Here is a 57,671-nt window from a genome sequence, read left to right on the forward strand (position 1 = left end):
GCCGATCTCGATCGTGCGCTCGGTTTCTATTGCGGCGTGCTTGGTTTCGAGCTGATGCAGCGGATGGGCTCGGGCGCGGCGTTCATCTCGGCCGGCGGCTATCATCACCACATCGGGCTCAACACCTGGGAGAGCAAGGGCGGCTCGCCGCCGCCGCCGGGCACGACAGGTCTCTTCCACACCGCGATCCTCTATCCGACGCGGCCGGCGCTGGCGGATGCGCTGCATCGCGTGCTCACGGCCGGCATTGCGCTCGACGGCGCCAGCGATCACGGCGTCAGCGAGGCGTTGTATCTGCGCGATCCCGACGAGAACGGCGTGGAGCTGTATTGGGACAAGCCGAAAGAGCAATGGCCGTTCGGGCCGGACGGCAAGCTTGCGATGTTCACGAAGCGGCTGGATGTCGAGGGGTTGCTGAAGCAGCGCGAGACGTGATGCCCCACTCTCTCCCCTCGTCATTGCGAGGAGCGAAGCGACGAAGCAATCCAGACTGTCTTCGCGGAAAGATTCTGGATTGCTTCGCTGCGCTCGCAATGACAGAGTGTGTGGAGGCGCCGTCGCGACTCTAGGCGACCTTTGACCGCGGCCTCCCCCGCACCATAATCAGCGCCGCGGCCGCCACCTCCAGCGCGATGCAGATATAGAACGGCAGCGAGTATCCGCCGGACCAGTCGCGGAGGAAGCCGACGACGCCGGGGCCGAACGCGTAGGTCACTTGGTTGATCGCCGTATTCAGGCTGATCAGCACGCCGAACGAGGCGGAGTCGAATTCCTGCTGCACGATCAGCGACGGCAGCGTGATGAGATTGCCGACCGAGAAGCCGAACACCGCGCAGGCCACGATCAGCACATAGTCGTTGTGCAAATTGATGACGACGCAAAGCGCTGCGGCCTGGCTCAGGAACGACAGCGCCGAGGCAAGCCGCTGGTTGAGGCGGTCGATCACCATCGAGAACAGCACGCGGCCGATCACGGCCATCGCGGTCAGCACCGCGACCGCCACCGCCGCGCGCTCGCGGCCGATCACGGGATCGAGGAACGAGATCAGGTGCACGATGAAGCCGACCTGCGCGAACAGCACCAGCGCGAACGCAATCGTCACCGTGAGGAAGCCGACGTCGCGCAACGCCCATGCGCGGATCTCCGTCGACGATTGCGGCCTGGCCTTCGCCGTCGCATGCCAGCCGTGGAGATCGGGCGGCCGGCCGACGAGAAGGAGGATCACCGGCAGCAGCAACACCAGCATGGCGCCGGCGGCGGCGTACATCGCACTGGCGAAACCGATGTGGCCGATCAGGGTCACCAGCAGCGGCACGCCGACGATGCCGCCGAAGCTGGCGCCATTGAGCGCCAGGCTGATCGCCATGCCGCGCTTCTGGTCGAACCACAGGCTGATCGTGTTGGTGATCATGGCGAGACTGGTGCCGGCCCAGCCGAAGGCGAGCACGGCGTCGGCGAGATAGAGCTGCCAGGGTTCGCGCACCGCGCCGATCGCGACCGCGGCCGCCGCCATCGCCAGCGTGCCGGCGATCAGGCAGAGCCGCGGGCCATATTTTCTGACGGCCTCGCCGACGAAGACGACGAGCAGCGTACCGAACAGATAGAAGAACGTGGTCCCTGCGGAGATCAGCGAAGCCGGCCAGCCGCGCGCGCGCTGGAGCTCGGCGACATAGACGCTCTGACCGTAGAAACCGAGCCCCCAGCCGAAGGTCGCGAGCAGGAAGCAGACCGCGACGATGCGCCAGCCTTCGTAGCGGAGGGAGGATTCGTCGATGGGCGCGTCGTGCCGGGGACTGTCGAGCATTGGCGCTTTTCCTTCGCTGTCCCGGCGTCGGGACAACTTCTCCATGACGAGCATCATGTAACGATGCAGGACCAGAAAATCACTTCGACCGTGATCGAAGTATCAACGCTGCTGACAGCCTCCCGCCAACCTATTGAGCATGATCTTTCCGGAAAACCGCTACGCACTTTTCCGGATCATGCGTCAGATCGCATCCGGGAACTCGCCCATCGCCGCGTCCAGCCGCGCCTTGCGGCGGCGGGCCCAGGACGCCAGCAAGAGCACGGCGAGGCCAAGCACCACCGGCGGGAACACCACCATGTTCACCGCCGACCAGCCGTAATTCGCCAGCAGCTGGCCGGAGGAGAACGAGCCGATCGCCATCATGCCGAACACCAGGAAATCGTTGAAGGCCTGCACCTTGTTGCGCTCCTGCGGACGGTGCGTCTCGAGCACCAGCGCGGAGGCGCCGATGAAGGAGAAATTCCAGCCGACACCGAGCACGATCAGCGTGGCCCAGAAATGCATCGCGGTGAGGCCGGAGAGACCGATGCCGGCGGCCACGGCCTCCAGCAGCAGGCCGGCGGCGACGATCTTCGGCGCGCCGAAGCGGGAGATCAGTGCGCCCGTGAAGAAGCTCGGGCCGTACATGGCGACGATGTGCCATTGAATGCCGAAGTTGGAATCGCTGACACTGAGGCCGCACATCTTCATGGCCAGCGGCGCCGAAGTCATCACCAGGTTCATCATGGGATAGGAGATGACGCCGCACAGCGCGGCCGCGATGAAGCGCGGCTGGGTGACGATGTCGAGCAGCGGCCGGCCGCCGTGCAGATCTGCCGGTGCCGGCTTCGGCATGTCGACGCCCGCGACGATGCCCATCGCGACCAGCGCGACCGCAGCCTGCACCAGGAAGCTGAAGGCGAACAGATAGGGCGACCAGACGTCCATGGTCCATTGCACGAGCTGCGGACCGAGCACGCCGGCGAACACGCCGCCGGCCATCACCCAGGACACCGCCTTGGGCCGGTAGGCCGCGCTCGCGCCGTCGGCGGCGGCGAAGCGATAGGATTGCGCCACCGCGCCGTAGAGGCCGCCGAGGAAGGTCGCGACGCAGAACAACGCGAACGAGGCGTGCAGGATCGCGAACGAGCCGAGCACGCCGGTGAGGACGCCGCAGCCGGTGCCGATGACGAAGGCCCAGCGGCGACCGAAGCGGCGCGAGATCGCGCCGGTCGGCAGCGTACCGGCAGCGAGTCCTACGACGTACATCGACAGCGGCACCGTCGCGAGCGACATGTCGGGCGCGAGCGTCGCGCCGACGATCGAGCCGGTGGCGAAGATCACCGCCGAGTTGGCGCCGGTCAGCGCTTGCGCCGCGGCAAGGCGCACCACATTGGCACGCACGCGGGCGTCGGCAGCAATTTCGTGGGCTGTAGTCACGTCTAACATCGGCATTTCCGCCCGAGAGGACTTGTTGATTCCCGGCACTATGGAGGGGCGCGGGAGGGCGGGCAACCGGCGCAAACGGGCGCAGGCCATGCCTCTGACGCAATCGGAGGGATCATAACGAGCCGCGCCCTTGACGGCTTGCGCTCGATCAAATCCTATCCGCCGCGATCTTCAGGAGTTTCTTCATGTCCGTCGACGACAGGCCTACGCTCAGCGCTCCCGACGACGATCCCTGGCTCTGGCTGGAGGAGATCGAAGGCAAGCAGGCGCTCGATTTCGTCGCGCGGCAGAATCAACTGACGCTCGCCGCGTTCGGGGGCGCGGCCTTCGAGCGCGACCGCGATGTCCTCGCGGCGATCTACGATCGTCCCGACAACATTCCCTATGTCAGCCGGCGCGGCAGCGATCTACACAATCTCTGGAAGGATGCCGCCAACCCGCGCGGCCTGTGGCGGCGAACCACGCTGACGGAGTTTCGCAAACCGCATCCGGCGTGGGAGATCATGCTGGACATCGACCAGCTCGCGGCGGGCGAAGGCGAGGACTGGCTGCTGAGCGGGATCGCCACGATGCCGGGACGCTCGCGGGCGATTCTGAGCCTGTCGCGCGGCGGCAGCGACGCCGTCACCCTGCGGGAATTCGACCTCGACACCAAAAGCTTCGTCGCGGACGGTTTTACGCTGCCGGAGGCCAAGGGCGGTGTGGACTGGCTCGATGCCGATACGCTGCTGCTGTCGAGCGCCCATGGCGAGGGCATGGCGACTACTTCCGGATATTCGCGGACCGTTCGCGTGTGGCGGCGCGGCCAGCCTGTCGATCAGGCGCAAACGATCCTCGAGACCACGGCCGATCACATGGCGATGTCAGGCATGGCCGACGACACCGGACCGGCGCCGCGGATCTGGATCGTCGACCAGATCGACTTCTTCAATCACGCCATCTGGCTGCGCGATGCGGCTGGTGCGACGACGAAGCTCGATCTGCCGACCGGCATCTGGATGCAGGCGCATGGCGACTGGTTCGCGATGAAGCTGCGCAGGGACTGGCAGGTCGAGGGGCGGACCTATGCCACCGACACCGTGCTCGGCATCTCGCTCTCGGCGTTCCTCGCAGGCCACCGCGATTTCGCAGTCCTGTTCGAGCCCGGACCGCGACGCGCCCTGCAAGGCCTGTTCTGGGCGGGCGGCAGACTGGTGCTGTCGATCCTCGACGAGCTCAGGCCGCACTTCGAGATCTGCACGCCATCAGCGACGGGCTGGAGCCGCGAGACGCTTCCCGGCCTCCCCGAGATCGGCGTCGTCGACGTCTGGCCGCTCGATCGCCATCCGTCCGAGAGCAATGGCGACCTGCTCGCCAATGTGCAGGATCCGCTGACGCCGCCGTCGCTGCTGTTGCTGGAACGCGGCGTCGCAAGCCCGACCGTGCTGAAGCAGGCGCCGAAGACGTTCACCGCGGATGGCCTCGTGGTCACACAGCACGAGGCCATCTCGATCGACGGCGAGCGCATTCCCTATGTCCAGACGGGTCCCGCCGGCGAGTCCGGCGATGCGCCGGTCTATATGAGCGCCTATGGCGGCTTCGCCCATGCGGTGAAGCCGTACTACAACCCCTCGCTCGGCAAGCTGTGGCTCGAGCGCGGCGGCACCGTTGTGCAGGCGAATTTGCGCGGCGGCGGCGAGTTCGGCACCCGCTGGCACGATGCCGGCCGGCTCGCCGGCAAGAAACTCTCGCACGACGATTTCGCGGCCGTTGCCGCCGATCTCGTGCGACGCGGCGTGACCAAAGCAAAGCGGATCGCGGCGCAAGGCGGGTCGAACGGCGGCATCCTGATCACCAACATGCTGGTGCGCTACCCCGAGCGCTTCGGCGCGCTGTTCTGCACCATTCCGCTGATCGACATGCGCCGCTACACAAAACTGCTCGCGGGCGCGAGCTGGATCGCGGAATATGGCGACCCTGATAAGCCCGAAGAGTGGGAGTGGCTGAAGACCTACTCGGCCTATCACAACGTGAATGCCGGCCAGTCCTATCCGCCGATCCTGATCGCCACGACACGGCGCGACGACCGCGTTCATCCCGGTCACGCGCGCAAGATGGCCGCAAAGCTGCAGGCGATGGGCTACGAGGCCTGGTTTTACGAGCCGGAGGCCGGCGGCCACGGCTACGGCAAGGACAACAAGGAGCGCGCCGGCTTCGAGGTGATCGGCTTCCGGTTCTTGAAGGACAGGATCGGGTGGAAGGACGGGGAGGCGTAGTCGCGCTGTCCCCTTGCGGACTTCGACCGCATCACACCGTGAGGCGGCCACCGCTCTCTCATTCCCTCCCCCCTTGCGGGGGAGGGGCAGGGAGAGGGGTACTACACGGGGACTCTCTCGATTTGCGCGCGCGGCGGGTCGTCGATGGATAGACCGTTTCCTGGGCTACCCCTCTCCCCCGCCCTCCCCCGCAAGGGGGGAGGGAGCGCACCGCCTTCGTGGCGTGCACCCGGACATAAGTCAGCAGCGCCTCAAACGCGCGCGAATACCAGCGTCAGATTGTTCGCCGGCATCTCGATCGTATCGACCAAGCTTAGCCCGGCGCCGCGCGCGAGCGTCTCGACGTCGCTGATATCACGCACGCCCCATTCGGGATTGCCTTCGCGCAAGGAGGTGTCGAACACGGCATTGCTGAGCGCGGTGTGCTTGCCGTCGCGCTTGAACGGGCCGTAGAGGAACAGCTTGCCGTCGGCCCGCAAGTAACGGCCGGCACCGGCGAACAGGCCCTCGGCCACGCTCCATGGTGCGATGTGGATGACGTTGGCGCAGAACAATGCGGCAAGACTCGTCGGGCCCTGCCCGCTTCGCATCTCCGGACACCAGTCGGGGTCGGTGAGATCGATCCGCAGCGGCGAGCGGATGTTTTGCAGGCCCGAATGGACGCGCCAGGCCTCGATGCTCTTGAGGTGGCGCTGGTTGAGGTCGCTCGGCCACCAGATCAGGCCGGGCGTGTGCTGGGCGAAATGGACCACGTGCTGGCCGGTTCCGCTGCCGAGCTCGACCACGTTGCCGGTCAGGCCTGCGAGATGCTTTTCCAGCGCCGCCCAGAGCGGCTCGTGATTGCGATGAAATGCCGGTGCATCGAGCCGCCCATCCGGCTCGACCCGTCCGCCGTCCCCGCCAAATTCGACGACATATTCAGCCAATTGAGGTCCCCTTGAAAAAACGAGAACGGGAAAAAAACACGATGGGCGTCCAAACGCCCCGAAAACAGCCGGCCAGCGCTGCTGGCCCGAATCCGCCGAACAAGTAAGCTCTTTAGTTGCAATGCGGAAGATATTAACTCCATTTTGCCGCGCGCATAGTCTTGATTGTCAGGTGATCCCCTTTGTGCTTTGGAACACTATATTTCCGCGAACGAGATCATCGACATAACGCCTCGGAATGACGCCTTGACCGCCTTTCCACGGACGCCCGTCCTTTACGTCCTGCTGGCGATCGCCGCCGGCCTTGCCGCAGGCCCCGTGCGGGCGCAATCCGCCGTGGCCGATGGCCAGAAGCTCGCCTTCGACCGCGGCAAGGGCAATTGCCTGACCTGCCACGTCATCAAGGGCGGCGACTTGCCGGGAACGATCGGGCCGGAGCTGAAGGACATCAAATCAAAATACCCTGATCGCAACGAGCTGGTCGCGATCATCTTCGACGAGACCAAGCGCAATCCGCAGACCATGATGCCGCCGTTCGGCCGGAACCGGATTTTGACCGAGCAGGAGATCAGCGCGATCGTTGATTTCCTCCAGACCCTGTGACTTCAGGCACGCCAGGAGACCTCCGATGACCACGACCACCGGCCCTCATCCGACGCGTCGCCTGATCCTTCAGGGCGCAGCCGGCGTCGCGCTGCTCGGCCTCGGCAACCTGCCGTTCACGCCCGCGCGTGCCGCGGCCAACGACAAATATCCGGATGAAGCGTTCAAGCAGAAGAGCGAGGCGGACGCGATCAAGGCGCTCTACGGCAAGACCGCCGAGCCGTCCGACAAGGTCAAGCTCGACGCCCCCGAGATCGCCGAGAACGGCGGCGTGGTGCCGATCTCGGTGACGACGACGCTCGACAAGGTCACCTCGATCTCGTTCTTCGTGGCCGAGAACCCGAGCGCGCTCGCGGCAAGCTACAAGATTCCCGATGGCACCATTCCCGCTGTCGCCAACCGCCTGAAGATGGCCAAGACCACCAACGTGACCGCGATCGTGGAAGCCGACGGCAAGCTCTACAGCGCGACCAAGGAAGTCAAAGTCACAGTCGGCGGCTGCGGCGGGTAGGAGAATCCAGATGGCATCCAGCATTCGCGTCCGGGCCACGGTCAACGGCGACATCACCGAGGTGCAGGCGCTGATCCAGCACCCCATGGACACCGGCCTGGTCAAGGACGCCAAGGGCGAGGTGATTCCGGCGCACTTCATCCAGCGGCTGAAGTTCGAATGTAACGGCAAGGACGTCTTCGTCGCCGATTGGGGCACCGCGGTCTCCAAGGACCCCTACGTCAAGTTCAGCTTCAAGGGCGCCAAGAAGGGCGACGACCTCAAGGTCTCCTGGACCGACAACAAGGGTGGGTCGGACACGGCCACCGCGAAGATTTCGTGATGAATGTCCGCTTCTATCTTCTGCTTGGTTCGTTGAGCGCCGCGCTGGTCGCGTTCGCCCTCACCTCTCCGCGTGTCATCGCGGCCGACAAGGTCGATCCCGTCGCCGATGCGAAAGCGTTCCAGAACTTCTTCTTCCAGAAGTTTCCGACCGTGAAGCACGAGGATTTCGTCAATGGTCCTTATTCGATGAACGAGGACATGAAGCGGCAATGGCAGGAGAAGGAGGAATTCCCGCCCTACGAGTTCGCGCTCGACGCCGGCAAGGAGATGTTCGCGACCCCGTTCAGGAACGGCAAGACCTATGCCGACTGCTTCCCGAATGGCGGCATCGGCATCCGCCAGAACTATCCTTACTTCGACACTGGGGAAGGCAAGGTCGTCACGCTGGAGCTCGCGCTCAACCGTTGCCGCGAGGCCAATGGCGAGGCGCCCTATTCCTACGTCAAGGACGAGATGGCTTCGCTGACCGCCTACATGGCGTTCACCTCGCGCGGCAAGCCGATGGACATCAATATCCCCGACGACCCGCGCGCGCTCGCCGCGTACGAGAACGGCAAGCGCTACTTCTACACGCGCCGCGGCCAGATGAATTTCTCCTGCGCGAGCTGCCATGTGCAGAGCCCGGGCGAGCGCATCCGCGCCGAGATTTTGGCACCGGCGCTCGGCATTCTGAACGCGATGCCGATCTACCGCTCGGAATGGAGCGGCATGGGCACCACCAGCCGCCGCTTCGTCACCTGCAACAGCCAGACCCGTGCGGTTCCGCTGGAGCCGCAGGCCGATGAATATCGCGACGTCGAATATTTCCTGTCCTACGTCGCCAACGGCCTGCCGATTTCAGGGCCGGGAGCACGGCCATGAAGGTGTCACTTCCTCTCGCCATGTTGCTGGCATTGAGCCTCGCGCCAGCAGCGCGCGCGGCGAACGAGGCGGATTACAAGGCGGCCTATGCCGCTGCGGAGGCCGCCTCCAAGGAGGCAGCCGGCATGCGCAACCAGTGGACCGTGACCGTATCTGCGCTGGCGGCAGCCAAGAAGGCGGCCGACGGCGGCGATTTCGACCGCGCGGTTGCCGCTTCGAAGGAGGCCGAGGCGCTGGCGAAGGCCTCGATCTTCCAGGCGACGTCTGAAAAAGAGGCGTGGAAGGCGATGGAAATCCGCTAGACTAAAAATCTCGTGGAACCGTCGAATTGCCGTTGAGAGGCGCGGAGAATTTCTGGATGGCCATCCGCCGCCGCGATTTCCTGAAGAGCACCGCTGCTGTCGCCACATCGCTCAGCCTGCCGCGGCTCGCGCGCGGCGCCGAGACCGCGAGCATTTACGACCTCGAACGGTTCGGCAATGCGCGCATCCTGCACACCACCGACACGCATGCGCAGCTCAACCCGGTCTATGTCCGCGAGCCCAGCGTCAATATCGGCATCGGCGAGATGGCAGGACGGCCGCCGCATCTGGTTGGCCGCGCCTTCCTCGAGCGGTTCGGCATCCGGCCCGACAGCGCCGATGCCTATGCTTTCAGCTGCTTCGAGTTCGAGAAGTCCGCGGGCCGCTTCGGCAAGCTCGGCGGCTTCGCCCATCTGAAGACACTGATCGATCGCTTGCGCGGCGATGCCGGCGAAAAGCACTCCGTGCTCGTCGACGGCGGCGACCTCTGGCAGGGCACGGGGCTTGCCAACATCATGCAGGGCCGCGACATGGTCGAGGTCGCCAATCTGCTCGGCATCGAGGCGATGACCGGGCATTGGGAATTCACCTATGGCGAGCAGGTGCTGCGTGAGAATCTCGAGCGCTTCAAGGGCGAGTTTCTGGCGCAGAACGTCTTCCTGACCGAGGAGGCCGCGTTCAACGACGCCCCCGCCTTCGACAAGGCGAGCGGGCGCGTGTTCAAGCCTTCGATGATCAAGGAGCTCAGCGGCCATCGCGTTGCGATCATCGGCCAGGCCTTCCCCTACGTGCCGATCGCGCATCCCAAGCGGTTCACGCCGGACTGGACTTTTGGCATCCGCGAGGAGGAGTTGCAGAAGCATGTCGATGCCTTGCGCGGCACCGAGAAAGTCGATGCGGTCATCCTGCTGTCGCACAACGGCATGGACGTCGATCTCAAGCTCGCGAGCCGCGTCACCGGCATCGACGTCATCCTCGGCGGCCATACCCATGATGCGATCCCGCAGCCCATCGCGGTGAAGAACGCGAGCGGCACGACGCTCGTCACCAATGCCGGCTCCAACGGAAAATTTCTGGGCGTCCTCGACCTCGCGCTCGACAAGGGCAAGGTCGGCGACGTCAGGTATCACCTGCTGCCGGTCTATTCCGAGCTGCTGAAGCCCGACCCTGGCATGGCCGAGCTGATCGGCCGGGTGCGCGCGCCGCATGTCACCGACTGGTCGGAAAAGATCGCAACGCCAGACCGCCTGCTGTATCGCCGCGACAATTTCGCCGGTCCCGTCGACGAGCTGATCTGCACCGCGCTGCGCAGCGAGCTCGATGCCGAGATCGCGCTGTCGCCGGGCTTCCGCTGGGGCATCACCGCACTGTCCGGCCAACCGCTGACCATGGAGGATGTGCTCGCGGAAACCGCGATCACCTATCCCGAGACCTACGTGCAGGAGATGACCGGCGCCCAGATCAAGGAGGTGCTGGAAGACATCTGCGACAACCTCTTCAATCCCGACCCCTATTACCAGCAGGGCGGCGACATGGTGCGCGCCGGCGGGCTCAGCTACACCTGCACGCCGACGGGTGCGATCGGCAGCCGCATCTCCGAGCTGAAGCTCAGTGGCGGCAAGGCGCTCAGCGCGAGCCACCGTTACAAGGTCGCGGGCTGGGCCTCGGTCAACGGCCAGCAGGGCGCGCCGGTGTGGGATGTCGTCGCCAAATATCTGCGCTCAGGCAGGATGTTTCAGGAGCGGCTCGGCTCCGGCGTGACGCTGAAGGGCGTCGAGGGCAATCCAGGCATTGCAGGACAGGGATGATGCGGTCGCAAATCTGTCGCGCGATGCTGCTGGCGGCGCTCGCCTTCGCCGCCACGCCGTGGGCCTCGGCACAGCAAGTGCCGCTCCAGGACAAGCCGTTCGCCGAGCACAAGATCGTGCTTCAGCTCTCCGACGGCGATGTGAAGAAGCAGGCGCTGGTGCTGAGCGTCGCCAACAATCTCCTGAAGGCCTACGATCCGGACAAGGTCGCGATCGAGGTGGTGGCGCTCGGTCCCGGCATTGATCTCCTGTTGTCAGGCAGCGAGCGCCGCAAGCAGGTCGAAAGCCTGATCGCGCAGGGCGTGCGCTTCGATATCTGCCTCAACACGGTCGACACGATCGAGCGGGAGAGCGGAAAACGGCCGGAGTTCATCCCCGCTGCGACGCCGGTGCAGGTCGGGGTCGGGCAGATCCTGTTCCTGGCGGAGAATGGGTACACGGTGGTGCGGCCGTAGGGGCTTCGGCCGTGGCACGACGCCGCGACACCCTCGGTGTCATTCCCCGCGAAAGCGAGGAATCCAGTACGCCGCGGCTTCTCCGTATCCCCTTGCCGTCTCTGGAATACTGGATCGCCCGCCTTCGCGGGCGATGACGCCGGTGGGTGGGGGCGGACACTAACGACTTCCCATCCCCCGCAATAAAAATCTTCTAAATTTTGCTGTCTACACAGTGAATTGCTTCTCTTCCTGGCCCATAGCGTAGTAGAATCTTGGGAACCAGTTCCACGCCGGGTTTTGCCATGATCTTTCGCCAGCTCTTCGACAGCGTTTCGGGCACCTACAGCTATGTCCTCGCCAGCCGCCCCGGCGGCGAGGCGTTGATCCTCGATCCCGTGCTGGAGAAGGTCGATCGCTACTGCCAGCTGCTGCGCGAACTCGATCTCAAGCTGGTGAAAGCCGTCGACACCCATCTCCATGCCGACCACGTCACCGGGCTCGGCGAGCTCCGCGACCGCACCCATTGCATGACCGTGATGGGCGACCAGACCAAGGCCGACGTGGTGGCGATGCGGGTCGCCGACGGCGACAAGGTGACGATCGAGGGCCTGTCGCTCGACGTGATGTACACGCCCGGCCACACCGACGATTCCTATTCCTATCTGATGGGCGACCGCGTCTTCACCGGCGACACGCTTCTGATCCGCGGCACCGGCCGCACCGATTTTCAGAACGGGTCGTCACGCGCGCAATACGATTCGATCTTCAATCGCCTGCTCAAGCTGCCGGACGAGACGATGGTGTTCCCGGCGCATGACTACAAAGGCGACACCGTCTCCACCATCGGCGAGGAGAAGCGCTACAATCCGCGGCTCCAGGTGCGTTCGGTCGACGAATATATCGAGCTGATGGCGAACCTGAAGCTGCCCAATCCGAAGATGATGGACGTCGCGGTGCCCGCCAACATGCATGTCGGCCTGCATCAGGAGGAGCTGGAGAAAGAGGGCCGCGCGCTCAGCGCCGTCGAGGCGATCCGCATCCTCGGCCGTCCCGATATCCTGCTGGTCGATCTGCGCGAGACCAACGAGCGATTGAAGCACGGCATGCTCGAAGGCGCGCTGCATACGCCCTATCCGTCCGTTGAAGACAGCCTGAAGCCCGGCGGCATGCTGCGCGAGGTCGCGGCCGCCACCGGCCGCCGCGTCGTGTTCTTCTGCGCCTTCGGCGAACGCTCGGCGATGGCTGTCGCCGCCGCCAAGGAAGCCGGCCTTTCCAACACTGCCCACATCGCCGGCGGCATCGATGCCTGGAAGAAGGCCGGCGGGCCTGTGGTGCGCTGACGCCCCCCTTCTTGCGGTAAGTCAGGAACCGCACATATTCTAGGGGGTAGAAGCGGATGACGCATCACCATCCGGGATCACCCATGGCCAAGACTGGCAAGCCGGGCAATCCGCCCAAAGTCGCTGATAACAAGCAAGCGGACGACAGGGCGAAGAAGCCCCCGCCTCCGCTCGACGACGACGATTGCGACGACGGCGACATCGCGACGCCGAAACGCGACCGCTACGGTTCGGATGACGAGCCGTTGTGAGGGATGAGAAGCTCGCCCCACGAACGGTGCGTTCCCTCCCCCCTTTCAGATCGCAGCGCCCCACCCGCGCTACCTGCCATGCGCCCGCGTTCATGGACAAATAACGGCTCTCCCCGATAGTTTGCGCGTCCCCCCTTAAGGACGTGAAACGGAACTGCAATGGTCGACGTTCTCGCCGCACCGCAACAAGGCAAGGCGGACAGCGCGCTGCGCACGCTGACCGGGATTTCGATCGCGCATTGGGTCAGTCATTTCCATCTGCTGGTCCTGCCGATGCTGTTTCCGTTCCTGAAGAGCCAGCTCGGCGTCGGCTATATCGAGCTCGGCTTCGCGCTCACCGTCTCAGCGGTCGTATCCGGCCTGACGCAGGCGCCGACCGGCTATCTCGTCGACCATTTTGGCGCGCGCAAGATCCTGCTGGGCGGGCTCGCGCTCGGCGGCTTCGCGCTGATCCTGCTCGGCCTGCATCTCAGCTATGCCTCGCTGATTGCCTGCGCGGTGCTGCTGGGTCTTGCCAACAGCGTCTACCACCCCGCTGACTACGCCATCCTGGCCGAGCATATGGACGAGGCGCGGATGGGCCGCGCCTTCTCGGTCCATACCTTTGCCGGTTATCTCGGTGGCGCCGTGGCGCCGGCGATCGTCGCCGCGCTCGTCACCGTCTCCGGCGGCACGGGTGCGCTGATCGCGTCGGGCGCGATCGCCGTGCTGGTGGCCCTGCTGCTGGTCGTCATGAACATACCCGATGCCGGCGCGCACAAGACCACGCCGGGCAACGAAAACGCGCCGAAGCAGGCTGTGATCACGCCGGCGCTGATCACGCTCACCGCGCTGTTCATGCTGCTCAGCCTGTCGGTCGCCGGCATCAACAATTTCGGCGTGGTGGCGCTGATGAGTGGCTACGGCGCGTCCTACTCCGCCGCCAACATCGCGCTCACCGCGTTCCTCGCCGCCAGCGCCGCAGGCGTGCTCGCCGGCGGCTTCCTCGCCGACCACACCGCGCGCAACGGCTATGTCGCCGCGGCCTGCTTTGCCGCGAACGCAGCGATCGTGCTGCTGATCGCGCTGGTCACGCTGCCCGGCTGGATGCTGACGGCCGCAATGATGACGGCGGGCTTCCTCTCCGGCGTGATCGCGCCCTCGCGCGACATGCTGGTGCGCAATGCGGCGCCTCCGGGCGCGGCGGGCCGCGCCTTCGGCATCGTCTCCACCGGCTTCAATCTCGGCGGCATCGTCAGCCCGCTGCTGTTCGGCTGGATCATGGACCAGAGCGCGCCGCACTGGGTGTTCGGGGCGTCCGTGATCTTCATGGTCGCAACCGTGGTGCTGTCGCCGTTCACCGAGCGGAAGGCGCAAGCCAAGGCTTGAGGCATAATTCAGCTGTCGTCCCTGCGAACGCAGGGACCCATAACCACAAGGAGGAATGCGGCGCGAGACTGATAACTCCGAGTCTTCGCCAAACACTTCCCTGTGGTTATGGGTCCCGGATTTTCGCTTCGCTTGTCCGGGGACGACGGATAGAGAAACGCAAAACAACAAACTGGGAAGAAACACCATGAGCACCCCTGATCTCGTGATCCGCGGCGGCACCGTCGCGGATGGAAGCGGCGGCGAATTGTTCGAGGCGGATGTCGCCATCACCGCCGGCAAGGTCACCGAGGTCGGCAAGGTCGCAGGCAAAGGCAACGAAGAGATCGACGCGCGCGGCAAGCTCGTCACACCAGGCTTCGTCGACGTGCACACCCATTATGACGGCCAGGTCACCTGGAGCCAGGACATCACGCCGTCGTCGCAGAACGGCGTCACCACGGCGATCATGGGCAATTGCGGCGTCGGCTTCGCACCGTGCAAGCCCGCCGACCACACCCGCCTGATCCAGTTGATGGAAGGCGTCGAGGATATTCCCGAGCCGGTGCTGAGCGCCGGCATTCCCTGGGCCTGGGAGAGCTTTCCGGACTACATGAACTGGCTGTCGAAGCGAGATTTCGACATCGACGTCGGCGCGCAGCTGCCGCACGCCGCGCTGCGCGTCTATGTCATGGGCGAACGCGGCGCGCGCCGCGATCCCTCGACCGCCGAGGACAATGCGGCAATGGCGAAGCTCGCGGGCGAAGCGGTGCGTTCCGGCGCGCTGGGCTTCTCGACCTCGCGCACGCTCAACCACCGCACCTCGACCGGCGATTTCACGCCGACGCTGAAGGCCGGCGAGGACGAGCTCACCGCCATTGCCGGCGCGATGCATCGCGAGGGCCGCAGCGTGCTGCAATTCGTGCTCGACCTCTCCACCCTCCACGAAGATTTGCCGATGATGCTGCGGGTGGCCGACGCCACGAAATGCCCGATCTCGTTCTCGATCACCCAGAACGACAAGGCACCGAACCGCTGGCGCCAGACGCTGGACGAGATCAATGCGGCGGCGAAGCGCGGCCTCTCGATCACCGCGCAGATCGCGGCGCGGCCCGTTGGGCTCTTGCTTGGTCTCGAGCTATCGCGCAATCCGTTCCAGACCCATCCGAGCTATAAGGCGATCGCGCATCTGCCGCTGCGGGAGCGGCTGGCGCGGCTACGTCAGCCGGAGGTACGCAAGGCGATCCTGAGCGAGACGGCGACCGCGACCGACGATCCGCTGTTCTTCCGGCCCAACTACGACAAGATGTTCCTACTCGGCGATCCCCCCGATTACGAGCAGCCGCCGGAGAACGCGCTGGGGCCGCAGGCGCGCAAGCAGGGCCGCCAGCCGGAAGAGCTCGCCTACGAGGCGATGCTCTCCGACGAGGGCCGCGGCATGCTCTACGTGCCCTTCCTCAACTATGCCGATGGCAATCTCGACGCGACGCGCGAGATGCTGATCGATCCGCAATCGGTGCCGGGCCTCTCCGACGGCGGCGCGCATTGCGGCATCATCTGCGACGCCACCTTCCCGACCTATCTGCTGACGCACTGGACCCGCGACCGCACGCGCGGCGAGAAGCTCACGATCCCGTTTGTGGTCGCCGCGCAGTCGCGCAAGACCGCGCTCTCGGTCGGCCTCACCGATCGCGGGCTCGTCGCTCCCGGCTATAAAGCCGATGTCAATGTGATCGACTACGACCGGCTGCATCTGCATCCGCCGAAGGTGCATTACGATCTGCCGGTCGGCGGGCGGCGGCTGTTGCAGGATGTCGACGGCTATGACGCGACGATCGTGTCCGGCGTGGTGACGCGGCGGCACGGTGAGGCCACGGGACGCCGACCGGGGAAGTTGATCCGGGGTGCGCAGGGAGTGCAGTAGCGAAGATTGCGAGTGAGGCGCGAAGACCGCACCTCAATCCCGCTGTCATCCCGCGAAGGCGGGGATCCATATCCCCAGGGAGTAGTTGCCGCCCGAAGCTGGCAACTCCGAATCTTCGTCAAACCACGTCCTGTGGTTATGGGTCCTGGGCTCGCGCTTCGCGCGCCCCGGGACGACAGTGTGCTTGGAGCAATCGCTCGCCCCCTTACGTCGGCGAGACCGCGCCCTTCAACGCCGCGCCTTGCGGGGCCGTACCGCGGGTAAGCCTGGCCTTTTCCGTGTTCGGCCACAGCAGCAGCAGGCCAATGACGCCGGAGCCGACCATCACCACCGCGTTGATGGTGAAGCCGGTCAGGTAGCCGTCGACCATGTTGCCGGCGCGCTGGATCACGGCGCCCATCACACTCGGCGCGATGATGCCCGACAGCGTATAGAGCGCGCCGTAGATCGCGATGACCGCGCCGCGCTGCGAGGCAGGGGTGAACTCGCCGAGCATCGGCGGGCAGACGACATAGATCGCGCCGCAGAGGCCAGAGCCGACGACGAGAGCCGCGATCTGAAGACCCGCGCCCTGAACGTGCCCCATCATCGCCAGGATCAGGCCGCCGATGATCAGCGGCACCGAGCCGAGCACGCCGCGCGAGATGCGCGTGGTGTAGCCGCGCGCCATCATCACCTGCGAGATCCAGCCCGTGAGGATGACGATTGTGGCGCCGAACACCCAGGGCAGGATCGAGACGAAGCCGGCCTGGCTCTGCGAGAAGCCCAGGCCCTTGACGATGAACGGCGTGAACCAGGTGAGGCCGAGCGACAGCGCCCAATAGGCGCCGAAGGTCGCGATCACGCAGCCGAGGAAGGTGCGCGAGGTCAGCAGCTGCACGTAAGGGATTTTCGGCTCGGTGACGGCGAGAACCTGCGTATCCTCGAGCGGGCCTTCCTTGCCGAACGTCAGCCAGGCGCAGACCCAGAGCAGGCCGACGACGCCGAGCGCGCCGAAGGCGTAGTGCCAGGAATGATTGACGATGACCCAGTTCAACGCCGGCACGGCCAGGATGACGCCGAAGGCCGAGCCTTGTGACAGGATCGCGGTCGGCAGCGTGCGCTTCTCGTCGGGAAACCATTTGTAGATGGCGTGGGCTGCAACCGAGAAGGCAGGTCCCTCGCCCGCGCCGAGCACGATGCGGCAGATCAGGAGCGTGGTGAACGAGACGGTGCCGACCATCGGGAACTGCGCCAGCGCCCAGATCACCGCCAAAGTCAGCAGCACCCAGCGCGTCGGCACCTTGTTGACGATGAAGCCGACCACGATGGCCGAGATCGAGAACAGGAAGAAGAACGAGGAGCCGAGCAGGCCGAATTGCTCGGCGTCGAGCTTCAGGTCGGTCATGATCGGCACGCCGGCGAGACCGACGACGATCTTGTCCGCGAAGTTCACCACCATGAAGAGAAAGAGGAGAAAAGTGACGGTCCAGGCGCCCTTCGGCGTTGCCTTGGTTTCCCCTGCCGTCCTGCCCGCAACGTCGGGCGTTCCCTGAGCGCTCATCAATCTCCCCGTATGTCTTTTTGTCGGCACGTTTTTGATTTGGCCGTTTTGGGAGCTAACAACGGCTTCAAGGCCAACGCAACCCCGGCATTTCCACGGCAAGTGTGCTACGCAGCATTGAGTTAATTCCGTCCGGCGCATTGACCTTGCTGAGCATCCGAAACCTCTCAAAGACCTTCTCCTCGGCCGGCGAGCCGGTCCATGTGCTGCGCGGTGTCGACCTCGACCTCAAGGCCGGCGAGCGCGTCGCGCTGACCGGCGAATCCGGCAGCGGCAAGAGCACGCTGTTGCACCTGATCGCGGGTCTCGATGCCGCCGACAGCGGCACAATTCGCCTGGACGACACCGAGGTCACCAGGCTCTCGGACGCGGGCCGGGCCGAGCTGCGGCGCGACCGGATCGGCCTCGTTTTTCAGCAGTTCAACCTGATCCCGAGCCTGTCGGTCGCGGACAATCTCGCCTTCCAGGCGCGGATCGCCGGCCGTCACGATGCGGCATGGTCAAAGGAGCTGGTCGAGCGGCTCGGGCTCGGCAATCTGCTCAAGCGTTATCCAGAGCAATTATCAGGCGGCCAGCAGCAGCGGGTCGCGATCGGCCGGGCGCTGGCGACAAAGCCGTCGCTGCTGCTCGCGGACGAGCCGACCGGCAATCTCGACGAGGATACCGCCGACGACGTGCTGGCGCTGACGCGCGATCTCGTCACGCGCACCGGCTGCGGCTTCCTGATGGTGACGCACAGCCTGCATCTCGCAGGCACGCTCGACCGCCACGTGACCTTGCATGCGGGGCGGATCGCATGAGGCGCGCGCTCTGGGTCCTCGCGGTGCTCCTGAGCCATTGGCGACGGCACAAGATGCAGTTCGCCACGCTCCTGATCGGACTGATCGCGGCGACCGCATTGTGGAGCGGCGTGCAGGCGATCAACCAGCAGGCCCGCAATGCCTATGACCGCGCGGCGGCGACGTTCGGCGGCGTGCGCACGGCGATGCTGGTTGCGCCTGATGCCGCGACCTTTTCGCAGGAGCTGTTCATAAAACTCCGGCGCGCGGGCTGGCCGGTCTCGCCGGTGCTGGAAGGCCGCGTCCAGGTCAACGGGCGTTCGGTGCGGCTGCTCGGCATCGAGCCGGTGACGATGCCGGCCGACGTCGGCAATGCGCCACGCCTCGGTGCCTCGGATTTGAGCAGTTTTGTTACGCCGCCGGGCCAGACATTGGTGGCACGGGAGACGCTGAGCGATCTGCAGGAGCCGGAAGGCGCGGCACCGCCGATCAGCAACGGCGCAAAACTGCCGCCGCTGCGCGTGCTGCCGCAGCTCGTGCCCGGCGTACTCGTCGTCGACATCGGCGTCGCGCAGCGGCTGCTGAACAAGCCGGACCAGGTGTCGCGGCTCTTGATCGGCAAGCCGAAGGGCAAGCCGGCGCCACTGGCCAGTATCGTTGGCGAGCAGTTGCAGCGAGTCGAGCCGAATGCCGAGACGGAGCTGGAGCGCCTCACCGACAGCTTTCATCTCAACCTCACCGCCTTCGGCCTGCTGTCGTTCTTCGTCGGTCTCTTCATCGTCAACTCCGCCGTCGGCCTCACCTTCGAGCAGCGGCTGCCGATGCTGCGCACATTGCGGGCCTGCGGTGCCTCGGCGCGGCTGGTCAACACGGTGCTGGTGATCGAGCTGGTGGCACTGGCGCTGGTCGCAGGATTAATCGGGCTCGTCTGCGGCTATTTCATCGCGGCTGCGCTGTTGCCCGACGTCGCGGCGTCGCTGCGCGGGCTCTATGGCGCGCAGATCCCGGGACAGCTCACGCTGCGCTCCGAATGGTGGCTTGCCGGCATCGGCATCAGCATTGCGGGTGCACTCGTGGCCGCCGCGACCAGCCTGATCAAGGCGATCAGGATGCCGGTGCTGGCGACCGCACAGCCGTACGCCTGGCAGCAGCGGCAGCGCCGCTGGCTGGTCCTGCAAAGCGGTGCGGCCTGCGCCGTGTTCGCGGTCGCGCTGTTGCTCCTGCACTACGGACAATCGCTGATTGCGGGATTCGGCGTGCTCGGGGCGCTGATGCTGGGCGCGGCGCTGATCCTGCCGGCATTCCTCGAGATCATCCTGCTCACGGGCCAGCGCTGGGCAAAGGGGCCGCTCGCGCTGTGGTTCTGGGCGGACAGCCGGCAACAGCTCTCCGGCTTGTCGCTGGCCCTGATGGCGCTGCTGCTCGCGCTGGCGGTCAATGTCGGGGTGTCCACCATGGTGGAGACCTTCAGCCGCACCTTCGTCGGCTGGCTCAACGGGCGGCTTGCCGCGGACGTCTACATCAGCGCCTCCGACAATGCGCAAGGCGTTGCGATCCGGAGCTGGCTGAAGGAGCGCAGCGACGTGCAGGCGATCCTGTCGGGCGGACGCGCCGATACCCAGGTTCAGGGGCAGCCGGTCGAGCTGCTCGGCCTGCCCGATCACGCACTCTATCGCGAGCGCTGGCCGCTGCTGGAGACCGCGCCGCGCGCCTGGACCCGGCTCGTGCCGGGCAATGCCGCCTTCATCAGCGAGCAGCTGAGCCGCCGCCTCAACGTCCGCGTCGGCGATGTCATCGAGGTGCCGGCGCCGGGCGGCACCTGGGAGCTCGACATCGTCGGCATCTATGCCGATTACGGCAACCCCAAGGGGCAGCTAGCCGTCAACGTCGCGGCGCTGATCCGGCACTTTCCGCAAACGCCGCAGACGCGCATCGGCCTGATCGTCGCAAGGGAGAATATTCCCGGCCTGATCGCAGCGCTGCAGAAGCAGTTCGCGCTCGATGACCGCAGCGTCGCTGACCAGGCGACGGTGAAGGCGGAATCGATCCGCATCTTCAATCGCACCTTTGCGGTGACGTCGGCGCTCAATGCGTTCACGCTCGGCGTCGCCGGCATTGCGCTCTTGACCAGCCTGTTGACGCTGGCGAACTCGCGCCTGCCGCAGCTTGCGCCGCTGTGGGCGATCGGCATCACGCGGCCGCGCCTGGCCGCGATCGAACTGACCAAGACATTGTCGGTTGCGCTGTTCACCTCGCTGCTGGCCGTGCCGCTCGGATTGCTGGTGGCCTGGTGCCTGATCGCGATCGTCAATGTGAAGGCGTTCGGCTGGCGGCTGCCGTTCCACGTGTTTCCGCTTCAGCTGGTGGAGCTGGTCGCGGTCGCGCTGCTCGCTTCGCTGCTTGCCGCGCTGCTGCCGATGATACGACTGGCGCGAATGCAGCCGGCGAGCCTCGTCAAGGTGTTTGCCAATGAGCGCTGACAAGATTTCGCGGCGCGCGTTTGTCGGCGGCATCGCCGCACTCGCGGCTGCCCGCCGCGCTGGCGCGCAAGGCTATGCCGGGCTCGGCGAGACCGCCGACGGCTTTGCGAGGGTGACGCCGGGGAAGACGTTCAGCTTCCCTGCCGATCACGGCCCGCATCCGGAGTTTCGCATCGAATGGTGGTATCTCACCGCGAACCTCGTCGATGGCAGCGGCGCGGCTTGCGGCCTGCAATGGACGCTGTTCCGCCAGGCCGCGCAGCCGGGCCCGCAAGGCGAGGGCTGGGCCAATCAGCAGATCTGGATGGCGCATGCGGCAGTGACGCGCGCTGATACTCACCGCTTCAGCGAGGTGTTTGCGCGCGGCGGCATTGGACAGGCCGGCGTCAGCGCAAAGCCATTTGCGGCGTGGATCGACGATTGGGAGATGAAAGGGTCCGAGCGTACCGACGATCGCACGTTGGCGCCGCTGACGCTGAAAGCATCGGGCACCGACTTCAGTTATTCGCTCACACTGGAGGCCGATCGTCCCGTGGTGCTGCAGGGCGATCACGGCTACAGCCGCAAATCCGAGCGCGGGCAGGCGTCCTACTATTACAGCCAGCCGTTCTACCGAGCCCGCGGCAGCCTCACGATCGACGACAAATCCGTCGATGTCTCGGGCCAGGCCTGGATGGACCGCGAATGGAGCAGCCAGCCGCTCGACGCCGACCAGACCGGCTGGGATTGGCTGTCGCTGCATCTCGCATCCGGCGACAAGCTGATGCTGTACCGGCTGCGGCAGAAGGACGGTCAGGAGTATCCGTTCGGCAACTGGATCAGCGCCGCGGGTGACACGCAGATGATCGCGGGTGACGATATCCAGATGAGTCCGAAAGCGACCGCCGAGATCGCGGGGCGCAAGCTGCCGGTGGAATGGCAGATCGCGATCCCCTCGCGATCATTTTCGATTGCCTGCAAGCCGCTTAATCCAAAAGCCTGGATGGGGACCGGCTTCTCCTATTGGGAAGGGCCGATCAGCTTTGCCGGCACGCATGACGGCGTTGGCTATCTCGAGCTGACCGGCTATTGAGGCGCGGTCTCTTCAAGGAAAACAGTGATGTATCATCTCACCGCCCTCGTCACGCTGCTGGCGATCGCATTTTACATGTTCACCTGCATCAACGTCTCGCGCTCGCGCACCAAGACCGGTGTCAAGGTGCCGGCGATGTCGGGCCATCCGGATTTCGAGCGCGCCTTCCGCATCCAGGCGAACACGCTGGAATGGATGCCGATCTTCCTGCCGGCGCTCTGGCTGTTCGCGATCTATATCGGCGACGCCATTGCAGCGGGAATCGGCGCGGTCTGGATCATCGGCCGCATCGTCTACTTCATCGGCTATTCGAAGGCGGCGGCAAAGCGCGGCCCGGGCTTTGCGATCCAGGGCACCGCGGCGATTGCGCTGTGGGCGGGGGCATTGGGGGCGGTGGTGATGCGGATGGTGTGAGGGGGCGGCGGCATCACGCGCGCTCGTGTCCCGGGCGCGGTGCAGCGTGTAACGCTGCGCCGCTGAACCGGGACCCAATTTGACCACGGAACGTAGAGAAGCATGGGTCCCGGCTCTGCGCAGCAGCGTTTCACGCTGCAGCGCGTCCGGGACACGAGCACGTCACTTCGTCAGCGGGCAGCCGCTGTCCTTGGCGGCGAAGAATGCCTTGTCGCCGGGGACGGTTGCGAGCAGCTTGTAGTAATCCCACGGCTTCTTCGATTCCGACGGCTTCTTGACCTCGAACAGATACATGTCGTGGACCATGCGGCCGTTCTCGAGCACCTTGCCGCCCTGCGCAAAGTCGTCGTCGACCGGCAGCTCCTTCAGCTTCTTGGCGACCGCGTCGGGGTCCTTGGTGCCGGCGGCCTTGACCGCCTTGAGATAGCTCAGCGTCGCCGAATAGGTGCCAGCCTGGATCATGTTCGGCATCCGGCTGGTGCGCTTGAAGAAGCGTTCGCCGAAATGGCGAGTGCGGTCGTTGAGGTCCCAGTAATAGCCCTCGGTCAGCACCAGGCCTTGCGCGGCCTGCAAGCCGAGGCCGTTCACTTCGGCGAGCGTCATCAGGAGACCGGCGAGCTTCTGGCCGCCGGAGACGATGCCGAACTCGGCCGCCTGCTTGATCGAGTTGGTGGTATCGAGGCCCGCATTGGCGAGGCCGACGATCTTCGCCTTCGAGCTCTGCGCCTGGAGCAGGAAGGAGGAAAAATCCGAGGAATTGAGCGGCACGCGGACCGAGCCGGCCACCTTGCCGCCATTGGCGGTGACGATCTCGCTGGTGTCCTTTTCCAGCGCGTAACCGAAGGCGTAGTCGGCAGTGAGGAAGAACCAGGTGTCGCCGCCGGCCTTGGTCAGAGCGCCGCCGGTGCCGACGCCGAGCGCGCGGGTGTCATAGGCCCAGTGGAAGCCGTAGGGCTGGCAGGCATCACCGGTGAGGCGCGAGGTCGCGGCGCCGACGACGATGTCGATCTTCTTCTTTTCCTTGGAGAGCTCATGGATCGCGAGCGCGACCGAGGAGGTCGTCAGCTCCGTGATCATGTCCACGTTCTCGACGTCGTACCAGCGCCGCGCGATCGACGCGGCGAGATCCGGCTTGTTCTGGTGATCGGCGGTGACCATCTCGATCTTCTGGCCAAGCACTTCGCCGCCGAAATCCTCGATCGCCATCTTGGCGGCTTCGACCGAGTACTTGCCGCCGTAGTCGGCATAGACGCCGGACTGATCGTTGAGAATGCCGATCTTGACGCCTTGCGCGAAGGCCGGCGCAGCGAGCAACAGAGCAGACGTTGCGACAGCGGCCAAAAGTGCTGATTTCATATGTTGGCTCCCAGCAGTTTCCTGTTTTGAAATCGCGCGGATACTAGTGAAGAACCCCGCGCCTGCCCATCCATTTCATGTTGGTCGTTAGTATGGAGGATGGTGCGACAAATCGAGCTGTCGTCCCGGGGCGCGCGCAGCGCGAGCCCGGGACCCATAACCACAGGAAGAGGTTTGGTGCGAGCTGGTGATTACCAGCCCTCGCCCAACTCCTTCCTGTGGTTATGGGTCCCCGCCTTCGCGGGGACGACAGCGAGGATGTGGATGTGTCGGTGGCACCACCAACACTTAGGAGGCCACCACCTCCGGCTTCTTCCCCTCGTTCCGCCCTTCCGCCAGGTTCCGCACCACCACATAGAAGATCGGGGTGAACAGCAGGCCGAACAGGGTGACGCCGATCATGCCGAAGAACACGGCAACGCCGACCGCCTGCCGCATCTCCGAGCCGGAGCCGGACGATATCACCAGCGGCAGCACGCCGAGGATGAAGGCGAAGGAGGTCATCAGGATCGGCCGCAGGCGCAGGCGGCAGGCATCGATCACGGCCTCCAGCCGCGGCTTGCCTTCATTCTCGATGTCGCGTGCGAACTCGACGATCAGGATCGCGTTCTTTGCAGCTAGCCCCACCAGAACGACGAATCCGATCTGGGTGAGGATGTTGACGTCCTGCCCCATGATGCGCACGCCAATGGTAGCGGCGAGCAAGCACATCGGCACGATCAGGATCACCGCGAACGGCAGAGTCCAGCTGCCATATTGCGCGGCGAGCACGAGATAAACGAATAGCACGCAGATCGGGAACACCAGCAGGCCGGCATTGCCGCCGGTGATCTGCTGGTAGGAGAGGTCAGTCCATTCGAAGGTGAAGCCGCTCGGCAAGATATCGTCCGCGAGCTTCTTGATGGTGTTGAGCGCCGTAGTCGAACTGACGCCCGGCGCCGGCTCGCCCTGGAGCTCGGATGCCGCATAGAGATTGTAGCGCGCGACGCGGTCGGGGCCGGAGACGTCCTTGAACTCGACCACGCTGCCGAGCATCACCATGTCGCCGGAGGCGTTACGCGTGCGCAGGCGCGAGAGATCGCTTGGTTCTTTCCGGAACGGGAAGTCGGCCTGCGCTGTGACGTGATAGGTGCGGCCGAACAGGTTGAAGTCGTTGACGTAGGTCGATCCGAAGTAGGTCTGGATCGTGTCGTTGATGCTGGCGATGGGTACGCCGAGCTTCTGCGCCTTGGTGCGGTCGATGTCGACGAAGAGCTGCGGTGTGTTGGCCGTGAACGGGGAGAATACTGTGGGGCCGAGCAGCAAGGGCGATTTGCGCGCCGCGGCGACAAGCTCGTCGGTGGCTGCGGCGAGCAGCTCGGGCCCGCGGCCCTGGCGGTCCTGGATGCGGATGGTAAAGCCGCCGCCGGTGCCGATTCCAGGCACGGCCGGCGGCGGAATGACGATGATGAACGCGCCCTGGAGCGCGGCGAGCCGCTTGCGCAGCTCGGCCGTGATGGCGTTCGCCGTCAGCCCCTTCTTCAGCCGCGCTTCGGGTTCGTCGAACACCGGAAACAGCGCCGCTGCGTTGCCCTGCTGCGTGCGCGTGGCCCCCGAGAATCCGGCGAAGACGGCAACACGGATGATGCCCGGGGTATCCAGCGCAATCCGCTCGATCTCGCGCACTATCTCGGTGGTGCGCGCGAGTGACGCCGCGCCGGGCAATTGCACGGAGACGATGACGTAGCCGCGATCCTGCGCGGGGATGAAGCCCTGCGGCGTGGTCCCGATCAGCCAGCCGGCGCTGCCGATCAGCACGACGTAGATCAGCAGCATCGCGACGGAATGACGGATCACGAAATTGGCAAGGCCCGCATAGCCATGCGAGAGCCGGTCGAACACGCGGTTGAAGACGCCGGTGAAGGCACCCCACGCCCGCGCGATGACGTTCCAGGCAGCCGGCGGTCGCTTCTCCTCGTGCGGCGTGAGGATCAGCGAGGCCAGCGCCGGCGACAGCGTCAGCGAGCAGAAGCAGGAGATCGCGGTCGCAACCGCGATGGTGACGGCGAATTGCTGGAAGAATTGCCCGGAAATGCCGCCGAGGAATGCCGTCGGCACAAACACGGCGCAGAGCACCAGCGCAATCGAGACCAGCGCGCCACCGACCTCCTCCATGGTTTTGAGTGCCGCATCGCGCCGGCTGAGGCCATGCTCGAGATGCCGCTCGACATTCTCGACCACCACGATGGCGTCGTCGACGACGATACCGACGGCGAGCACGAGGCCGAACAGCGTGAGATTGTTGATGGAGAAGCCGAGCGCAGCCATCACCGCAAAGGTGCCGACGAGCGAGACCGGAATTGCGATGATCGGGATGATCGCCGGACGCCAGCCCTGCAGGAACACGAGCACCACGACGACCACGAGCAGCATGGCCTCGTAGATGGTCTTGATCAACTCGTGGACGGATTGCGCGATGAACTCGGTCGGATTGTAGCCGATATTGTAGTCGAGGCCTTTCGGAAAACTCTCCTTCAGCTTGACCATGGTGTCGGAGATGCTTTTCGCGGTCGCCAGCGCGTTCGACCCGGGCCGCTGGGTCACCAGCATGCCGACCGCCGATTTGCGCAACAGGAAGCTGTTGGTGGAGTAGGAGAGCGCACCAAGCTCGATGCGGGCGACGTCGCGCAGGCGCACCGTGCGGCCGTCGGAGCCGGCCTTGATCAGGATATCCTCGAACTGTCTCTGATCCTTCAGCCGTCCGGTGAAGACGAGGTTCGGCTGGAAGGCGCGGTCGGTGATCGGCGGCTCGGCGACCTGGCCGCCCGCGATCTGGATGTTCTGCGCGCGGATCGCGGCAATCACCTCGGTGGAGGTCAGGCCGAGATTGGCGATGCGGTCGGGGTCGAGCCACAACCTCATCGAATAGTCGCGTGCGCCGAAGATCTGGATGTCGCCGACACCGTCGAGGCGCAGGAGCTGGTCGCGGACCTGGAGCAGCGCGTAGTTGGAGATGTAGAGCTGGTCGAACGTATCGTCCGGCGACCGCATGAACACGACCATCAGGATGTCGGGCGAGTTCTTGCGCGTGGTGACGCCGTTGCGCTGGACCTCCTCCGGAAGCCGCGGCTGGGCGATTGCGACGCGGTTCTGCACCAGCACCTGCGCCTTGTCGAGGTCGGTGCCGAGCTTGAAGGTGACGGTGATGGTGAGCTGACCGTTCGAGGTGGCCTGGCTGTAGAGGTACAGCATGTCCTCGACGCCGTTGATCTCCTGCTCGATCGGAGCCGCCACCGTGTCGGACACGGTCTGCGCGGAGGCGCCTGGATACTGCGTGGTGACCACGACGGTCGGGGGCACCACTTGCGGATATTCGGAGACCGGCAGCGTGGTGTAGGCGAGCGCGCCGACGATCAGCAGCACGATCGACAGCACCATCGCCAGGATGGGCTGGTTGATGGACAGACGGCCAAGATTCATGACTTGCCACCAACCGGGGCCGTAGCCGTCTGCGGGGCGACTTTGGCGCCGACGCGGGCGCGCTGGATGCCGTTGACGATAACGCGGTCCTCCGCCTTCAGCCCCTCGCGGATCACGCGCAGGCCCTCATCGAGCGGACCGAGCACCACGGCGCGCGCCTCCACGGTGTCGTCCGGCTTCACGACGAACACGATCTTGCGGGACTGGTCGGTCGCGACGGCAACGTCGGGAATCAGCAGCGCCTCATAGGGCGCGCTGCCGATCAGGCGGACACGGCCGAACTGGCCGGGCAGGATCGAGAGGTCGGTATTCTTGATCACGGCGCGGCTGCGCAGCGTGCCGGTGGAGACGTCGAGGCGGTTGTCGAGGAAGTTGATGGTGCCCTCGTGCGACGGCTTGGTCTCGCCGGCGAGCGTCACCTGCACCGGGTTCGCGGTGTCGCGCGAGCTCGGGCGGCGGCCTTCGAACCACAGCTTGCTGTATTTGATGAAGGTCGCCTCATCCATGTCGAAATAGACGTAGATCGGGTCGAGCGCGACGATCGAGGTGAGCAACGTCGAGGTGCCGGTATCGCTGCCCTGCACGAGATTGCCGGGGCTGACGAGATGGCGGCTGACCCGGCCGGTGAGCGGCGCGGTCACATGGGTGAACTCGATATTGAGCCGGGCGGCCTTCAGCGCACCTGCGGCCTGCGTCTCCGCGGCATGCGCCGCCTGCAGGGCCTGGCGGCGCTGGTCGACGGCCTGCTCGGAGACCGCGCTGGTCTGGACCAGGTTCAGGCCACGGTCAAGCTCGCGCTTGGCAAGCTCCACCTTGGCACGCGCGTCGGACAACTGGCCGTCCGCCTGCTCGGCCACCGCCTCGAACGGGCGCGGGTCGATGACGTAGAGCAGATCGCCCTGATGCACGATCGCGCCGTCCTGGAACTCGACGGAGTTGACGAAGCCGCCGACGCGGGGGCGCACCTGCACCTCCTCGACCGCCTCGAAGCGGCCGGTGAATTCGTCCCAATCGGTGACGGTGCGCTTGACCGGCTGGGCGACGGTCACCGGCGCGGGCGGCGGCGCCGACGCTTGCGTGGCGGGCTGCCCACAACCGGCGAGCGCGAACGCCGCTGCGAGAAGGCCGGCAATTGTATAAGGCATTGCGCAGGGCCTGGACTGAACGAAATCGTGCCTTTTGACAAACTGCTCGCTTTCGTCCGGTCCAGTCATCCCAGGTCCTCGTATCAAGAGCCGCCGAAAAACGCAGGGTACGCCTCTACCCGCGGGCGCCACAAGATGGTTGGCAATGATGAACTCTTCAAGACCAATGCACGCGCAATGCTTCGAAGAATGCCCTGGCCGGATGGCGGGTTGACAGGAAGCGAGATGATGACAAGCGGCAGCTGATGCCCGTCGGCGTAAGGTCAGCAATCAAGACGCGACGCTCGCCACCCTCCCCTGGAGGGGGAGGGTAAGAAAGCCGCCAGCGTCTTCACACATGACGGATACCGTCCGCTCGGCTAGATTACTCGCAGAAAAACAAAGCCGAATTGTCCTGGGAGGACAGGCGTGCACCAGGGACGTGTCGTTTACGGCGCGATCGAGGAGGTCGTGTTCGGCCATCCCGCGGCCGAGGCCGTCGTTGCGCAGATGGACCGGCTGGGGACGCGCCGCGCCTTCCTGATGGTCTCGGGCACGCTGAACCGGCAGACCGACGAAATCACGAAGATCAAGGACGCGCTCGGCGCGCGTTGCGCCGGCCTGTTCGATGCCATGCCGGCGCATACGCCGCGCGAGGCAGTGATCGCGGCAACCAATGCCGCGCGCGAAGTGAACGCCGACCTGATCGTCACCGTGGGCGGCGGCTCGATCACCGACGGTGCCAAGGCGGTGCAGCTCTGCCTTGCCAACGGCATCGACGACGTCGAGGGCATCGAGCGCATCCGCGTCCACAAGGGCGTCGCGCCCGAGATGACCGCCCCGAACGTGCGGCAGGTCAGCGTGCCGACCACGATCGCCGGCGGCGAGTTCAGCGCGATCGCCGGCGTCACCGACCGCGCCACGCATGTGAAGCAGATGCTGCGGCATCCGCTTACGGTGCCGCGTGCGACCATCCTTGATCCCGCCATCACCGTGCACACGCCGGAATGGCTGTTTCTCTCCACCGGCATCCGCGCCGTCGACCATTGCGTCGAAGCGATCTGCTCGCGCGAGACGCACCCTTATGCCGATGCGCAGTCGGTGAAGGGCCTCGCCATGCTCGCCGACGCGCTGCCGCGGGTGAAGGCCGACCCTCCCGACCTCGACGCCCGCATGGATGCGCAGATCGGCACCTGGCTGTCGATGGGCGCGCTCGCCGCCGGCGTGCCGATGGGCGCGAGCCACGGCATCGGCTATGTGCTGGGGGCGGCCTTCGACGTGCCGCACGGCTACACCTCCTGCATCATGCTCCCTGCGGTGATGCGCTGGAATGCGCGTGACAATGCCGAGCGCCAGACGATCGTCGCCGCCGCGATGGGTTTTCCCGGTCACAACGCCGGCGACGTGCTCGATGCCTTCATCCGCTCGCTCGGCATGCCGCGCAGCCTCGCCGACGTCCGCGTCTCGCCTGAGCATTTCGACGCCATCGCCGAACAGGCGATGCGCACGAACTGGATCCCGCGCAACCCGCGCAAGATCGGCGGCCCCGCCGACATTCGCGAAATCCTGCTTCTCGCCGCATAATTTCAAGCCGGAGGACTGATGTATCCAGGTCAGCATGCCCGTCTACGCCCGCTCCAGCCCGCCTTCATCATGGCCGCGACCGGCGAGGCCGTCACCTATCGCGAGCTCGATGCGCGCAGCAACCGCCTGGCGCATCTGTTCCGCAAGCACGGCTTGAAGCGGCTCGACCATTATTCGATCTTCATGGAGAACAATTCGCGCTACCTCGAAGCCTGCGGCGCGGGCGAGCGCTCCGGGCTGTACTACACCTGCATCAACTCGTTCCTGACGCCGGGCGAGCTCGCCTATCTCCTCGTCAACAGCCAGTCGAAAATCCTGATCACGTCCGTTGCGAAACTCGACATCGCCCGCGAGGCGATCAAGGCCTGCCCGGACATCAGGCTCTGCATCGTTGCCGACGGTCCTGGCGAGAGCGACCGCATCGTCGGCCTTGCCGAGGTGACGGCCGACCTGCCCAGGGCTCCGATCGCCGATGAATGGCTCGGAACCGCCATGCTCTATTCATCCGGCACGACCGGACGGCCGAAAGGCATTCTGCGCCCGCTGCCGGAGGAGTCGCCAAAGCACAATCTGCCACTGTTCGATTTCCTGACAAAGCTTTGGCACTACCGCGAGGGCATGGTCTATCTGTCGCCGGCGCCGCTCTATCACTCGGCGCCGCAAGCCGCGGTGAACCTCACGATCCGCATGGGCGGCACCGTGATCATCATGGAGACATTCGATCCCGAGCGTTATCTCCAGCTCGTCCAGCAATGGGGTATCACCCACACCCAGCTGGTGCCGACAATGTTCTCGCGCATGCTGAAGCTGCCGGAGGACGTGCGCGGCCGCTACAACCTGTCTTCGCTCGAGATCGCGATCCACGCCGCAGCGCCCTGCCCGGCGCTGGTCAAGGACGACATCATCAAATGGTGGGGGCCGATCATCCACGAATATTACGGCGCGACCGAGGGCCTCGGCTTCACCGCCTGCGACAGCGCGGAATGGCTTAGCCACCGCGGCACCGTCGGCAAGGTGCTGCTCGGCGACCTCCACATCCTCGACGAGAACATGAAGGCGTGCCCGACCGGCACGCCGGGCCAGGTCTGGTTCAAGACCGCATCGCCGTTCGAATATTTCAACGACCCCGAGAAGACCAGGGAGGCGCGCTCGGCCGACGGCAGCATGAGCACGGTCGGCGACGTCGGCTATGTCGACGAAGATCGTTTCCTCTATCTGACCGACCGCGCCACCTTCATGATCATCTCCGGCGGGGTGAACATCTATCCGCAGGAATGCGAGAATCTGCTGATCACCCATCCGAAGGTCGCCGATGCTGCGGTGTTCGGCGTGCCCAATCCCGATCTCGGCGAAGAGGTGAAGGCGGTGGTGCAGCCGATGCCCGGCGTCGTGCCGGGCGAGGCGCTCGCCGAAGAACTGATCGCCTTCTGCGGCCAATCGCTGTCGCGGCAGAAGGTGCCGCGCTCGGTCGATTTCGAGAAGGAACTGCCGCGGCTGCCGACGGGCAAGCTGTACAAGCGGCTGCTGCGGGACCGGTACTGGGGGAACAAGACCTCACGGATCGTGTGACGGCGTAGTCAAGAGCTCCGGTGTCGTCCCGGACAAGCGAAGCGCAGATCCAGGGCCCATAACCACAGGGAAGGGTTTGACGTAGACTCGGAGTTGCCAGTTCGCGCAGCAACTCCTCCCTGTGGTTATGGGTCCCGGGCTCGCGACTTCGTCGCGCCCCGGGACGACGGCGGAGTTTGTCGATCGACCGCGCGCAACATCTGCACAGGAACCATCCCTTCGCACCTGCACTCTCACATGAAGAGCGTGTGAACGCCTGCGGCCTTCCGTCATCCGAATTGTCGAGGCGGCGAGCGGCCTTGCCGGTTGCCTCGCTGCACGCGCGTCGCTATCGTCTTACAAACAGGCCGCAAAGGCCCAAAAGACTAATGTCCAGGGAGGATGAGCATGCGGAGCGTGTGGGCGCTCGCCGCAGTGGCGGCGCTATCTGTGCTGACGGCCTCGACCACCGCGCTCGCCGGCGGGCCCAAGCAGGGCGGAATCCTGCGGATGTACCACCGCGACAGTCCCGGCAATGCCTCGATCCATGAAGGCGCAACCTATTCGCTCAATGTTCCCTTCATGCCTGTGTTCAACAACCTCGTCATCTACAAGCAGGACGAGGCGCAGAACAGGATGGACAACATCATTCCGGAACTCGCCGAGAGCTGGGCCTGGGTCAACGACAACAAGACGCTGACCTTCAAGCTGCGCCCGGGCGTGAAATGGCATGACGGCAAGCCGTTCACCTCCGCGGACGTCAAATGCACCTTCGACATGCTGATGGGCAAGTCGCAGCAGAAGTTCCGGCAGAATCCGCGCAAGACCTGGTACGAACAGGTCAACGACGTCTCCACCAAGGGCGACCTCGAAGTTTCCTTCAACTTGAAGCGGCCGCAGCCGTCGCTGCTGGCCCTGCTCGCCTCGGGCTACACGCCGGTCTATCCCTGTCACGTCTCGCCCGGCGACATGCGCACGCACCCGATCGGCACCGGCCCGTTCAAGTTCGTCGAGTTCAAGGCCAATGAATCGATCAAGCTGACTCGCAATCCCGACTATTGGCGCGAGGGGCGGCCCTATCTCGACGGCATCGAGTTCACCATCATCCCGAACCGTTCGACCGCGATCCTCGCCTTCGTCGCCGGCAAGTTCGACATGGCGTTCCCGACCGAAGTGAGCATTCCGCTGCTGAAGGACGTCAAGTCGCAGGCGCCGAATGCGGTCTGCGTGGTCGAGCCCAACAATGTCGCGACCAACATCATCGTCAATTCCTCCGCGCCGCCGTTCGACAATATCGACATCCGCCGCGCCATGGCGCTGGCGCTCGACCGCAAGGCCTTCATCTCGATCATGTTCGAGGGCCAGGGCGATGTCGGCGGCACCATGCTGCCGCCGCCGAACGGGCTGTGGGGCATGCCTAAGGAGATGCTCGAGAGCATTCCCGGCTATGGCCCCGATGTGAACGCCAACCGCGAGGAAGCCAGGAAGCTGATGCAGAAGGCCGGCTACGGGCCGGACAAGCATCTCGCCGTCAAGGTCTCGACCCGCAACATCCCGGTCTATCGCGATCCCGCGGTGATCCTGATCGACCAGCTCAAGAGCATCTATATCGACGGCGAACTCGACGTGGTCGAGACGGCGAACTGGTTCCCGAAGATCGCACGCAAGGACTACATGCTCGGGCTCAATCTGACCGGCAACGCCGTCGACGATCCCGACCAGTCGTTCTACGAGAACTATTCCTGCGGCTCCGAGCGCAACTACACCAATTACTGCAACAAGGAGATCGAAAAGCTGTTCGACGTGCAGTCGCAGGAGACCGACGTCAGCAAACGCAAGAAGCTGGTGTGGGACATCGACAAGAAGCTGCAGGAGGACGTCGCCCGCCCGATCATCTTCCATGCGCGCACCGGCTCCTGCTGGCAGCCCTATGTCAAGGGCATAACGGTGATGTCGAACAGCTCCTATAATGGATATCGCTACGAGGACGTCTGGATGGACAAGTAGCGCAGGCGGCTGACGGTTTCGACAGGAGGCGATGCATGTTTGCCTATCTGGTGCGGCGCCTGTTCCTGATGCTCGTGACCCTGTTCGGGATCTCGGTCGTCATCTTCTTCCTGCTGCGCATCGTGCCCGGCAACATCGTCGACATCCTGTTTGCCGCGGCCGGCTACGTCGATCCCGCCGACAAGGCCAATCTGGAGAAAGAGCTCGGCATCGACCAGCCACTGGTGGTGCAATACTGGCACTGGATCAGCGGCTTGCTGCGCGGCGATTTCGGCTACTCCTATGTTTCTGAGAAGCCCGCGCTTCAGGAGATCCTGCCGCGGATCCCGATCACCGCGCGGCTCGCTGGCCTGGCGCTGCTGTTCTCGGCGTCGATCGGCATCCCGCTCGGCGTCATCAGCGCGGTGAAGCAGGGCACACGGCTCGATTACGCGTTGCGCGTCGTCAGCCTCAGCGGCTTGTCGCTGCCCTCGTTCTGGCTCGGCCTGCTGATCCTCACCGCCTCGGTGGCGATGTTCAACCAGATGCCGATCTTCAATCCGAATCCGAAGACCTGGCTCGAGGCGTTCGCGACCTACGCCGTGCCCGCCGCCGCCGTTGGCTTCCGCAGCGCGGCGCTGACCATGCGTATCACCCGATCCTCGATGCTGGAGGTGCTGCGGCAGGATTATATCCGCACCGCCCGCGCCAAGGGCGCATCGGACGCGGCCGTGAACTATCATCACGCGCTGAAGAACGCGATCCTGCCCGTCATCACCGTGATCGGCATCGAGGCGGCGTTCCTGATCGGCGGCCTCATCGTCACCGAGACCGTGTTCAACATCCCCGGCGTCGCGCGCTTCCTGGTCGAAGCGATCCGCTGGCGCGACTATCCGATCGTGCAGAACCTCGTGATGCTGATTGCGGTCGTGGTGGTGAGCGCGAACTTCATCGTCGACATGCTCTACGCGGTGTTCGATCCGCGCATCCGGTATACGGATTAGGAGATCAGCTTGGCCGCGATTGACTATGATCTCGAACTGAGGCGGGCCGGCGCACATGCGACCGGCGGCTGGCGGCGCGTGCTGTATTTGGCGCAGCGGCACGTGCTGGGCGCAGCCGGGCTGATCATCATGACGCTGTTCGTGTTCACGGCGATCTTTGCCGACTTCATCGCGCGCTACGATCCCCTGACCATCGACGCCGCCCGTGCGCTGGCGCGGCCGAGCGCGACGCACTGGATGGGCACGGATTCCTTCGGCCGCGACGTGTTCAGCCGCATCATCCACGGCGCGCGCATTTCGCTGGCCGTCGGTATCGGCTCGACGGCACTTGGCGGCACGATCGGCGTGATCGTCGGGCTGACATCCGGCTATCTCTCCGGCTGGGTCGATCTGGTGTTCCAGCGTGTTTCTGACATCCTCCAGGCGCTCCCATTGCTGGTGCTGGCGTTGATCATGACCGCCGCGCTCGGTCCGTCCCTGCCGAACGTCATCATCGCCATCGCCATTCCGCTGATCCCGACCGTGTCGCGCGTGATTCGCGCCAACACGCTGGCGCTGCGCGAACTGCCCTTTGTCGAAGCCGCCAAGTCGATCGGCATGAGCGAGGTGCGGATCGCTCTGCGCCACGTGCTGCCGAACACGCTGGCGCCGCTGATCGTGCTCGCGACCGCGCAACTCGGCTCGACCATCCTGACCGAAGCCTCGCTGTCCTTCCTTGGCCTCGGCATTCCCGAGCCCTATCCGTCCTGGGGCCGCATGCTCTCCGAATCCGCGGCCGAATATGTCCGCACCGCGCCGTGGCTGGTGATCTTCCCTGGCATCGCGATCAGCCTCGCCGTGTTCGGCGCCAATCTGTTCGGCGACGCCCTGCGCGACATCCTCGATCCCCGGCAGCGCGGCTGATGGCAAACAAATCCGATCTCGTGCTCGATGTGAAGAACCTGAAGACGGTGTTCTTCACCAATTCCGGCCTGTTCAAAGCCGTAGACGATGTCTCCTTCACCGTGAGGCGCGGCGAGACGCTGGCGATCGTGGGCGAATCCGGCTGCGGCAAGAGCGTCACCGCGCTGTCCCTGATGCGGCTGGTGCCAGATCCGCCCGGCCGCATCGTCGGCGGGTCGGTCACGCTCGAAGGCACCGAGCTGCTGGCGCTGGATGAAGCCGAGATGCGCGCCGTCAGGGGCAATCGCATCTCCATGATCTTCCAGGAGCCGATGACCTCGCTCAATCCGGTGATGCGGATCGGTGATCAGATCGTCGAGGCTGTGCGGTTGCACCGGGCGATGCCGGCCAGAGAAGCGCGCGACATCGCGGTCGAGATGCTGCGGCTGGTACGCATTCCCGAACCGGCGCGGCGCGCGCGGGAATATCCGCATCAGCTCTCCGGCGGCATGCGCCAGCGCGCGATGATCGCGATGGCGCTGGCCTGCCGGCCGGCACTGCTGATTGCGGACGAGCCGACCACCGCGCTCGACGTCACCATCCAGGCGCAGATCCTGGCGCTGATCCTCGACCTTCAGAAGGAGCTCGGCACCGGCCTCGTGCTGATCACGCATGATCTCGGCGTCGTCGCGCAGACCGCGCAGCGGGTGATCGTGATGTATGCGGGAAAGAAGGTGGAGGAGGCGACGGTGGAAGCGCTGTTCGCGGCGCCAAAGCATCCCTATACGCGCGGGCTGATGGCCTCGATCCCGGCGGTGCCGACGTCCGGCATGCCGGCGCAGGCGCGGCTGAACGAGATTCCCGGCACGGTGCCGTCGCTGGTGCGGTTGCCGAAAGGCTGCGCCTTTGCACCGCGCTGCAAGCTCGCGATCAAGCGTTGCGAAGCCGAATATCCGCCGCTGGCGGACTGGGGCGGCGGCCATCTCGCGGCGTGCTGGCGTGCGGCGGAAGTGGCGGAGGTGGCATGACCGAAACGCTGCTCGAAGTCACCGATCTCAAGAAGCACTATCCGGTGCGCGCCGGCGTGTTGCGGCGGCAGGTCGGCACCGTGCATGCGGTCGACGGCGTCTCGTTCTCGGTTCATACCGGCGAGACGCTCGGCCTGGTCGGCGAATCCGGCTGCGGCAAGTCGACGGTGGCACGCAGCGTGCTGCGGCTGGTCGAGCCGACTTCGGGCCAGATCCGCCTTGACGGCGAGGACATCACCCGTCTCTCCAAGACCGCGCTGCGGCCGCATCGCCGCTCGATGCAGATCGTGTTCCAGGATCCCTTCGCCTCGCTCAATCCGCGCATGACCGCCGGCGACATCGTCGGCGAGCCGCTCGCCGTGCATGGGCTCGCAAGCGGCAAGGCGCTGGAGGCGCGCGTCGCAAAACTGTTCGAGCAGGTGGGCCTGCGGCCTGATCAGATGCGCAACTTCCCGCATCAATTTTCCGGTGGCCAGCGCCAGCGCATCTGCATCGCGCGGGCGCTGGCGCTGGGTCCACGCCTGATCGTCTGCGACGAGCCGGTCTCCGCGCTCGACGTCTCGATCCAGGCGCAGGTGATCAATCTCCTGATCGACCTGCAAAAGCAGCACGGCTTCTCTTATCTCTTCATCGCGCATGACCTCGCCGTGGTCGCCCATATCAGCCACCGCGTCGCCGTGATGTATCTCGGCCGCATCGTCGAGATCGCCGACAAGGACGAGCTGTTCCGCAATCCGCGCCATCCCTACACGCAGGCCCTCCTCGCGTCAGTGCCGGTTGCAAACCCGTTTGCCAAGAAGCTCGCACCGCTGGTCGACGGCGACGTGCCGAGCCCGGTCAATCCGCCCTCCGGCTGCGCGTTTCACACCCGCTGCCGGTTTGCAATGGAGCGATGCAAAACGGAGCGGCCGGCGCTGGTGGACGCTGGTGATAGGCATCAGGTGGCATGCCTGCTCAACGAGGGGACGGGGCGGAGCCAGTAGCAACAGGCCGCAACGCCCGGATCACCGGCCAGGCCGCTGCCGCGGCAGCGAGATGCTTGAGTGTGTGGCCCGAGACAATGTGGCCCGTCGCTTCAAATATGGTCGCGTCACCCAGTTCGAAAAGCTTGGCCAGCGCGTAAAAGAAGATCACGCCGCCGAGCCGCACGCCAAGAGCGCCGGGCCGAGGCGGGGTCAACGCCAGTCCCACAGCGAGTGCCATGCCACCGAACTGCACGACCACCCATGGCGTGAGGTTTTCGCGTGCCACCCAGGCCGCGAGCAGGCCTGCAACCGTCACCAGCACCACCACCGCCTGACCGGCACGCATGCTGACGCGCTCGCTGGCCGCGATGCCCAGAAAGCCCGCGAACGCCACCGCCATGCCGAGACGATCGGCCACCAGCCGCTGCGGCGCGTCGGGATCCAGATGATAGATGCACGATCCTATGCAAGTGAGGATCAGACCCACGAAGAGGCAACCTGCGCCCGCGGGCGCATCAGGGCGGGCACGCAGGCGCAGCAAGCCCCAAGCGCCCATCGCCAGGAAGGCGAGATTGCTCAGCACGTCGCCGGCGTTGGGCACACCCAGCCAGATGCGGGTGTCGACGAAATGCGGGATGTGCCAGGCGGAGGCGGGCAGCGCGGGCGCGAGGAGCGCCACCAGCGTCAGGACGGCGAGCGCGCCAATCAGATATTTTTCGCGGATTTGGAGTGCGGCGAACGAGAGCCGGCGGGACACTGACGGGCGCAGGGCATTGGTCGCTTGGGCTTGGTCATGAGCGCGCAACATGCTGGCCTCCGGAATAATTGGACGGCGTTCAATATTAGTAGCCTATATATGAACAATGTTCAATATAGATTCGGCGCAGGCCGTCGAAGATTATAAAGTATTGAAATTATTCAGTATTCATAGTGCGACTAAGGGAGCTTCCGTAGGGTGGGCAAAGCGAAGCGTGCCCACCATCCCCAAGCGCAATCGCCGGACGTTGGTGGGCACGGCGCTTCGCGCCTTTGCCCACCCTACGGCACCGCGTTCACCGCGCTACCCCGCCCCGATCTCCGCCACGATCCTGCCCGTGGTGACCTGCTCGCCTTCGGCGACGTCGATCGCGGCGACCACGCCGTCGATGCCGGCCTTGTGGACGTGCTCCATCTTCATTGCTTCCAAGGTCATCACCGGTTGGCCGGCGGCGACGCGGTCGCCGGGCTTGACCAGCACGGCGACGACGCGGCCGTTCATGGCGGCGCGGACTTTGCCATCGCCGCCATTGCTCGCAGCCGCCTTTGGCGCGGCGAGGGTGAGATCGGTGACCGCAAGCGGGATGCCGCGATGCTGGAGGTAGAGCCGGCCGCCGTCGCGCAGGAATTTTGCGCTGTCCATCACGCCGTCGTGGCGGAAGCGGATGGCGTCGGGATCGAGCTGGTCGATCTCGAACTTGTCCTGACGGCCGTCGGCGGCGACGATGTAGCCGCCATCACGCTCACGCGTGATTTCGAGCTCGTGAGGGTGGCCGGCGATCTCGACTTTCGCCGGCAGCGGGAATGTTGCCGCCAGGCTTCGTCCGCTGCGCCAGGACGGAGCCTGCGGATTGGTGACATAGAGCAGCAGGCCCGCCAGCGCCGTATCGAATGCAGCATTCGCCGGCGCCAACAGTTCGTCGCGATGTGCGCCGATGAAAGCTGTCGTCGCCTCGCCCCCGGCAAATCCGGGATGGCGCAGGCAGGACATCAGGAACGCCTGGTTGGTGGTCACGCCAAACGCAGTAAGTTGCTCCAGGCCGACGATCAGCCGCCCCCTCGCCTCCTCCCGTGTCGCGCCATGGCTGATCACCTTGGCGATCATGGAATCGTAGAACGGTGGGATCTCCGCGCCCGATTGCAGCGCGTGCTCGACGCGGACGCTGTCAGGCACCTGCCAGCACGCCATGCGGCCGGACTGCGGCATGAAATCCTGCGCGGCATCTTCCGAGCACAGCCGCACCTCGATGGCGTGGCCTGAGAACTTGATGTCCTGCTGCTTCACCGGCAATGGCTCGCCGCGCGCGACACGCAGCTGCAGCTCGACGAGATCGAGCCCGGTGATCGCCTCGGTGACGGGATGCTCGACCTGGAGCCGCGTGTTCATCTCCATGAAGTAGAACTCGCCGCTTGCGTCGAGTAAAAATTCCAGCGTGCCGGCGCCCTCATAGCGCAGCGCCTTGACCGCGGCGACCGCGACCTCGCCCATTTTCGCGCGCAACGCGGGCGTGACCGCCGGCGACGGTGCCTCCTCGATCAGCTTTTGGTGCCGCCGCTGCACCGAGCAGTCGCGCTCGCCGAGATGGATAGCGTTGCCGTGGCTGTCGCCGAACACCTGGATCTCGATGTGGCGGGGATTCTGGATGGCGCGTTCGAGGATGACCGTGGGATCGCCAAAGGCGGCGTTTGCCTCCGACCGCGCACTGCGCAACGCATCGGCGAAGGATGCAGCATCGTTGACGAGCCGCATGCCACGTCCGCCGCCGCCCGCGACCGCCTTGATCATCACAGGGAAGCCGATCTTCCTGGCTTCCGCAAGCATGACCTCGTCGCCTTGGTCGGCGCCCTGATAGCCGGGCACGCAGGGCACGCCGGCCTTCTTCATGATCTCCTTGGCGCCGGCCTTGTTGCCCATCGCCTCGATCGCCTGCGGCGAGGGGCCGATGAAGACGAGGCCGGCCTCCTTGCACGCTTGCGCAAAGTCCTCGTTCTCGGCGAGGAAGCCATAGCCGGGATGGACGGCATCCGCGCCGCTCACCTTGGCCGCGGCGATGATCGCGGGAATATTGAGGTAGGATTGCGCCGGCAGGGCTTCGCCGATGCGCACGGCCTGGTCGGCCTGCCGCACATGGAGCGCATCGCGATCGGCATCCGAATAGACCGCAATGACGCCGAGGCCGAGCTGCCGCGCGCTGCGCATTACGCGCAGCGCGATCTCGCCGCGATTGGCAACCAAAACCTTGAAGAACGGTCGGTGCTGCACTGATCCGTTCCTCATGGGCGGGCCACCGAGAATTGCATGCGCTGGGGCGTGCGCGTATCGCCTTCGCGGCAGATCGCGAGCACCTCGGACAGCACCGCGCGGGTGTCGCGCGGATCAATTACGCCGTCGTCGAGCACGCGCGCGCTGGTCGAGAACACGTCCATCTGGACGTCGAACACGCCGATGATCTGCGCCTTCATCGCGTCGAGCTTTTCTTTCTCGACCGGCTTGCCGCGGCGCGCGGCGGCAGCCTCGGTCACGATCGCCATGGTTTCCGCCGCCTGCTCGCCGCCCATCACAGCGGTCTTGGCGTTGGGCCAGGAGAAGCAGAAGCGCGGATGGAAGCCGCGTCCGCACATGCCGTAATTGCCGGCGCCGAACGAGGCGCCGCAATAGATGGTGATCTGCGGCACCGTCGCAGACGTGACAGCCTGGATCATCTTGGAGCCGTGCTTGATCATGCCGGCTTCTTCATAGGCCTTGCCGACCATGTAGCCGGTGGTGTTGTTGAGATAGAGCAGCGGCGTCCGGGTCTGGCAGCAGGCCTGGATGAAGTGCGTCGCCTTGTTGGCGCCGGCGGGATCGAGCGGGCCGTTGTTGGTGATGATGCCGATCGCGTGGCCCTCGATGCGGGCATGGCCGCAGACGGTGGCGGGGCCGTAATTGGGCGCCATCTCGGTGAAGTCGGAATCGTCGACGATGCGCGCGATCACCTGCTTCATGTCGACCGTGCGCTTGTGGTCCATCGGCATGATGCCGAGCAGCTCGTCCTGGTCGTAGCGCGGCGGCTTGAACTGCGGAGCCGCCCGGCCCGGCCGCTCCCATTCCAGCGCCGCCATGATCTCGCGCGCGATGCGCAGCGCATCGCGGTCATCCTCCGCGAGGTAATCGCCGAGGCCGGAGACCTGGGTGTGCATCTCGGCGCCGCCGAGCTCTTCCTCGGTCGCGATCTCGCCTGTCGCGGCCTTCAGCAGCGGCGGCCCCGCAAGGAAGGCGCGGGTGCGGCCACGCACCATGACGATGTAGTCGGACAGGCCGGTCTGGTAGGCGCCGCCCGCGGTCGACGAACCGTGCGTGACGGTGACGACCGGCAGCCCGGCAGCCGAGAGCCGCGCGAGATTGCGAAAGATGTTGCCGCCACGGACAAAGTCCTCGACCCGGTAGCGCAGCAGATTGGCTCCGGCGCTTTCGACGAGCTGGACGTAAGGCAGCTTGTTCTCCAGCGCGAGCTCCTGCACCCGCAGCGTCTTGTCGAGGCCGTAAGGTTGGAGCGCGCCCGCATCGATGCCGGCGTCATTGGCGCTGACCATGCAGCGGACGCCCGAGACGAAGCCGATACCGGCGATGACGCCGCCGCCCGGCACGCTCTTGTTTGCATCCGGCACGTCGAACATGTAGCCGGCGAGCGTCGACAGCTCGATGAAGGGCGCACCGGGATCGAGCACCAGCGCGACGCGTTCGCGCGGCAGCAGCTGGCCGCGCTTGTGGAAGCGATCCTTTGCCGCCGCCGACGCCGCACGCGTGCGCTCCTCCAGCGCGCGCATGCGGTCGATCAGGCCGAGCATGCCGTCGCGGTTGGCGTGGTAGGCGGCGCTGCCGGGGGAAATGGTGTTGTCGAGAATGGACATCAAAACTCCTGCCCGTCATTCCGGGGCGCGCGTAGCGCGAGCCCGGAATCCATACTCCGGATCGTGGTTATGGATGCCGGGCCTGGCCTTCGGCCATCCCGGAATGACGATGTGTACTTACCGATTCGTCCCAAAGATCTTCCGCGCCTCGGCGGGGCTTGCGATTTCGCGGCCCGCACGGCGGGCGCAGGCGGCGATGGCCTCGATCAACTGGCCGTTCGAGGTCACCTTCTTGCCGTCGGCGAGATAGAAGGCGTCCTCCAGACCGGTGCGGAGATGGCCGCCGAGCTCGGCGCAGCGCTGGTGCAGCGGCCAGATCTCCTCGCGGCCGATCGCGGTGACCTGGAAATGCGCCTCGGGCCGTTTCAGCTTGATCAGGATCGGCAAGAGATCGGGATCGGACGGCATGCCGGAGGCAACGCCCATCACGAAATTATATTCGAGAGGACCTTTGTACATGCCGACCTGATGGTACATGCCGACGCAGCGGACGATGCCGACGTCGAAACATTCGAACTCGGGGATGGTCCCGACCGCGTTCATGACGTCGAGATAGTCTTTCACCTTCTCGACCGCGTTGTCGAACATCATCGGCGGCCACGCCCAGGTGTTGTCGGCCTTGACCTTCAGGTAGTTCAGCGAGCCGGCGTTGCAGGCCGCGATCTCGGGCCTGGTCTCGCGGATGCAGTCGAGCGCGCCGCTGTAGTTCGGCCCTGAGACGCCCGAGGTGTGATTGATGATGACGCCGGGGCAGGCCTCGCGGATCGCCTGCTGAATCTCCTTGCTGACACTCACGTCCCAGGACGGCAGATGTCCCTTGTCCGGCGCCTGCTGGCGCAGATGGATGTGCATGATGCTGGCGCCGGCATCGAACGCAGCCTTGGCTTCGCGCGCCATCTGCTCGGGCGTCACAGGCACGTTGTGCTGCTTCGGGTCGGTGAGCACGCCGTTCAGCGCGCAGGTGATGACGGCCTTGTCGCTCATGCCAAAAATGTCTCGCACGTTGAGAATTCAACGCTTGCGATCATGTGATGAGCGGCATGCGGCTTCTTGCGCGGAGAAGCTGGAAAAAGGCGAGTTGTAGGGTGGGTTAGCCGAAGGCGTAACCCACCTCTTTGGTTTCTGCGGAGACAGAAGTGGTGGGTTACGCTTCGCTAACCCACCCTACGAAAGACGATGTCAACTCGCTTCTGCGAGCCGCACCGTCTCGGTACTGCGGTAGATCGCAAGGTCGCGCGAACCGACGAAGATCGCGCGCGGTTTCAATCCATAGAAGCGCCGGATCGAATGGCTGAAATGGGTCGAGTCGGGATAGCCGATGTCCTGCGCGAGGTGGGCGAGGTTGAGGTCCTGGTTGGCGAAGTGCAGCAAATGCCGCGCGCGCTTCCAGGCGCGGAAGGAGCGGAAGGAGATGCCGGTCTCCTCCTTGAACAGATGCAGGAAGCGCGAGGCCGAGAGGCCCGCTTCGGCTGCGCACGTATCCGCCGTCACCGGCTCGCCGGAGAAGCGACCGATGCGGGCGACGGCGCGCATCACGCGCGGATCGAGCACGCGACGCGGCAACGCCTCGCCAAAGCACATCTCGTCGAATTCGGCGGTGGTGATGTCGCCATAGCGGCGCTGGCGCAGCAGGGCGTAGGCGGCAAGGATCTTGCGGGCATAGACGGCCCGGTCGGGTCCGGTCAGCCGCTCGGCCAGGGCCTCGATCACGCCGTCCGGCATGCTTTCCGGCTCGAGCGTCACGCTGATTGCAGTGCGGTAATCGCTGGCGATGGAATGCCGCTGGTTCGGCAGGGTCACGAACAGCTCGCCGGTGGCGAGAACGTCGTCGATCGTCAGATGCAGGCCGCCCTTCACCGCGACATAGACGTGGCAGCAGCCGGGGGTGCGCTTGCGGGGGCGGCCGAGCAGGCCGGCATAGAATACCCGCTCCGGCGTGATCAGCATCAGATGGTCGGATTCGCGACCGTTATCTTCCATTGGGATCCTCCTCGCGCGGCTCTTTGGCCGCTGCGGACGGAGGTCACCTTAGCGGAAATTTGGGCGCTGTCACGGCGCGATAGCGCTGTCATGGAAACATGCGTTATCGTTCCGGGGCGGTCCGCCGGACCGAAATCGGAACCTGGAGATTGCTGCGCGCGATTCCGGGTTCGACGCTTCGCATCGCCCCCGGAATGACAGCTTCCCTTACGCCCTCACGCGCGGCGCAACATTCTGCTCGACGCCGGCCTTCTGCTCCGCAGCGACCGCGCGCTTGAATCCGTCGCGCTGCTGCAGCCGCGCCCAATAGGCTGCGACATTTGGCCCGAAATCCTTGGCGAGTCCGATATTGTCGGCGAGCCGGAGCGCGTAGCCGATGACAATGTCAGCGGCGGTGAAGCGGCCTGCGCACAATGTTTCGGCATTCGCCGTCGCCGCCTCGACCGCACGCAGACGCCCCAGGAACCATTTTGCATAGTCCCCGGCGACCTGCGGATTGCGGCGCTCTTCGGGCTCGAGTTGGGTGTATCGGAGCACCAGCGTCTGCGGGAAGGTTAACGTGGCATCGCTGAAATACATCCAGTTCAGGAACGCGCCATAGGCGGGATCTTCGGGGCCGACCATCAACGGCGTCGGCCCGTGCTTGATGCCGAGATAGTGGCAGATGCCGGAGGACTCGGTCATCTTCGTCTCGCCGTCGACCATGAAGGGAATGGTGCCGAGCGGATTGAGCGCAAGGTACTCCTTGGCGAAGACCCGCGGCGGAAACGGCAGCATCTTCAATTCATACGGAAGCCCCATCTCCTCCAGCATCCAGAGCGGACGGAACGAGCGCGCGGCGTCGCAGTGATAGAGCGTGATCATCAGGCGTTTCCCTTACTCCCCGGCAGCGTGCCCATCATCTTGCACAGGACCATCAGCATGACCTCGTCGGCACCGCCGCCGATCGATGTCAGGCGGCTGTCGCGATAGGCACGGCTGACCGGCGTCTCGTTGGTAAAGCCCATTCCGCCCCAATATTGCAAGCAGGCGTCGGTGAGCTCGCGACCGAGCCGGCCGGCTTTCAGCTTGGCCATGGTCGCAAGCCTGGTCACGTCCTCGCCGGCCACGAGTTGCTCGGCGGCACGATAGATCAGCGCGCGCAACAGTTCGACCTCGGTCTGCATCTCCGCGAGCTTGAAGTGCACGACCTGGTTGTCGAGGATCGACTTCCCGAACGCCTTGCGGTTGCGGGTGTACTCGATGGTCTCGTCGATGATGTATTCATGCGCCTTCAGGCAGGCCGCCGCGCCCCAGAGCCGTTCCTCCTGGAACTGGATCATCTGGTAGGTAAAGCCCTTGCCCTCCTCACCGATCCGGTTGCACTTGGGCACGCGGACATTGTCGAAGAAGATCTGCGCAGTGTCCGACGAGCGCATGCCCATCTTATCCAGCTTGCGCGCCACCGTGACGCCCTTGCTCTTCATGGGCACACAGATCAACGACTTGTTGCGGTGAACCGGCCCATCGCCGGTGTTGGCGAGCAGGCAGATCCAGTCGGCCTGGGTGCCGTTGGTGATCCACATCTTGCCGCCGTCGATGACGTAGTCATCGCCGTCAGAGCGCGCGTTGGTCTTGATCGAGGCGACGTCAGAGCCGGCGCCGGGCTCGGAGACGCCGATGCATGCAACAAAATCGCCGGCGATCGAGGGCGCCAGGAATTCGCGCCGCACCTCGTCCGAGCCGAACCGCGCCAGCGCCGGCGTCGCCATGTCGGTCTGCACCCCGATCGCCATCGGCACGCCGCCGCAGGTGATGGCGCCCAGCTCCTCCGCCATCATCAGGGCGTAGGAATAATCGAGGCCCGAGCCGCCGAACTCGACCGGCTTGTTCAATCCGAGGAAGCCGAGGCTGCCCATCTTCTTGAACAGCTCGTGCGCCGGGAAGATGTCGGCCTTCTCCCATTCATCGACATGAGGATTGATCTCGTTGGCGATGAATTTTTGCAGGGAACGACGGATGTCGTCGTGGTCGGCGGTGAATAGCATTTCTTCCCCTTCGTCATTCCGGGGCATCGCGCAGCGATGAACCTGGAATCCATTCCTCTAAGACATCTGCGGCACGATGGATTCCGGGCTCGCGCTGCGCGCGCCCCGGAATGACAGCGTGCATCACAACCCCATCTGCCGGCTGGCCAGATCCTTCATGATCTCCTCGGTGCCGCCGCCGATGGCGTTGACCTTGACCTCTCGGTAGATGCGCTCGGCCTTGATGCCGCGCATGAAGCCGGCCCCGCCGAAGATCTGCACGGCTTCCGAGGCGCAGAACGCCATGGTCTGCGTCGCCTGGTTCTTCATCATGCAGATCTCGGCGACCGGACTCTCGCCCTGCTCCAGCCGCCAGGCCAGCATTTCGAGCATCGCCTGGGACGCCGCGACCTTCTGCGCCATGTCGACGATCTTGTGCCGGATGACCTGATGCTGGGCGAGTGGCTTGCCGAAGGTCTTGCGCTCCTTGGCATAGGCGATCGCCTCGTCGAGGCAGACCCGCGCGAAGGCGGTGCAGCCCGCCGCCATGCCCATGCGCTCGCTGTTGAAATTCCGCATGATGATCTTGAAGCCCTGGCCTTCCTCGCCGATCAGATTTTCGGCCGGCACGCGGCATTCGTCGAAATGCAGCGTCGCGGTGTCGGAGGCCCACCAGCCCATCTTCTTCAGTTTTGTCCTGGACAGGCCGGGCGTGTCGCCCTCGACCAGGAGCAGGCTGACGCCGCCCGCGCCCTCGCCGCCTGTACGCACCGCAACGGTCAGATAATCGGCGCGCACGCCCGAGGTGATGAAGGTCTTCTCGCCGGTCACGACGTAGTGATCGCCATCGCGCCGCGCCCTGGTGCGAAGGTTCGCGACGTCCGAGCCGCCGCCCGGCTCGGTGATCGCCAACGCGGAGATCTTCTCGCCCGACAGCACTTGCGGCAGCACGCGCGCCTTCACTTCCGGGCGTGCCGCCCGCGCGATCGGCGGCGAGCCGATGGTGTGGCTCATCAGGCTGGCGCTGACCCCGCCGGCCCCCGCGCGCGCCAATTCCTGGCTCGCGACGATCTTCATGAACTGGTCGGCGGCGATCCCGCCATATTCCTCGGGGAATCCGAGCCCCAACAGGCCGATCTCGGCCGCCTTGCGATAGAGCACGCGGGGAAATTCGCCGGCCTCGTCCCATTCATAGGCAAAGGGCGTGATCTCCTTCTCGACAAAGCGGCGCATCACCTCGCGGAAGGCGTCGTGCTCGGCGGTATAGAACGGGCTCTTCATCGTCGTCTCGCCCTGCTGGCGGATTCGTGTTGGCCACCATGGCTGGAACATCTGCCGTTCACTTGCGCAGAGTGGCTGACCGGGGGAACGCTCCATGCGTAGCCCATGCCTAGCAACTCAACGCAAGACGATTTTCGCCGCTCACAGGCCAACTCCGGGTCAAAAAAAGACGTGGCGCACAAACTCCGGCTGGCTCCAGGGCCACGCCGGGATGTTGCCCGGCAATAGGGACGCAGGCGGCACAAGACCGCCGAGGGAGGGATTTTTGGCCGTTCGTTATTACGACTGGATCGTCCATCACAGCCGCCGCACGCCTGATAAGGTCGCGGTGATAGACCTCGCGAGCGCGCGCCGCTTCACATATTCGCAGCTCGACGCCCGCGTCTCGCGCCTGGCCGGATTTCTCCGTGACGCGCTCAAGGTGTCGCGCGGCGACCGCGTCGCGGTGCTGGCGCTGAACACGACCGATACGCTGGAGGTGCAGTTCGCCTGCGGCCGGCTCGGCGCGGTCTTCGTTCCTCTGAACACCCGCCTCACCGTTCCCGAGCTCCAGTTCATCACCGGCGACTGCGCGCCGAAGGTGATGATCCATGACACTGATCTGGCCGAGACGGCGCTCGCGGTCGCAAAGCTCTGCGGTATCGCGACCAGCCTGCTGCTTGGCCCAGGCGCCGCCTACGAGGCCGGCATCGCCGCAGCAAAACCTCTCGACCGCACGGAAGAAGTCACGCTCGATGACGTCTCGACCATCATGTACACGTCGGGCACGACGGGGCATCCGAAGGGCGCGACCATCACCCATGGCATGACGTTCTGGAATTGCGTCAATCTCGGCGGCCCCGCCTGCATCGGGCCATCCTCGGTGCTGCTGACCGTGCTGCCGCTGTTCCACACCGGCGGGCTCAATTGCTACACCAACCCGGTGCTGCATGCCGGCGGCACCGTGATGATCATGCGCGCCTTCGATCCCGGCACGGCGCTCGGCCTGATCAACGATCCCGCGCAGGGCATCAACGTGTTCTTCGGCGTGCCCGCGATCTACCAGTTCATGGCGCAGCATCCGGCCTTCGCGACGACTGACTTGACCCGGTTGATCGTCTGCGGTGTCGGCGGCGCGCCGATGCCGGTGCCGCTGCTCAAAGTCTGGGAGGCGCGCGGCGTCGCGCTGCAGCAGGGCTACGGCATGACCGAAACCTCGCCGGCCGTGCTGGTGCTGGATCGCGAGGATGCGGCACGCAAGGCCGGCTCCGCCGGCAAGCCGGTGCTGCACACGGAGGTGCGGATCGTGCGACCCGACGGCAGCGATGCCGATGTCGGCGAACTCGGCGAGCTCTGGGTCAAGGGCCCGAACATCACGCCGGGCTACTGGAACCGGCCGGAGGCGAACAAGACGTCCTTCACCGACGGCTGGCTGCACACCGGCGATGCGACGCGCATCGACGAGGAAGGCTTTTACTATATCGTCGACCGCTGGAAGGACATGTACATCTCGGGCGGCGAGAACGTCTATCCGGCCGAGGTCGAGAACGTCCTGCATCAGCTAAGCGCGATCGCGGAGGCCGCCGTGATCGGCATTCCCGATCCGCAATGGGGCGAGGTAGGCCTCGCCATCGTCGCGGCCAAGCCCGGTCAGCGGCTTACTGAGGCAGATGTCTTCGCCCATTGCGCGGCCAATCTCGCGCGCTTCAAATGCCCGCGACAGGTGCGCTTCGTCGATGCGCTGCCGCGCAACGCCACCGGCAAGATCCACAAGCCGACCTTGCGGAAAGAATTCTCGGTGGCGTCCGAAGTCGACAAGAAAGTCGCCAATGCCTGATCAAAGCGCCCCTTGCGGGCGCTTCTTCGTTTCTGACGTGCCTGCTCCAACCCAGAAGAAACCGCAAAGAAAACCCCAAGGAATTTTCATGAACAAGAAACTCTCCCTGCTTGCCGCAGCGACGGCGTTGACCCTGGTTGCGACCCCGTCCGCGTATGCGCAAAAGGCGTACGACACCGGCGTCACCGACACCGAGATCAAGATCGGCAATGTCGAGGCCTATTCCGGTCCCGCCTCCGCCTACGGCATCATCGGCAAGACCGAGGAAGCCTATTTCAAGATGATCAACGACCAGGGCGGCATCAACGGCCGCAAGATCAACTGGATCTCCTATGATGACGGCTATTCGCCGCCGAAGACCGTGGAGCAGATCCGCAAGCTGATCGAGAGCGACGAGGTCTTCCTGGTCTTCAACGCGCTGGGCACGCCGACCCAGACCGCCGTGCAGAAATATCACAACTCCAAGAAGGTGCCGCAGCTCTTCCTCGCCACCGGCGCCAGCAAGTGGAACGACCCGAAGGGCTTCCCCTGTACCATGGGCTTCCAGCCCAGCTACCGGGTCGAGGCACAGATCTTCGCAAAATACATTCTGAAGGAGAAGCCGGACGCGAAGGTCGCGATCTTCTATGCCAACGACGATTTCGGCAAGGACTACCTCGCCGGCATCAAGGACGTATTCGGCGACAAGGCGTCGAAGCTGATCGTGGCCGAAGAGAGCTACGAGACCTCGGAGCCGTCGATCGACGCCCACATCGTCAAGCTCAAGGGCACCGGCGCCGATGTCTTCGTGAACATCGCAACCCCGAAATTCGCGGCCCAGGCGATCAAGAAGATCGCGGAGCTGGAGTGGAAGCCGATGCACCTGATGACCGACGTCTCGGTGTCGATCGGCGCGGTGATGAAGCCGGCCGGCCTCGAGGCATCCGAGGGCGTGCTGTCGGCCGGCTATCTGAAGGATGCGTCGGATCCGCAGTGGAAAGACGACGAGGGCATGAAGAAGTTCATGACCTTCATCGACAAGTACATGCCCGGTGCGAACATCTCGGACGCTAATCTGGTGTACGCCTATGCCGCAGCCCAGACGATGGTGCAGGTGCTGAAGCAGTCGGGTGACAATCTGACCCGTGAGAACGTGATGAAGCAGGCCGCGAGCCTCAAGGACTTCGTCCCTGATACGCTGATCCCGGGGATCAAGATCAACACCTCGGCCACGGACTTCGCGCCGATCGAGCAGCTCAAGATGTGGCGGTTCAAGAAGGGCCAGTGGGAGCTGTTCGGCGACATCATCAGCGCCGAAACGGGCGGCTAGCCACGCATCGCAGCAACGGGCGGAGACGTGCAGCTGACGTCTTCGCCTGCACTGACGTCGATCCCCGCGACCGGCAGGCCGAGCCGGCGCGGGTCATCGATGGCCGCAAAGCGCGGACATGCCCATGCCAGGATCGTCCTGCCCGACGGCGGCAGATCGAGCTGAAGAACGAAGGCACCCGCGTCGATCGCGGTCGCGGCATCCGCAACGCGCACGCCGTCGAGATAGAACTGCACGCCGATCCGATCCAGCGGCCCGCGAATCTCCGGCGACGCGATGCGAATGATGGTGCGCCCAGGCGGCGCCTCGATCAGCAAGGCGGCTTCCGGCTCGCTCCAGCGGAAGCTGCGGCCCTGCCAGACCTCCCAGGCATGGAAGCCGGCCTCTGCGACCATCTGATCGCCGAGATTCTGCGCAGCTCCGCCAAGGCTCTCCCGAATGCCACGGATACAATAGAGGCGCTGACAGTGGATCAGCGCGGCGATATAGCGCTTCAGCCAGCGCGCGATGCTGCCGCGAGAGCCGCCCATGGTGAGCACGGTCAGACTGCAGCGCGCATAGCCCGCCGACAAACGTGCAAGACCAAGCGCAAGGCGGTCGCCGGCCAGTGCGATCGCGCCCCAACGCCCGATCGCCTGCAGGCCTTCGTCGGTCACGCGGCCGGCGCGCATCCGTGCAGCAAGGGCGCTACGCGCCAGCGCGACGTTGAAATCGCCGCGGCTGCTCCATTCGATCGGAATGTCGAGCAGTTCGCTGCCGGGATCGTTGCGCGCTTCGCTGAGATAGCGGATCTCGCCCCGTACGAAATCGAGCGTGAATGTCTTCAGCTCGCCGATTTCGCCGATATAGTAATGATGGAAGCGCGCCTCCTCGAGATAGCCGATCGTATGGCCCCTCGCGTGATACGCGGCGGCGAGCACCCATTCGGCGAAATGGCCGAGCTCCTCGCGCAGGCCGCCGCAGTCCCAATAGACGTCGCGCCGCGTCACGAAGCACTGGTCCAGCACCTTGCGCCAGGGATGCTGCTTCATGCCGAACTCGATGTCGGCCTGGTACATGGCGGCCTCCGCCTCGGACAACCGGTTATGGCAGATCGGCACCGACTGGCAGGAGAACCCAGCCCAGTCGGGACGCGCGTCGATCGCGCGGATGCAGGCCTCCATCACGTCAGGCTCGGGCCGGCAATGCGATTCCGTGAAGAACAGATATTTGCCGCGGGCCTTGGCGGCGCCGAAGGCGCAGAGCCCGATGTCATGGTCCGAATTGGTGAATTCGAGGCGCGCTTTGCCGCCGGCCAACGCCTTCAGCTCGTTGAGTGCCTTGAAATCAGGCGGCACCACCAGGATGATTTCGTAAAGCGATTTGTCGGCGGTCTGCGACGTCCAGCCGAGCCAGGACAGCTCCCACTGCCCGCGGTGATGTTCCAGCGGGATGATGATGGAGAACAGCGGAGATTCACCGCCGTATGGTGCGGGCACGTCCTGCATGTTCCCTTATAGACGCACGCGACGCCATTCCGGACTCTTTCTCGCGGACTATACCGACAGAAACAACGCGAACGATTCCTCCACCGTGCGGCGCAGATGCTTTCCATACAATGCGTGGTTGGCATCGTCGGGGCCAACCCGTCCCAGCGACGGCTTCGCGACGTTGCGGAGCGGCACATAGGCGATCGGCGCCGCGATCGGCGTCAGTTGCGAGCCGGATCCGGCGCGAAGCGTCGAGATGATGCCGTACATCTCGCCGGCAACCGTCGGCCGCGACACCGTGATCACGCGATGCTGGCCGTGCTTGATGATGACGAGATAGATGAAGCCGGACTGATGCGGCACCGCAACCTCGCCGGTGTGCTCATAGGCGGCATCGGTTCGCTCGCCCTCGCGGAACACCAGTGAAGACACCTTCGGCTCCCAGACGATCTCGGTGCGATAGGCGAAGATCGCGTCCTTGTCGCCGAAGGACGGCCGCAGCGTGATGTAGACGTCCTCGAGCCAGGTCACCGCGCGATGCGCATAGGAGCCGAGGCTGTCGGGCGCGACATCGTTTGCGGCCGGAGGCGTCACCACGGCGGCGCTTTTACGCAAGGAGACGCCCAGCGCCTGCTCCAGCCGCACCGTCGTTGCCAGCGTGAACGGCCGCCGGCCACCGAGCACCTTCTCCAATGTCGACAGGCTGAGCTTGGCCTGCTCGGCCAACGCCTGCCGGGAAATCCGGCGCCTGGCGAGCTCCTCGCGAATGGTCTCCGCGATCTCGCGGCTCTGCTCGTCCGAAAGCTGCCCGTCGGTGACTTTATCCTGCGTCTGCATCATCAACCCTGCTCCACGGACGCCAGTCTAGCAGGGCGGACAAACCAGCACAAAACCGTACATGGCCATCCCGGCCGCGGCCCGCCCGGGCCGGCCGCGGCGGAACATTGCCGATCATTCTGCTCGCGCATTCAGGCGCTCCCGACGGATGCTCCGAGCCAGCAAACACCCTTCGGGAGCAGGCGAAATGGATACCTACGACACAGCCGACAGCGACGAGCACCCGATGCTGGGGCGGCTGATCAAGCTCGGATTGTTTCTTCTGGTGCAGGGCATCGCGGTGATGCTGGTCGCCTTCGTGGCCCTGCTCGTGAGTTTTGAGCCCGGATGGTCGGCGACGACGGAGCAGGCCAGCCTGCTCCAGCCCGGCGATGCCAAATCCGGCACCCTGCTCCTGAAGGAGGACGGTGCCACCACGGAGGCGATCCGCCTCGGCATCGACGTCGACATCACGGTATCAGGCCCGACGCTGCGCGCCCGCGTCACCCAGGTCTTCCGCAATCCGACCAAGGACTGGGTCGAGGCGACCTACGTTTATCCGCTTCCCACCGGCGGCGCCGTCGACACGCTGAAGATGGTGGTCGGCGAGCGCGTCATCATCGGCGACATCAAGGAGCGGCAGCAGGCACGCGTGATCTACGAGCAGGCGCGCCGCGCCGGCCAGAAGGCCGCGCTCACCGAGCAGGAGCGGCCGAATATCTTCACCAATTCGATCGCCAATATCGGTCCCGGCGAAACCGTGCTGGTGCAGATCGAATATCAGGAGCCGGTGCACCAATCCGGCAATGAATATTCGCTGCGGCTGCCGCTGGTGGTCGGGCCCCGCTACAATCCGGCGCCGATCGTGCAGAGCGTCGACTTCCGCAAGGACGGCTCGGGCTGGGGCGCGACCAATTCGGAGCCGGTGCCGGACCGCGACCGCATCTCGCCGCAGGTAGCGGATCCCGCCAGGAACGCGCCGGTCAATCCGACCAGCATCACGGTGCGCCTGAAGGCAGGCTTCGCGCTCGGCGAGGTCAGGAGTCACCACCATAACGTCAAGGTCGAGAGCCCGGACAATGCGACGCGAATCGTCACGCTCGCTGACGGCGCGGTGGCCGCCGACCGCGATTTCGAGCTGACCTGGAAGCCGGCCGTGGAGAAGGCACCGTCCGTTGGACTGTTCCGCGAGCGTGTCGGCGATGCCGATTATTTGCTCGCCTTCGTCACCCCGCCCAGTGCCGAGCAGACGACGCAAAAGCCGCTGCCGCGCGAGGTCGTGTTCGTGATCGACAATTCGGGCTCGATGGGCGGTACGTCGATCGTTCAGGCCAAGGCCAGCCTGACTTACGCCCTCTCTCGCCTTCAACCGAACGACCGCTTCAACGTCATCCGCTTCGACGACACCATGGATGTGCTGTTCCCGGCCTCCGTGCCGGCCGACGCCACGCATGTCGGTGAAGCCACGTCGTTCGTCAGTGCCTTGCAAGCCCGCGGTAGTACCGAGATGGTGCCAGCGATGCGCGCCGCGCTGACCGACAAGGCTGGCGACACCAACATGGTCCGCCAGGTGGTGTTCCTGACCGACGGCGCGATCGGTAACGAGCAGCAATTGTTCGAAACGATCACTGCGATGCGGGGCCGCTCGCGCGTGTTCATGGTCGGCATCGGATCCGCGCCCAACACCTATCTGATGACGCGCGCCGCCGAGCTCGGCCGCGGGGCCTTCACCCATATCGGCTCCGTCGAGCAGGTGGAGGAGCGCATGCGCGGCCTGTTCGCAAAGCTGGAAAACCCGGCCGTGACCGGCCTCAGCGTAAAGTTCTCCGATGCCAAGGCGGACGTGACGCCTGCGATCATTCCCGACGTCTATCGCGACGAACCACTGGTGCTGGCCGCGAAGCTCGACAAGCTCGCCGGCTCGCTCGAGATCAAGGGACGCGTCGGCGATCGCCCGTGGTCGGTGACGCTGCCGCTGCAAAACGCCGCCGAAGGCAAGGGCCTGTCAAAACTCTGGGCCAAGCGCAAGATCGGCGACGCCGAGGTGGCGCGTACCATGCGCGAGATGACGCCCGAAGACTCCGACAAGGCGATCCTCGCGCTGGCGCTCGACCATCAGATCGTCACGCGGTTGACCAGCCTCGTCGCGGTCGACAAGACGCCGAGCCGCCCCGAGGGCGAGCTGCTCAAGCTCAGCGAGCTGCCGCTCAACCTGCCGGCCGGCTGGGATTTCGAGAAGGTCTTTGGCGAACGACCGCATCTGACGCCCACACAGTTGCGCGAGCGCCATGCAGATGCGCGCAACCAGCCGGCGACGAGACGGCCGACGCCCGCCGCGCCGGATGCTATCCGTCTGCCCAAGACCGCGACCTCTGCCGAGCTCAAGATGATCGCAGGCTTCATCCTGATCGTGCTCGCCCTGATCCTGTACGTGTTCAACCGGCGTCAGCCCTTGCTCACTGACGCCGCTTGAGAGAGGAGCTCCCCGAACTCCTCTGTTAGCGCGCGCGGCTGCCCGTCCCATACCAACGGCCGCGCGCGCCTTTTTTTAACACGCCGTCACAATCGAATTCGTCATTCCGAGCGAAGCGAAGCAATCCAGAAATCCATCCACCGAGACAGTCTGGATTGCTTCGTCGCTTCGCTCCTCGCAATGACGGGAACTGGCACAATGCCTCGCTTCATCTCCCCCCTCGTTCTGGCACTGATCGGCCTCATCCTGTTCGGCGACGGCGCTTACATCCATGCCAAGGCCTGGTTCGCGCAGGTGCTGCTGGAGCGCGCGTTCGACAGGAGCGTTACGACCGGCGGCGTGGTCAAGCCATGGTCATGGGCCGACACCTGGCCGGTCGCGCGGATCGAGGTGAAGCGGATCGGGGCCAGCGCCATCGTGCTGGAAGGCACCAGCGGCCAGGCCCTCGCTTTCGGACCCGGCCATATCCACCAAACGGCTGATGCCGGCGAGCGCGGCATTGCCGTATATGCTGCGCACCGCGATACACATTTCCGCTTCCTGCGGAATGTCGCCATTGGTGACGTAATCGATGTCACGCGCCGTGACGGAAAGCACTTTCGCTATCGGGCGGATTCCACCGCTGTGGTTCGCTTCGATGAGTCCGGCATCGATCCCGCGGCGCAGGATGTCGAGCTGGTGCTCACAACCTGCTGGCCCTTCGACGCCGTCACGCCCGGACCCGAGCGCTACGTCCTGCATGCCACCTTGATCGAGACCGGTGAATAGCGGTTCGCAATCGGCCATCCGGGATCGATGGAGACCGCGCCGAACAGCCGGGCAACCGCGCTTGATGGAGCCGCTGAACTGGCGTCGTCCCCCATAGACCTGTAAGAATGGCCAATTGATCTTTTGACGCTGCAAATTTTCAGGACAACCTGTAATGGACGACGAGTTCAGGCAGCGCCTCGAACAGCGGCTGGAGCAACTCGAAAATCGTGTCGCGCTCCTCGAACGGAATCAGGACCTCATTGCTGCCGGACAAAGACGATCCTCGCTGCGGAGCCTCTGGCGACGTCCGCCGATGTGGACCTTCGAGCAATATCCGCCGCGCCTGCTCAACCTGACTGCCTTCCCGCTCGCGCCTGCGATCCCGGCGAATGCGCCGCGGATCGCGATGGTCACGCCGAGCTACAATCAGGCGCAATATCTCGACGCCACGATCGAGAGCATCGTCAGTCAGAACTATCCGAAGCTGACTTATCACGTGCAGGACGGCGCCTCGATCGACGGCACGCTCGATCTGCTGAAGAGCCGGGGCGAAGGCATCAGTTGGACGAGCGAGCCGGACAAGGGGCAGTCGAACGCCATCAATCTCGGCTTCGCCGGTGCCGATTGCGAGATCATGGCCTATCTCAACAGCGATGACATGCTGCTGCCGGGAGCGCTCGCCTATGTCGCCCACTACTTCAGGCGCATCCCGCTGTCGACATCGTCTACGGCCATCGCGTCTTCGTCGACCGCGAGGGGCTCGAGGTCGGACGCGCCGTGCTGCCGCCCCATGACGGCAAGGCTTTGCAATATGCCGACTACATCCCGCAGGAGACGATGTTCTGGCGCAAGCGCGTGTGGGACAGGATCGGGCCCATCGACGAGAACTTCCACTACGCGATGGACTGGGATTTCATCCTGCGGGCGCAAGCCGCGGAATTCAAGTTCGTGCGCCTGCCGCGATTTCTCGCCTGCTTCCGCATCCACGATGCACAGAAGACGGCTTCGACCTACGCGCTCGGCGTCAGGGAGATGGGCGTCCTGCGGCGCCGCGTTCTCGGCTTCGATCCGACGCAGATGCAGATCCGTCGCGCCATCGCTTCCTATCTCGCGAAGCAATTGGCCTATCACTACGCCTACAAGCTGCGCCTGCTGCGTTACTGAACGACAGCAGAGGCATGATCACGATTTGAATGAATGAGCGTCACGGAGTCGTGGCACGTGGCCCGATCGTTCGCACTTTCGCCAAAAGTCTGGTGATGCTAGCCTTGTCGCGAAGCACCCGCCATTCCGCCACGCGGCATGGAGCCATCACGATCAGTCCCGCCAGACGCCGGCGCAGGACAGCGCTGCAACAAGAACAAGAGGTGAGGAAGCGCCATGGAAGCCAAGGTATCTGCTGCGTTCGTTTCTCCGCATCCATGGTCTCCAGCGCCCGATGCCAGCGACATCGTCAAGGGCATCCACGCCATGCTGCACCCGCACAACATCGTGCTGGTGGGCGCGACCGACAAGCCCGGCAATTATGCCGAGCGCATCTGGAACAACCTCGTCAAGTACGGCTACGAGGGCGGGCTCTATCCGGTCAACGCCAGGCGCGAGACGATCTGGGGTGTGCCCTGCTACAAGGATTTTGCGAGCCTCCCGGAAAAGCCCGATCACGTGCTGGTGCTGGTGCCCGCGCGCTTTGCCGTGCAGGTGATCCGCGACGCCGCCGCCGCCGGCGCGCGCTCGGCCACCATCGTCACTTCGGGCTTCAGCGAGCTGCAGGATGAG

Annotated in this window: 46 protein-coding genes and 1 pseudogene (2 of these 47 cut by a window edge); 30 read left to right on the forward strand and 17 right to left on the reverse strand. The window is 65.0% G+C overall.

Annotated elements, in window-relative coordinates:
- A protein-coding gene (locus ACKWRH_RS44330) for a VOC family protein (RefSeq protein WP_445218675.1) crosses the window boundary here: on the forward strand, positions 1 to 435 show its 3' portion. Its footprint begins 60 nt before the window's first position; the window shows 435 of its 495 coding nt (coding positions 61-495); the start codon falls outside the window, past its left edge; the stop codon is at positions 433 to 435.
- A 130-nt stretch (positions 436 to 565) separates the two neighbouring features.
- On the opposite strand, the gene ACKWRH_RS44335 is transcribed toward ACKWRH_RS44330, so the two are convergent.
- Positions 566 to 1,804: an MFS transporter gene (locus ACKWRH_RS44335; protein WP_445218676.1), complete on the reverse strand. Its 1,239-nt coding sequence runs from the start codon at positions 1,802 to 1,804 to the stop codon at positions 566 to 568.
- A gap of 183 nt (positions 1,805 to 1,987) precedes the next feature.
- Entirely contained in the window at positions 1,988 to 3,235 is a 1,248-nt protein-coding gene (locus ACKWRH_RS44340; protein WP_445218677.1) for an MFS transporter, read from the reverse strand.
- A gap of 185 nt (positions 3,236 to 3,420) precedes the next feature.
- Between ACKWRH_RS44340 and ACKWRH_RS44345 the strand changes: the two genes are divergently transcribed.
- Positions 3,421 to 5,490, forward strand: coding sequence for a prolyl oligopeptidase family serine peptidase (locus ACKWRH_RS44345; RefSeq protein WP_445218678.1), 2,070 nt, complete (start codon positions 3,421 to 3,423; stop codon positions 5,488 to 5,490).
- Between the two features lie 251 nt (positions 5,491 to 5,741).
- On the opposite strand, the gene ACKWRH_RS44350 is transcribed toward ACKWRH_RS44345, so the two are convergent.
- Positions 5,742 to 6,416, reverse strand: a complete 675-nt coding sequence (locus ACKWRH_RS44350; protein ID WP_445218679.1) for a DUF938 domain-containing protein — start codon at positions 6,414 to 6,416, stop codon at positions 5,742 to 5,744.
- A 246-nt stretch (positions 6,417 to 6,662) separates the two neighbouring features.
- Between ACKWRH_RS44350 and soxX the strand changes: the two genes are divergently transcribed.
- The 11 genes from soxX to ACKWRH_RS44405 all read left to right on the forward strand — a co-directional run bounded on the left by soxX (position 6,663) and on the right by ACKWRH_RS44405 (position 16,124).
- Positions 6,663 to 7,019: a sulfur oxidation c-type cytochrome SoxX gene (gene soxX / locus ACKWRH_RS44355; RefSeq protein ID WP_028155216.1), complete on the forward strand. Its 357-nt coding sequence runs from the start codon at positions 6,663 to 6,665 to the stop codon at positions 7,017 to 7,019.
- Between the two features lie 25 nt (positions 7,020 to 7,044).
- The gene (soxY, locus tag ACKWRH_RS44360) at positions 7,045 to 7,530 is read left to right on the forward strand and encodes a thiosulfate oxidation carrier protein SoxY (protein WP_445218680.1); all 486 of its coding nucleotides are present in this window, start codon (positions 7,045 to 7,047) and stop codon (positions 7,528 to 7,530) included.
- A 10-nt stretch (positions 7,531 to 7,540) separates the two neighbouring features.
- Positions 7,541 to 7,852, forward strand: a complete 312-nt coding sequence (gene soxZ / locus ACKWRH_RS44365) for a thiosulfate oxidation carrier complex protein SoxZ (protein ID WP_445218681.1) — start codon at positions 7,541 to 7,543, stop codon at positions 7,850 to 7,852.
- The gene (soxA, locus tag ACKWRH_RS44370; protein WP_445218682.1) at positions 7,852 to 8,715 is read left to right on the forward strand and encodes a sulfur oxidation c-type cytochrome SoxA; all 864 of its coding nucleotides are present in this window, start codon (positions 7,852 to 7,854) and stop codon (positions 8,713 to 8,715) included. Before soxZ ends, soxA begins: the two co-directional genes overlap by 1 nt.
- Complete coding sequence (locus ACKWRH_RS44375) at positions 8,712 to 9,017, forward strand: hypothetical protein (protein ID WP_445218683.1); 306 nt, start codon at positions 8,712 to 8,714, stop codon at positions 9,015 to 9,017. The genes soxA and ACKWRH_RS44375 overlap by 4 nt, the downstream gene beginning before the upstream one ends.
- A 56-nt stretch (positions 9,018 to 9,073) precedes the next feature.
- Positions 9,074 to 10,825: a thiosulfohydrolase SoxB gene (soxB, locus tag ACKWRH_RS44380; protein ID WP_445218684.1), complete on the forward strand. Its 1,752-nt coding sequence runs from the start codon at positions 9,074 to 9,076 to the stop codon at positions 10,823 to 10,825.
- Entirely contained in the window at positions 10,822 to 11,280 is a 459-nt protein-coding gene (locus ACKWRH_RS44385; RefSeq protein ID WP_445218685.1) for a DsrE family protein, read from the forward strand. Before soxB ends, ACKWRH_RS44385 begins: the two co-directional genes overlap by 4 nt.
- A gap of 284 nt (positions 11,281 to 11,564) precedes the next feature.
- Positions 11,565 to 12,602 carry an MBL fold metallo-hydrolase gene (locus ACKWRH_RS44390; RefSeq protein WP_445218686.1) on the forward strand — a complete coding sequence of 346 codons (1,038 nt, stop codon included), beginning with the start codon at positions 11,565 to 11,567 and terminating at the stop codon, positions 12,600 to 12,602.
- Between the two features lie 83 nt (positions 12,603 to 12,685).
- Positions 12,686 to 12,853 (forward strand): hypothetical protein, encoded by a 168-nt coding sequence (locus tag ACKWRH_RS44395; RefSeq protein WP_445218687.1) that lies wholly within the window; start codon positions 12,686 to 12,688, stop codon positions 12,851 to 12,853.
- 159 nt (positions 12,854 to 13,012) lie between these two features.
- A complete protein-coding gene (locus tag ACKWRH_RS44400; RefSeq protein ID WP_445218688.1) occupies positions 13,013 to 14,221 on the forward strand; it encodes an MFS transporter in 1,209 nt (402 codons plus the stop codon).
- A gap of 187 nt (positions 14,222 to 14,408) precedes the next feature.
- Positions 14,409 to 16,124, forward strand: coding sequence for an N-acyl-D-amino-acid deacylase family protein (locus ACKWRH_RS44405; RefSeq protein WP_445218689.1), 1,716 nt, complete (start codon positions 14,409 to 14,411; stop codon positions 16,122 to 16,124).
- A gap of 205 nt (positions 16,125 to 16,329) precedes the next feature.
- On the opposite strand, the gene ACKWRH_RS44410 is transcribed toward ACKWRH_RS44405, so the two are convergent.
- A complete protein-coding gene (locus ACKWRH_RS44410) occupies positions 16,330 to 17,667 on the reverse strand; it encodes an MFS transporter (RefSeq protein WP_445218690.1) in 1,338 nt (445 codons plus the stop codon).
- Between the two features lie 146 nt (positions 17,668 to 17,813).
- Here ACKWRH_RS44410 and ACKWRH_RS44415 point away from each other — a divergent pair, with 146 nt between their 5' ends.
- The 4 genes from ACKWRH_RS44415 to ACKWRH_RS44430 are packed head-to-tail and all read left to right on the forward strand — an operon-like array spanning position 17,814 to position 22,412.
- Positions 17,814 to 18,467 carry an ABC transporter ATP-binding protein gene (locus tag ACKWRH_RS44415; protein WP_445218691.1) on the forward strand — a complete coding sequence of 218 codons (654 nt, stop codon included), beginning with the start codon at positions 17,814 to 17,816 and terminating at the stop codon, positions 18,465 to 18,467.
- Positions 18,464 to 20,926 (forward strand): FtsX-like permease family protein, encoded by a 2,463-nt coding sequence (locus tag ACKWRH_RS44420; RefSeq protein WP_445218692.1) that lies wholly within the window; start codon positions 18,464 to 18,466, stop codon positions 20,924 to 20,926. Before ACKWRH_RS44415 ends, ACKWRH_RS44420 begins: the two co-directional genes overlap by 4 nt.
- On the forward strand, positions 20,916 to 21,998 hold the full coding sequence (locus tag ACKWRH_RS44425; protein WP_445218693.1) for a lipocalin-like domain-containing protein: 1,083 nt from the start codon (positions 20,916 to 20,918) through the stop codon (positions 21,996 to 21,998). Before ACKWRH_RS44420 ends, ACKWRH_RS44425 begins: the two co-directional genes overlap by 11 nt.
- Positions 21,999 to 22,025: 27 nt before the next feature.
- Positions 22,026 to 22,412, forward strand: a complete 387-nt coding sequence (locus tag ACKWRH_RS44430) for an MAPEG family protein (protein WP_445218694.1) — start codon at positions 22,026 to 22,028, stop codon at positions 22,410 to 22,412.
- 162 nt (positions 22,413 to 22,574) lie between these two features.
- On the opposite strand, the gene ACKWRH_RS44435 is transcribed toward ACKWRH_RS44430, so the two are convergent.
- The 3 genes from ACKWRH_RS44435 to ACKWRH_RS44445 all read right to left on the reverse strand — a co-directional run bounded on the left by ACKWRH_RS44435 (position 22,575) and on the right by ACKWRH_RS44445 (position 28,441).
- Positions 22,575 to 23,768: an ABC transporter substrate-binding protein gene (locus tag ACKWRH_RS44435; RefSeq protein WP_166347942.1), complete on the reverse strand. Its 1,194-nt coding sequence runs from the start codon at positions 23,766 to 23,768 to the stop codon at positions 22,575 to 22,577.
- A 288-nt stretch (positions 23,769 to 24,056) separates the two neighbouring features.
- Positions 24,057 to 27,227 (reverse strand): efflux RND transporter permease subunit, encoded by a 3,171-nt coding sequence (locus tag ACKWRH_RS44440; protein ID WP_445218695.1) that lies wholly within the window; start codon positions 27,225 to 27,227, stop codon positions 24,057 to 24,059.
- Positions 27,224 to 28,441: an efflux RND transporter periplasmic adaptor subunit gene (locus ACKWRH_RS44445; protein WP_445218696.1), complete on the reverse strand. Its 1,218-nt coding sequence runs from the start codon at positions 28,439 to 28,441 to the stop codon at positions 27,224 to 27,226. Before ACKWRH_RS44445 ends, ACKWRH_RS44440 begins: the two co-directional genes overlap by 4 nt.
- 339 nt (positions 28,442 to 28,780) lie before the next feature.
- On the opposite strand from ACKWRH_RS44445, the gene ACKWRH_RS44450 reads away from it, so the two are divergent.
- The 7 genes from ACKWRH_RS44450 (at position 28,781) to ACKWRH_RS44480 (ending at position 37,366) form a co-directional block, all read left to right on the forward strand.
- Positions 28,781 to 29,935 (forward strand): iron-containing alcohol dehydrogenase, encoded by a 1,155-nt coding sequence (locus ACKWRH_RS44450; protein ID WP_445218697.1) that lies wholly within the window; start codon positions 28,781 to 28,783, stop codon positions 29,933 to 29,935.
- An 18-nt stretch (positions 29,936 to 29,953) separates the two neighbouring features.
- Entirely contained in the window at positions 29,954 to 31,504 is a 1,551-nt protein-coding gene (locus ACKWRH_RS44455; protein WP_445218698.1) for an AMP-binding protein, read from the forward strand.
- Positions 31,505 to 31,891: 387 nt separating this feature from the next.
- Complete coding sequence (locus ACKWRH_RS44460; RefSeq protein ID WP_445218699.1) at positions 31,892 to 33,490, forward strand: ABC transporter substrate-binding protein; 1,599 nt, start codon at positions 31,892 to 31,894, stop codon at positions 33,488 to 33,490.
- Between the two features lie 35 nt (positions 33,491 to 33,525).
- Positions 33,526 to 34,473: an ABC transporter permease gene (locus ACKWRH_RS44465; RefSeq protein WP_445218700.1), complete on the forward strand. Its 948-nt coding sequence runs from the start codon at positions 33,526 to 33,528 to the stop codon at positions 34,471 to 34,473.
- A 9-nt stretch (positions 34,474 to 34,482) separates the two neighbouring features.
- The gene (locus ACKWRH_RS44470) at positions 34,483 to 35,376 is read left to right on the forward strand and encodes an ABC transporter permease (RefSeq protein ID WP_445218701.1); all 894 of its coding nucleotides are present in this window, start codon (positions 34,483 to 34,485) and stop codon (positions 35,374 to 35,376) included.
- Positions 35,376 to 36,383 carry an ABC transporter ATP-binding protein gene (locus ACKWRH_RS44475; protein ID WP_445218702.1) on the forward strand — a complete coding sequence of 336 codons (1,008 nt, stop codon included), beginning with the start codon at positions 35,376 to 35,378 and terminating at the stop codon, positions 36,381 to 36,383. The genes ACKWRH_RS44470 and ACKWRH_RS44475 overlap by 1 nt, the downstream gene beginning before the upstream one ends.
- Positions 36,380 to 37,366: an ABC transporter ATP-binding protein gene (locus tag ACKWRH_RS44480; protein ID WP_445218703.1), complete on the forward strand. Its 987-nt coding sequence runs from the start codon at positions 36,380 to 36,382 to the stop codon at positions 37,364 to 37,366. The genes ACKWRH_RS44475 and ACKWRH_RS44480 overlap by 4 nt, the downstream gene beginning before the upstream one ends.
- Here ACKWRH_RS44480 and ACKWRH_RS44485 read toward each other — a convergent pair.
- From ACKWRH_RS44485 to ACKWRH_RS44520, 8 genes are all read right to left on the reverse strand, one after another.
- On the reverse strand, positions 37,338 to 38,156 hold the full coding sequence (locus ACKWRH_RS44485) for a hypothetical protein (protein WP_445218704.1): 819 nt from the start codon (positions 38,154 to 38,156) through the stop codon (positions 37,338 to 37,340). The genes ACKWRH_RS44480 and ACKWRH_RS44485 overlap by 29 nt on opposite strands.
- 252 nt (positions 38,157 to 38,408) lie before the next feature.
- Positions 38,409 to 40,382 carry an acetyl-CoA carboxylase biotin carboxylase subunit gene (locus ACKWRH_RS44490; RefSeq protein ID WP_445218705.1) on the reverse strand — a complete coding sequence of 658 codons (1,974 nt, stop codon included), beginning with the start codon at positions 40,380 to 40,382 and terminating at the stop codon, positions 38,409 to 38,411.
- Positions 40,379 to 41,995, reverse strand: a complete 1,617-nt coding sequence (locus ACKWRH_RS44495; RefSeq protein WP_445218706.1) for an acyl-CoA carboxylase subunit beta — start codon at positions 41,993 to 41,995, stop codon at positions 40,379 to 40,381. The genes ACKWRH_RS44490 and ACKWRH_RS44495 overlap by 4 nt, the downstream gene beginning before the upstream one ends.
- Before the next feature lie 117 nt (positions 41,996 to 42,112).
- Positions 42,113 to 42,979, reverse strand: coding sequence for a 3-keto-5-aminohexanoate cleavage protein (locus tag ACKWRH_RS44500; protein ID WP_028155241.1), 867 nt, complete (start codon positions 42,977 to 42,979; stop codon positions 42,113 to 42,115).
- A 195-nt stretch (positions 42,980 to 43,174) separates the two neighbouring features.
- Positions 43,175 to 43,975: a helix-turn-helix domain-containing protein gene (locus ACKWRH_RS44505; protein ID WP_028155242.1), complete on the reverse strand. Its 801-nt coding sequence runs from the start codon at positions 43,973 to 43,975 to the stop codon at positions 43,175 to 43,177.
- A 207-nt stretch (positions 43,976 to 44,182) separates the two neighbouring features.
- The gene (locus ACKWRH_RS44510; protein WP_445218707.1) at positions 44,183 to 44,839 is read right to left on the reverse strand and encodes a glutathione S-transferase family protein; all 657 of its coding nucleotides are present in this window, start codon (positions 44,837 to 44,839) and stop codon (positions 44,183 to 44,185) included.
- Positions 44,839 to 46,002 carry an acyl-CoA dehydrogenase family protein gene (locus tag ACKWRH_RS44515; RefSeq protein ID WP_445218708.1) on the reverse strand — a complete coding sequence of 388 codons (1,164 nt, stop codon included), beginning with the start codon at positions 46,000 to 46,002 and terminating at the stop codon, positions 44,839 to 44,841. The genes ACKWRH_RS44510 and ACKWRH_RS44515 overlap by 1 nt, the downstream gene beginning before the upstream one ends.
- Positions 46,003 to 46,125: 123 nt before the next feature.
- The gene (locus ACKWRH_RS44520; protein WP_445218709.1) at positions 46,126 to 47,262 is read right to left on the reverse strand and encodes an acyl-CoA dehydrogenase family protein; all 1,137 of its coding nucleotides are present in this window, start codon (positions 47,260 to 47,262) and stop codon (positions 46,126 to 46,128) included.
- Between the two features lie 265 nt (positions 47,263 to 47,527).
- Between ACKWRH_RS44520 and ACKWRH_RS44525 the strand changes: the two genes are divergently transcribed.
- Positions 47,528 to 49,078: an acyl-CoA synthetase gene (locus ACKWRH_RS44525; protein WP_445218710.1), complete on the forward strand. Its 1,551-nt coding sequence runs from the start codon at positions 47,528 to 47,530 to the stop codon at positions 49,076 to 49,078.
- 88 nt (positions 49,079 to 49,166) lie between these two features.
- A complete protein-coding gene (locus ACKWRH_RS44530; protein WP_445218711.1) occupies positions 49,167 to 50,387 on the forward strand; it encodes an ABC transporter substrate-binding protein in 1,221 nt (406 codons plus the stop codon).
- On the opposite strand, the gene ACKWRH_RS44535 is transcribed toward ACKWRH_RS44530, so the two are convergent.
- A complete protein-coding gene (locus ACKWRH_RS44535) occupies positions 50,384 to 51,874 on the reverse strand; it encodes a glycosyltransferase family 2 protein (protein WP_445218712.1) in 1,491 nt (496 codons plus the stop codon). The genes ACKWRH_RS44530 and ACKWRH_RS44535 overlap by 4 nt on opposite strands.
- A gap of 48 nt (positions 51,875 to 51,922) precedes the next feature.
- Positions 51,923 to 52,693 (reverse strand): helix-turn-helix transcriptional regulator, encoded by a 771-nt coding sequence (locus ACKWRH_RS44540; protein ID WP_445222590.1) that lies wholly within the window; start codon positions 52,691 to 52,693, stop codon positions 51,923 to 51,925.
- Positions 52,694 to 52,880: 187 nt separating this feature from the next.
- Between ACKWRH_RS44540 and ACKWRH_RS44545 the strand changes: the two genes are divergently transcribed.
- The 4 genes and pseudogenes from ACKWRH_RS44545 to ACKWRH_RS44560 all read left to right on the forward strand — a co-directional run.
- Positions 52,881 to 55,145 (forward strand): marine proteobacterial sortase target protein, encoded by a 2,265-nt coding sequence (locus ACKWRH_RS44545; protein WP_445218713.1) that lies wholly within the window; start codon positions 52,881 to 52,883, stop codon positions 55,143 to 55,145.
- A gap of 198 nt (positions 55,146 to 55,343) precedes the next feature.
- Complete coding sequence (locus ACKWRH_RS44550; RefSeq protein ID WP_445218714.1) at positions 55,344 to 55,913, forward strand: class GN sortase; 570 nt, start codon at positions 55,344 to 55,346, stop codon at positions 55,911 to 55,913.
- A gap of 154 nt (positions 55,914 to 56,067) precedes the next feature.
- Positions 56,068 to 57,059, forward strand: a pseudogene (locus tag ACKWRH_RS44555) (glycosyltransferase family 2 protein).
- Positions 57,060 to 57,275: 216 nt separating this feature from the next.
- Positions 57,276 to 57,671, forward strand: the 5' end (the start) of a protein-coding gene (locus tag ACKWRH_RS44560; protein ID WP_445218715.1) for an acetate--CoA ligase family protein. 1,824 nt of this gene lie beyond the right edge of the window; 396 of the gene's 2,220 nt are visible here — the first part of the coding sequence; it begins with the start codon at positions 57,276 to 57,278; its stop codon lies off the right edge, out of view.

It is taken from the genome of Bradyrhizobium sp. Pa8 (genome assembly GCF_052588265.1).

Coding starts and splice junctions, on each gene's coding strand:
- ACKWRH_RS44475 (WP_445218702.1), top strand. CDS start 35,376: ATGGCAAACAAATCCGATCTCGTGCTCGATGTGAAGAACCTGAAGACG.
- ACKWRH_RS44435 (WP_166347942.1), bottom strand. CDS start 23,768: ATGAAATCAGCACTTTTGGCCGCTGTCGCAACGTCTGCTCTGTTGCTC.
- ACKWRH_RS44410 (WP_445218690.1), bottom strand. CDS start 17,667: ATGAGCGCTCAGGGAACGCCCGACGTTGCGGGCAGGACGGCAGGGGAA.
- ACKWRH_RS44460 (WP_445218699.1), top strand. CDS start 31,892: ATGCGGAGCGTGTGGGCGCTCGCCGCAGTGGCGGCGCTATCTGTGCTG.
- ACKWRH_RS44340 (WP_445218677.1), bottom strand. CDS start 3,235: ATGTTAGACGTGACTACAGCCCACGAAATTGCTGCCGACGCCCGCGTG.
- ACKWRH_RS44485 (WP_445218704.1), bottom strand. CDS start 38,156: ATGTTGCGCGCTCATGACCAAGCCCAAGCGACCAATGCCCTGCGCCCG.
- ACKWRH_RS44550 (WP_445218714.1), top strand. CDS start 55,344: ATGCCTCGCTTCATCTCCCCCCTCGTTCTGGCACTGATCGGCCTCATC.
- ACKWRH_RS44510 (WP_445218707.1), bottom strand. CDS start 44,839: ATGATCACGCTCTATCACTGCGACGCCGCGCGCTCGTTCCGTCCGCTC.
- soxZ (WP_445218681.1), top strand. CDS start 7,541: ATGGCATCCAGCATTCGCGTCCGGGCCACGGTCAACGGCGACATCACC.
- soxA (WP_445218682.1), top strand. CDS start 7,852: ATGAATGTCCGCTTCTATCTTCTGCTTGGTTCGTTGAGCGCCGCGCTG.
- ACKWRH_RS44345 (WP_445218678.1), top strand. CDS start 3,421: ATGTCCGTCGACGACAGGCCTACGCTCAGCGCTCCCGACGACGATCCC.
- ACKWRH_RS44375 (WP_445218683.1), top strand. CDS start 8,712: ATGAAGGTGTCACTTCCTCTCGCCATGTTGCTGGCATTGAGCCTCGCG.
- ACKWRH_RS44445 (WP_445218696.1), bottom strand. CDS start 28,441: ATGACTGGACCGGACGAAAGCGAGCAGTTTGTCAAAAGGCACGATTTC.
- ACKWRH_RS44405 (WP_445218689.1), top strand. CDS start 14,409: ATGAGCACCCCTGATCTCGTGATCCGCGGCGGCACCGTCGCGGATGGA.
- ACKWRH_RS44390 (WP_445218686.1), top strand. CDS start 11,565: ATGATCTTTCGCCAGCTCTTCGACAGCGTTTCGGGCACCTACAGCTAT.
- ACKWRH_RS44520 (WP_445218709.1), bottom strand. CDS start 47,262: ATGAAGAGCCCGTTCTATACCGCCGAGCACGACGCCTTCCGCGAGGTG.
- ACKWRH_RS44535 (WP_445218712.1), bottom strand. CDS start 51,874: ATGCAGGACGTGCCCGCACCATACGGCGGTGAATCTCCGCTGTTCTCC.
- ACKWRH_RS44530 (WP_445218711.1), top strand. CDS start 49,167: ATGAACAAGAAACTCTCCCTGCTTGCCGCAGCGACGGCGTTGACCCTG.
- soxY (WP_445218680.1), top strand. CDS start 7,045: ATGACCACGACCACCGGCCCTCATCCGACGCGTCGCCTGATCCTTCAG.
- ACKWRH_RS44500 (WP_028155241.1), bottom strand. CDS start 42,979: ATGAGCGACAAGGCCGTCATCACCTGCGCGCTGAACGGCGTGCTCACC.
- ACKWRH_RS44480 (WP_445218703.1), top strand. CDS start 36,380: ATGACCGAAACGCTGCTCGAAGTCACCGATCTCAAGAAGCACTATCCG.
- ACKWRH_RS44490 (WP_445218705.1), bottom strand. CDS start 40,382: ATGAGGAACGGATCAGTGCAGCACCGACCGTTCTTCAAGGTTTTGGTT.
- ACKWRH_RS44545 (WP_445218713.1), top strand. CDS start 52,881: ATGGATACCTACGACACAGCCGACAGCGACGAGCACCCGATGCTGGGG.
- ACKWRH_RS44395 (WP_445218687.1), top strand. CDS start 12,686: ATGGCCAAGACTGGCAAGCCGGGCAATCCGCCCAAAGTCGCTGATAAC.
- ACKWRH_RS44430 (WP_445218694.1), top strand. CDS start 22,026: ATGTATCATCTCACCGCCCTCGTCACGCTGCTGGCGATCGCATTTTAC.
- ACKWRH_RS44420 (WP_445218692.1), top strand. CDS start 18,464: ATGAGGCGCGCGCTCTGGGTCCTCGCGGTGCTCCTGAGCCATTGGCGA.
- ACKWRH_RS44440 (WP_445218695.1), bottom strand. CDS start 27,227: ATGAATCTTGGCCGTCTGTCCATCAACCAGCCCATCCTGGCGATGGTG.
- ACKWRH_RS44465 (WP_445218700.1), top strand. CDS start 33,526: ATGTTTGCCTATCTGGTGCGGCGCCTGTTCCTGATGCTCGTGACCCTG.
- ACKWRH_RS44400 (WP_445218688.1), top strand. CDS start 13,013: ATGGTCGACGTTCTCGCCGCACCGCAACAAGGCAAGGCGGACAGCGCG.
- soxB (WP_445218684.1), top strand. CDS start 9,074: ATGGCCATCCGCCGCCGCGATTTCCTGAAGAGCACCGCTGCTGTCGCC.
- ACKWRH_RS44540 (WP_445222590.1), bottom strand. CDS start 52,693: ATGCAGACGCAGGATAAAGTCACCGACGGGCAGCTTTCGGACGAGCAG.
- ACKWRH_RS44505 (WP_028155242.1), bottom strand. CDS start 43,975: ATGGAAGATAACGGTCGCGAATCCGACCATCTGATGCTGATCACGCCG.
- ACKWRH_RS44425 (WP_445218693.1), top strand. CDS start 20,916: ATGAGCGCTGACAAGATTTCGCGGCGCGCGTTTGTCGGCGGCATCGCC.
- ACKWRH_RS44385 (WP_445218685.1), top strand. CDS start 10,822: ATGATGCGGTCGCAAATCTGTCGCGCGATGCTGCTGGCGGCGCTCGCC.
- ACKWRH_RS44495 (WP_445218706.1), bottom strand. CDS start 41,995: ATGTCCATTCTCGACAACACCATTTCCCCCGGCAGCGCCGCCTACCAC.
- ACKWRH_RS44455 (WP_445218698.1), top strand. CDS start 29,954: ATGTATCCAGGTCAGCATGCCCGTCTACGCCCGCTCCAGCCCGCCTTC.
- ACKWRH_RS44515 (WP_445218708.1), bottom strand. CDS start 46,002: ATGCTATTCACCGCCGACCACGACGACATCCGTCGTTCCCTGCAAAAA.
- ACKWRH_RS44335 (WP_445218676.1), bottom strand. CDS start 1,804: ATGCTCGACAGTCCCCGGCACGACGCGCCCATCGACGAATCCTCCCTC.